49 protein-coding genes and 1 tRNA gene (2 of these 50 only partly in view) are annotated in these 57,671 nt (G+C 71.5%); 26 read left to right on the plus strand and 24 right to left on the minus strand.

Going from position 1 to position 57,671, the window contains the following annotated elements:
• A protein-coding gene (locus IE274_RS17505; RefSeq protein ID WP_190116710.1) for an SCO1167/SCO6262 family helicase crosses the window boundary here: on the minus strand, positions 1–702 show its beginning. It extends 2,445 nt beyond the left edge of the window; the window shows 702 of its 3,147 coding nt (coding positions 1–702); the start codon lies at positions 700–702; its stop codon lies off the left edge, out of view.
• A 274-nt stretch (positions 703–976) separates the two neighbouring features.
• Between IE274_RS17505 and IE274_RS17510 the strand changes: the two genes are divergently transcribed.
• The 5 genes from IE274_RS17510 to IE274_RS17530 all read left to right on the plus strand — a co-directional run bounded on the left by IE274_RS17510 (position 977) and on the right by IE274_RS17530 (position 5,379).
• The gene (locus tag IE274_RS17510; protein WP_190116711.1) at positions 977–1,936 is read left to right on the plus strand and encodes a metallophosphoesterase family protein; all 960 of its coding nucleotides are present in this window, start codon (positions 977–979) and stop codon (positions 1,934–1,936) included.
• Positions 1,937–1,957: 21 nt separating this feature from the next.
• On the plus strand, positions 1,958–3,340 hold the full coding sequence (locus IE274_RS17515; protein WP_229909618.1) for an MFS transporter: 1,383 nt from the start codon (positions 1,958–1,960) through the stop codon (positions 3,338–3,340).
• Positions 3,337–4,344 carry a TolB family protein gene (locus tag IE274_RS17520; protein WP_190116712.1) on the plus strand — a complete coding sequence of 336 codons (1,008 nt, stop codon included), beginning with the start codon at positions 3,337–3,339 and terminating at the stop codon, positions 4,342–4,344. Before IE274_RS17515 ends, IE274_RS17520 begins: the two co-directional genes overlap by 4 nt.
• Positions 4,345–4,441: 97 nt before the next feature.
• Positions 4,442–4,894, plus strand: coding sequence for a RidA family protein (locus IE274_RS17525; RefSeq protein WP_190116713.1), 453 nt, complete (start codon positions 4,442–4,444; stop codon positions 4,892–4,894).
• Complete coding sequence (locus IE274_RS17530) at positions 4,891–5,379, plus strand: GNAT family N-acetyltransferase (protein ID WP_190116714.1); 489 nt, start codon at positions 4,891–4,893, stop codon at positions 5,377–5,379. The genes IE274_RS17525 and IE274_RS17530 overlap by 4 nt, the downstream gene beginning before the upstream one ends.
• On the opposite strand, the gene IE274_RS17535 is transcribed toward IE274_RS17530, so the two are convergent.
• The 6 genes from IE274_RS17535 to IE274_RS17560 all read right to left on the minus strand — a co-directional run bounded on the left by IE274_RS17535 (position 5,361) and on the right by IE274_RS17560 (position 11,687).
• Positions 5,361–6,404 (minus strand): glycoside hydrolase family 6 protein, encoded by a 1,044-nt coding sequence (locus tag IE274_RS17535; RefSeq protein WP_190117045.1) that lies wholly within the window; start codon positions 6,402–6,404, stop codon positions 5,361–5,363. The two genes, IE274_RS17530 and IE274_RS17535, sit on opposite strands and share 19 nt — an antisense overlap.
• 182 nt (positions 6,405–6,586) lie before the next feature.
• Positions 6,587–7,114 carry a hypothetical protein gene (locus IE274_RS17540; RefSeq protein WP_190116715.1) on the minus strand — a complete coding sequence of 176 codons (528 nt, stop codon included), beginning with the start codon at positions 7,112–7,114 and terminating at the stop codon, positions 6,587–6,589.
• Between the two features lie 110 nt (positions 7,115–7,224).
• On the minus strand, positions 7,225–7,554 hold the full coding sequence (locus IE274_RS17545; RefSeq protein WP_190116716.1) for a hypothetical protein: 330 nt from the start codon (positions 7,552–7,554) through the stop codon (positions 7,225–7,227).
• Positions 7,555–7,755: 201 nt separating this feature from the next.
• Complete coding sequence (gene pip, locus IE274_RS17550) at positions 7,756–8,712, minus strand: prolyl aminopeptidase (protein ID WP_190116717.1); 957 nt, start codon at positions 8,710–8,712, stop codon at positions 7,756–7,758.
• A gap of 66 nt (positions 8,713–8,778) precedes the next feature.
• Positions 8,779–10,308: a YfcC family protein gene (locus IE274_RS17555; protein WP_190116718.1), complete on the minus strand. Its 1,530-nt coding sequence runs from the start codon at positions 10,306–10,308 to the stop codon at positions 8,779–8,781.
• Positions 10,305–11,687: a M20/M25/M40 family metallo-hydrolase gene (locus tag IE274_RS17560; RefSeq protein ID WP_190116719.1), complete on the minus strand. Its 1,383-nt coding sequence runs from the start codon at positions 11,685–11,687 to the stop codon at positions 10,305–10,307. Before IE274_RS17560 ends, IE274_RS17555 begins: the two co-directional genes overlap by 4 nt.
• Positions 11,688–11,830: 143 nt before the next feature.
• Between IE274_RS17560 and IE274_RS17565 the strand changes: the two genes are divergently transcribed.
• Entirely contained in the window at positions 11,831–12,325 is a 495-nt protein-coding gene (locus IE274_RS17565) for an RNA-binding S4 domain-containing protein (RefSeq protein ID WP_229909620.1), read from the plus strand.
• 37 nt (positions 12,326–12,362) lie between these two features.
• Here the strand turns inward: IE274_RS17565 and IE274_RS17570 are convergent, their stop codons facing one another.
• Positions 12,363–13,364: an acyltransferase domain-containing protein gene (locus IE274_RS17570; RefSeq protein WP_190116720.1), complete on the minus strand. Its 1,002-nt coding sequence runs from the start codon at positions 13,362–13,364 to the stop codon at positions 12,363–12,365.
• 77 nt (positions 13,365–13,441) lie between these two features.
• Here IE274_RS17570 and IE274_RS17575 point away from each other — a divergent pair, with 77 nt between their 5' ends.
• Positions 13,442–13,699 (plus strand): DUF6343 family protein, encoded by a 258-nt coding sequence (locus IE274_RS17575; protein WP_190116721.1) that lies wholly within the window; start codon positions 13,442–13,444, stop codon positions 13,697–13,699.
• Between the two features lie 76 nt (positions 13,700–13,775).
• Here IE274_RS17575 and IE274_RS17580 read toward each other — a convergent pair whose 3' ends face one another.
• From IE274_RS17580 to IE274_RS17595, 4 genes are all read right to left on the minus strand, one after another.
• A complete protein-coding gene (locus IE274_RS17580) occupies positions 13,776–14,192 on the minus strand; it encodes a tetratricopeptide repeat protein (RefSeq protein ID WP_190116722.1) in 417 nt (138 codons plus the stop codon).
• 116 nt (positions 14,193–14,308) lie between these two features.
• A complete protein-coding gene (locus IE274_RS17585) occupies positions 14,309–14,689 on the minus strand; it encodes a DUF3592 domain-containing protein (RefSeq protein ID WP_190116723.1) in 381 nt (126 codons plus the stop codon).
• Positions 14,690–14,781: 92 nt separating this feature from the next.
• Positions 14,782–15,390 carry a dephospho-CoA kinase gene (gene coaE / locus IE274_RS17590; protein ID WP_190116724.1) on the minus strand — a complete coding sequence of 203 codons (609 nt, stop codon included), beginning with the start codon at positions 15,388–15,390 and terminating at the stop codon, positions 14,782–14,784.
• Between the two features lie 91 nt (positions 15,391–15,481).
• Positions 15,482–16,420 (minus strand): PAC2 family protein, encoded by a 939-nt coding sequence (locus IE274_RS17595; RefSeq protein WP_190116725.1) that lies wholly within the window; start codon positions 16,418–16,420, stop codon positions 15,482–15,484.
• A gap of 340 nt (positions 16,421–16,760) precedes the next feature.
• Between IE274_RS17595 and IE274_RS17600 the strand changes: the two genes are divergently transcribed.
• On the plus strand, positions 16,761–17,735 hold the full coding sequence (locus IE274_RS17600) for a right-handed parallel beta-helix repeat-containing protein (RefSeq protein WP_190116726.1): 975 nt from the start codon (positions 16,761–16,763) through the stop codon (positions 17,733–17,735).
• Between the two features lie 154 nt (positions 17,736–17,889).
• On the opposite strand, the gene rpsA is transcribed toward IE274_RS17600, so the two are convergent.
• On the minus strand, positions 17,890–19,401 hold the full coding sequence (rpsA, locus tag IE274_RS17605) for a 30S ribosomal protein S1 (RefSeq protein ID WP_190116727.1): 1,512 nt from the start codon (positions 19,399–19,401) through the stop codon (positions 17,890–17,892).
• 289 nt (positions 19,402–19,690) lie between these two features.
• Here rpsA and IE274_RS17610 point away from each other — a divergent pair, with 289 nt between their 5' ends.
• Complete coding sequence (locus IE274_RS17610; protein WP_372447019.1) at positions 19,691–20,599, plus strand: class I SAM-dependent methyltransferase; 909 nt, start codon at positions 19,691–19,693, stop codon at positions 20,597–20,599.
• A gap of 185 nt (positions 20,600–20,784) precedes the next feature.
• The gene (locus IE274_RS17615; protein WP_190116729.1) at positions 20,785–23,448 is read left to right on the plus strand and encodes an ATP-dependent RNA helicase; all 2,664 of its coding nucleotides are present in this window, start codon (positions 20,785–20,787) and stop codon (positions 23,446–23,448) included.
• A 59-nt stretch (positions 23,449–23,507) separates the two neighbouring features.
• Here IE274_RS17615 and pgfA read toward each other — a convergent pair whose 3' ends face one another.
• The 4 genes from pgfA to polA all read right to left on the minus strand — a co-directional run bounded on the left by pgfA (position 23,508) and on the right by polA (position 29,780).
• On the minus strand, positions 23,508–24,515 hold the full coding sequence (pgfA, locus tag IE274_RS17620; protein ID WP_190116730.1) for a cell envelope lipid trafficking protein PgfA: 1,008 nt from the start codon (positions 24,513–24,515) through the stop codon (positions 23,508–23,510).
• Between the two features lie 11 nt (positions 24,516–24,526).
• Positions 24,527–24,661 carry an SPW_0924 family protein gene (locus IE274_RS17625; protein WP_190116731.1) on the minus strand — a complete coding sequence of 45 codons (135 nt, stop codon included), beginning with the start codon at positions 24,659–24,661 and terminating at the stop codon, positions 24,527–24,529.
• A 160-nt stretch (positions 24,662–24,821) separates the two neighbouring features.
• Positions 24,822–26,567 (minus strand): lytic transglycosylase domain-containing protein, encoded by a 1,746-nt coding sequence (locus tag IE274_RS17630; protein ID WP_190116732.1) that lies wholly within the window; start codon positions 26,565–26,567, stop codon positions 24,822–24,824.
• A gap of 552 nt (positions 26,568–27,119) precedes the next feature.
• Positions 27,120–29,780 (minus strand): DNA polymerase I, encoded by a 2,661-nt coding sequence (gene polA, locus IE274_RS17635; RefSeq protein ID WP_229909644.1) that lies wholly within the window; start codon positions 29,778–29,780, stop codon positions 27,120–27,122.
• A gap of 231 nt (positions 29,781–30,011) precedes the next feature.
• Between polA and IE274_RS17640 the strand changes: the two genes are divergently transcribed.
• The 8 genes from IE274_RS17640 (at position 30,012) to IE274_RS17675 (ending at position 39,853) form a co-directional block, all read left to right on the plus strand.
• Positions 30,012–32,306, plus strand: a complete 2,295-nt coding sequence (locus IE274_RS17640; RefSeq protein WP_190116734.1) for an FdhF/YdeP family oxidoreductase — start codon at positions 30,012–30,014, stop codon at positions 32,304–32,306.
• Between the two features lie 82 nt (positions 32,307–32,388).
• Positions 32,389–32,895, plus strand: a complete 507-nt coding sequence (locus IE274_RS17645; protein WP_190116735.1) for a PaaI family thioesterase — start codon at positions 32,389–32,391, stop codon at positions 32,893–32,895.
• A 141-nt stretch (positions 32,896–33,036) separates the two neighbouring features.
• A complete protein-coding gene (locus IE274_RS17650) occupies positions 33,037–33,441 on the plus strand; it encodes a hypothetical protein (RefSeq protein WP_190116736.1) in 405 nt (134 codons plus the stop codon).
• Positions 33,442–34,143: 702 nt separating this feature from the next.
• Positions 34,144–35,370 carry a branched-chain amino acid ABC transporter substrate-binding protein gene (locus IE274_RS17655; RefSeq protein WP_190116737.1) on the plus strand — a complete coding sequence of 409 codons (1,227 nt, stop codon included), beginning with the start codon at positions 34,144–34,146 and terminating at the stop codon, positions 35,368–35,370.
• Between the two features lie 91 nt (positions 35,371–35,461).
• The gene (locus IE274_RS17660; RefSeq protein ID WP_190116738.1) at positions 35,462–36,391 is read left to right on the plus strand and encodes a branched-chain amino acid ABC transporter permease; all 930 of its coding nucleotides are present in this window, start codon (positions 35,462–35,464) and stop codon (positions 36,389–36,391) included.
• A 5-nt stretch (positions 36,392–36,396) separates the two neighbouring features.
• Positions 36,397–38,214 carry a branched-chain amino acid ABC transporter permease gene (locus tag IE274_RS17665; RefSeq protein ID WP_229909621.1) on the plus strand — a complete coding sequence of 606 codons (1,818 nt, stop codon included), beginning with the start codon at positions 36,397–36,399 and terminating at the stop codon, positions 38,212–38,214.
• 5 nt (positions 38,215–38,219) lie between these two features.
• Positions 38,220–39,140, plus strand: a complete 921-nt coding sequence (locus tag IE274_RS17670) for an ABC transporter ATP-binding protein (protein WP_233102870.1) — start codon at positions 38,220–38,222, stop codon at positions 39,138–39,140.
• Entirely contained in the window at positions 39,137–39,853 is a 717-nt protein-coding gene (locus tag IE274_RS17675; protein WP_190116740.1) for an ABC transporter ATP-binding protein, read from the plus strand. The genes IE274_RS17670 and IE274_RS17675 overlap by 4 nt, the downstream gene beginning before the upstream one ends.
• A 147-nt stretch (positions 39,854–40,000) precedes the next feature.
• On the opposite strand, the gene IE274_RS17680 is transcribed toward IE274_RS17675, so the two are convergent.
• Entirely contained in the window at positions 40,001–40,654 is a 654-nt protein-coding gene (locus IE274_RS17680; protein ID WP_030362911.1) for an ANTAR domain-containing response regulator, read from the minus strand.
• Positions 40,655–40,753: 99 nt separating this feature from the next.
• Between IE274_RS17680 and IE274_RS17685 the strand changes: the two genes are divergently transcribed.
• Positions 40,754–40,828 (plus strand) — tRNA-Leu (locus tag IE274_RS17685).
• A gap of 109 nt (positions 40,829–40,937) precedes the next feature.
• Positions 40,938–41,711 (plus strand): helix-turn-helix domain-containing protein, encoded by a 774-nt coding sequence (locus tag IE274_RS17690; protein WP_190116741.1) that lies wholly within the window; start codon positions 40,938–40,940, stop codon positions 41,709–41,711.
• Positions 41,712–41,721: 10 nt separating this feature from the next.
• On the opposite strand, the gene pyk is transcribed toward IE274_RS17690, so the two are convergent.
• On the minus strand, positions 41,722–43,158 hold the full coding sequence (gene pyk / locus IE274_RS17695) for a pyruvate kinase (RefSeq protein WP_190116742.1): 1,437 nt from the start codon (positions 43,156–43,158) through the stop codon (positions 41,722–41,724).
• 277 nt (positions 43,159–43,435) lie between these two features.
• Complete coding sequence (locus IE274_RS17700) at positions 43,436–44,140, minus strand: SIMPL domain-containing protein (RefSeq protein ID WP_190116743.1); 705 nt, start codon at positions 44,138–44,140, stop codon at positions 43,436–43,438.
• 145 nt (positions 44,141–44,285) lie between these two features.
• On the opposite strand from IE274_RS17700, the gene IE274_RS17705 reads away from it, so the two are divergent.
• Positions 44,286–46,109, plus strand: coding sequence for a bifunctional metallophosphatase/5'-nucleotidase (locus IE274_RS17705; protein ID WP_190117047.1), 1,824 nt, complete (start codon positions 44,286–44,288; stop codon positions 46,107–46,109).
• 47 nt (positions 46,110–46,156) lie between these two features.
• On the plus strand, positions 46,157–46,591 hold the full coding sequence (locus IE274_RS17710) for a hypothetical protein (protein ID WP_190116744.1): 435 nt from the start codon (positions 46,157–46,159) through the stop codon (positions 46,589–46,591).
• Here IE274_RS17710 and IE274_RS17715 read toward each other — a convergent pair.
• The 3 genes from IE274_RS17715 to IE274_RS17725 all read right to left on the minus strand — a co-directional run bounded on the left by IE274_RS17715 (position 46,581) and on the right by IE274_RS17725 (position 51,579).
• Entirely contained in the window at positions 46,581–48,032 is a 1,452-nt protein-coding gene (locus tag IE274_RS17715) for a lysine N(6)-hydroxylase/L-ornithine N(5)-oxygenase family protein (RefSeq protein ID WP_190116745.1), read from the minus strand. The two genes, IE274_RS17710 and IE274_RS17715, sit on opposite strands and share 11 nt — an antisense overlap.
• Positions 48,029–49,420, minus strand: a complete 1,392-nt coding sequence (locus tag IE274_RS17720; RefSeq protein WP_190116746.1) for a pyridoxal phosphate-dependent decarboxylase family protein — start codon at positions 49,418–49,420, stop codon at positions 48,029–48,031. The genes IE274_RS17715 and IE274_RS17720 overlap by 4 nt, the downstream gene beginning before the upstream one ends.
• Before the next feature lie 332 nt (positions 49,421–49,752).
• Positions 49,753–51,579 carry a glycoside hydrolase family 35 protein gene (locus tag IE274_RS17725; protein ID WP_190116747.1) on the minus strand — a complete coding sequence of 609 codons (1,827 nt, stop codon included), beginning with the start codon at positions 51,577–51,579 and terminating at the stop codon, positions 49,753–49,755.
• A 173-nt stretch (positions 51,580–51,752) separates the two neighbouring features.
• Between IE274_RS17725 and IE274_RS17730 the strand changes: the two genes are divergently transcribed.
• The 4 genes from IE274_RS17730 (at position 51,753) to IE274_RS17745 (ending at position 56,741) form a co-directional block, all read left to right on the plus strand.
• Positions 51,753–52,673, plus strand: a complete 921-nt coding sequence (locus tag IE274_RS17730) for a helix-turn-helix domain-containing protein (RefSeq protein ID WP_190116748.1) — start codon at positions 51,753–51,755, stop codon at positions 52,671–52,673.
• Positions 52,674–52,684: 11 nt separating this feature from the next.
• Positions 52,685–53,089 carry a chorismate mutase gene (locus IE274_RS17735; protein WP_190116749.1) on the plus strand — a complete coding sequence of 135 codons (405 nt, stop codon included), beginning with the start codon at positions 52,685–52,687 and terminating at the stop codon, positions 53,087–53,089.
• A 117-nt stretch (positions 53,090–53,206) separates the two neighbouring features.
• A complete protein-coding gene (gene pepN / locus IE274_RS17740) occupies positions 53,207–55,711 on the plus strand; it encodes an aminopeptidase N (protein WP_190116750.1) in 2,505 nt (834 codons plus the stop codon).
• Positions 55,712–55,892: 181 nt separating this feature from the next.
• Positions 55,893–56,741 (plus strand): NAD(P)H-binding protein, encoded by an 849-nt coding sequence (locus IE274_RS17745; RefSeq protein WP_190116751.1) that lies wholly within the window; start codon positions 55,893–55,895, stop codon positions 56,739–56,741.
• 432 nt (positions 56,742–57,173) lie between these two features.
• Here IE274_RS17745 and IE274_RS17750 read toward each other — a convergent pair whose 3' ends face one another.
• Positions 57,174–57,671, minus strand: partial view of an endo-alpha-N-acetylgalactosaminidase family protein gene (locus tag IE274_RS17750; RefSeq protein ID WP_190116752.1) — the 3' portion only. Its footprint extends 2,619 nt past the window's final position; the window shows 498 of its 3,117 coding nt (coding positions 2,620–3,117); its start codon lies off the right edge, out of view; it ends in the stop codon at positions 57,174–57,176.

Below are 57,671 nucleotides of genomic sequence, written 5' to 3' on the forward strand. Positions count from 1 at the left end.
CAGCAACGGCGGGCGGGCCCCCGGCAGCGGTACGGCGTGCGCCTCCGGGGGCAGGGCGGCGGCGATGGCCCGCAGGTGCGCGACGTCCTCGGTGCCGAGCGGCCCGGCCCGCCACGCGTCCACGTCGGCGCCGGTCAGGCCGGGCAGGAGCTTGCCGCGGGCGGCCAGGTGGAGGGCGTGCCGGGCGGCGGCCGCCCAGCAGGCGGCGGTGGGGTGCGCGGCGAGGTGCGCGGAGGCGCGGGCTCGGGCCGCCCCGCCGACGGAGGCGCGGGCGCGGTCCGCCCCACCGGACGCAGCACCACCAGCGACCGCCCCACCCGAGGCAACCCCACCCGACGCAGCCCCACCCCCGCCCTCGAAGGCACGACCACCCCCCAGCAACACCTCGACCCCCACCCCCACCGGCGCGAACAACGCAGGCACAACCCGCCTGCGCACCCCCGCACCATGGCGGCGCACGACGGTCATCTCACCCCGGCCCAGCACCCCCGCGCCCGCCACGCCCCCCGCATCGCACACGTCGGGCAGCTCCCCGCCGTCCGGCCGCCACCACGCGAGCACGCCCTCCCGGGGCACGTCCGCGGGCAGGAAGACGACCGCGCAACTACGTACGAGCTCGGCGAGCGCGGCACTGTCGGCGGCGGGTCCGGCGACGACGCGGCGGGTGCCGTCAGAGGCAACCCCGGCACCCGCCGCCGTCATCGCCACCACCTCGCACACCCCTCGTCCATCGCTCAGGCACGTGCCCGCACACGCGCCCCTCGGCTCCCACCGCCACCCTAAAGCGACCCCGCGCCCCGCCCCGCCCCCGAGCCCGCCCGCGCGCCCCCGGCGAGCTCTCACCCCCTCGGTAGGAAAGTTTCCTAACAATTATGGTCCACGATATTGACGCGCACATGCCGCCTCGCCACCATTCCTGAAACGGAATCTCCCGCACCCCACGCGACACCCCCCCCCACGCGATCAGGAGACGGACATGCCGAGCACCCCCGGTATCACCGAGACCATCCCCAACTCCCGCACAAAGAAGGCCCGTTGGGCCATCCCGGCCGCCACGGCGACCGCGCTCGCCGTCGTCGGCGGCGTGCTCCTGTGGTCGCCGGCCGACGAGGCGGACGCCGCGGCCACGCCCCAGGGCGCCTTCTCCGCCGTGGCCGTGGGCGACATCGCCGAGCAGTGCACCAAGAGCGACAGCGACTGCGCGCACCCGAAGACGGCCGCGCTCGTCAAGCAGCTCAACCCGCAGTTCGTGATGACGATGGGCGACAACCAGTACGACGACGCGCGCCTGAAGGACTTCCAGAAGTACTACGCGACCACCTGGGGCGCCTTCAAGGACAAGACCAAGCCCGTGCCGGGCAACCACGAGACGTACGACCCGGCGGGCCCGCTCAAGGGCTACAAGTCCTACTTCGGGTCGATCGCCTACCCGAACGGCAAGAGCTACTACAGCTACGACCAGGGCAACTGGCACTTCATCGCCCTGGACTCCAACAGCTTCGACAGCAGCTCGCAGATCGACTGGCTGAAGAAGGACCTCGCCGCGAACTCCAAGAAGTGCGTGGCCGCGTACTGGCACCACCCGCTGTTCTCCTCCGGCGAGCACGGCAACAACCCGGTCGGCAAGCCGGTCTGGAAGCTGCTCGACGACGCGAAGGCGGAGCTGGTCCTCGGCGGCCACGACCACCACTACGAGCGGTTCGCGCCGCAGAAGTCGAACGGCTCCGCCGACTCGGGCGGCATCGTCGAGATCCTCGCCGGCACGGGCGGAGCGAACCCGTACAAGATCGAGGAGGTCCAGCCCAACAGCCAGAAGCGGATCACCAACACCTTCGGCGTCGTGAAACTCGACTTCACCGACACGGGCTTCTCCTGGAAGCTGATCGGCACGGACGGGTCGACGAAGGACAGCAGCCCGTCGTACAACTGCCGCTGACCCGGACCGGGTGCAGCGCAGATGTATCTGGCCACCACGGACGCGGTCGCCAAGGCCAAGGACAAGAAGGCCAAGGACAAGGGCGGGGACGCCGGCAAGGGCGCGGGCAGGGGCAAGGGGCGCGGGCGCGTCACCGGTCCCGTCCTCGCGCTCGGCGTCGTCAGCCTCGTCACCGACATCTCCTCGGAGATGGTCGCGGCGGTGCTCCCGCTGTACTTCGTCCTCGGCCTCGGCCTGTCCCCGCTCCAGTTCGGTTTCCTCGACGGTCTCTACAACGGCGCCACGGCGTTCGTACGGCTCCTCGGCGGGTACGCGGCCGACCGCGGCGGGCGGCACAAGCTCGTCGCGGGCTCCGGCTATCTGCTGTCGGCGCTGTCCCGGCTGGGGCTGCTGCTCGCGGGCGGTGCCACGGCCGGGATCGGGGCGGCGATCGCCGCGGACCGCCTCGGCAAGGGCGTGCGGACGGCGCCACGGGACGCGCTGATCTCGCTGAGCAGTCCGCCCGACGGGCTCGGCCGGGCGTTCGGCGTGCACCGGGCGATGGACACGACGGGTGCGCTGCTCGGCCCGCTCGCGGCGTTCGCCCTGCTGTGGGTGACGGCGGACGCGTACGACGCGGTGTTCGTCGTCAGCTTCTGCTTCGGGCTCTTCGGGGTGCTGCTGCTGGTGGCGTTCGTGCCGGGCCGGGCGGCGCTGCCCGTGGCGCCGCCCGGCCCGGGCCCCGCGGCCCGCCCCCGCAAGGCCCTCACGCTCCTGCGGATCCCGGCCTTCCGCCGCGTCTGCGCCGCCGCCGCGCTGCTCGGCGCGGCGACGGTCGGCGACGCCTTCCTCTATCTGCTGCTCCAGCGGCGCCTGGACTTCGCGGAGAGCTGGTTCCCGCTGCTCCCGCTCGGTACGGCGGCGGTGTATCTGCTGCTCGCCGTGCCGGTGGGGCGGCTCGCCGACCGCGTCGGCCGCCGGGGCCCGTTCCTCGCGGGGCACGGCGCGCTGCTCGCCGCGTACGTCCTGCTGCTCCTGCCCACCGGCGGCCGGGCGCTGCTCATCGGGGTGCTCCTTGCGCTCGGCGTGTTCTACGCCGCGACCGACGGCGTCCTGATGGCGCTGGCCACGCCGTGTCTGCCGGAGGGGCGTCGAGCCAGCGGCATGGCGGTGCTCCAGACCGGCCAGGCGCTCAGCCGCCTGCTCGCCTCGGCGGGGTTCGGCGCGGCCTGGACGCTGTGGGGCATCGGTGCGGCCCTGACGTGCGCCGCGCTGGCGTTGACGGTGGCGGTCGCGGGCGGGGCGGCGCTGCTGCGGTCGACGGAGGGCACGCCGGCCCCCGCCGTACCGGCACCGGCACCGGGCGCTGAAGATCCGCACGCGCCGCCGGAGAAACCCCACGCACCCCCGGAAGGCACCTCATGACCCTCACTCCGCCCGAGGCCTCCACCCGCCTGCGCGTCATCTCCATCGTGGCGGCCGCCGCCGTGCTCGCCGCCGTCGCCGTCACGTACACCGTGCGCGCCGTGCACCGGGCCGAACCGATCGCCTCCAGTTCGGAGTTCGCCCTCGACCCCGGCCACCTCTACTTCCGCTCGACGCAAGCGGGAGCGGGCCGCGTCGCCCGCCTCCCCGCGTCCGGTACCGGCCCCCGCACCCCCAACGGCCCGTCCTGCGAACGCTTCTACGCCGCCGGGGGCACCGCCCTGTGCCTGCTGCGCCGCCCCGGCATCCCGCCGAAGTCGTACGCCGTGGTCCTCGACGAGCGGCTGCGCGAGAAGCGGCGCGTCGCCCTCACCGGCATCCCGAACCGGGCGCGGGTCTCGGCGTCCGGCCGGATGCTGTCGTGGACGATGTTCGCCACCGGCGACTCCTACGCGGGCGGCAGCTCGTCCTTCTCCACCCGCACCTCGATCCTGGACACCCGCACCGGCTACCTGGTCAAGAACATGGAGGAGATCCCCCTCACCCTCGACGGCCGCCGCTACCACTCCCCCGACGTCAACTACTGGGGCGTCACCTTCGCCCGCGACGACAACCGCTTCTACGCCACCGTCTCGACGAAGGGCAAGACGTACCTGGTCCAGGGCGACATGCGGAAGTGGACGGCCCGCGCCCTGCGCGAGAACGCCGAGTGCCCGTCCCTCTCTCCCGACAACACCCGCGTCGCCTTCAAGAAGCGGGTCCGCGGCGGCACGAAGAACCCCTGGCGCCTGTACGTCCTCGACCTGCGCACCATGCGCGAGCGGCCGCTCGCCGAACACCGCAACGTCGACGACCAGGCGGCGTGGCTGGACGACGACACCCTGGCGTACGCCCTGCCGGGCCGCGACGGCCGCAAGCAGGACATCTGGACGACACCGGCGGACGGCTCCGGCCGCCCCGAGCTCCGGGTACCGGGCGCCAGTTCCCCGTCCCAGGTGCGCTGACCCCGACAGCACTGAGCCCGGCACGGGCGACGACCACCGGGTGGGCGCCCCCGAAATCCGGATGCGCCCACCCCGCCCGGCACCGCACGATGCCCCCATGACCACCGAACCCGTCCCCACCGCCCCCACCACCCCCGTCCGTCGCACCGTCGTGCCCGGTCTCTTCCCGCCTCCCGGATACGCCCACGCGGCCGTCGTGGAAGCCGGTACTCGCCTCGCGTTCATGGCCGGTTCCGTCCCCCTGGACGCCGACGGGAACCTCGTCGGGGAGAACGACCCGGTCCACCAGACACAGCAGGTCATCGCCAATCTCGACGAGGCCCTGCGCGCCATCGGCAGCGAGCTGTCGCAGGTGGTGGCGAGCACGGTGTACGTCGTCGGGGACGAGCCCGGGGTGCTGTCGCGGGTGTGGGACGTGGTCCGCGCGTCCGGTCTCCTCGCCGAACGCCCGCACACCTCGACGCTCCTCGGCGTGACCGTCCTCGGCTACCCCGGCCAGCTGGTGGAGATCACCGTCACGGCCGTCGTGCCCGCCGGGGCGGACGCGTGAACCCCCCGGCCGCCACCGTCACGCTGCGCCCCGCCACCGAGGCGGACGCGCGCGCCGTGGCCGACGTCTACCTGCGCTCGTACGACGCCGCGCTGCCGACCGTGCGCCGGGCGCACTCCGACGACGAGGTCCGGGACTTCTTCCGGTACGTGGTGGTGGGGCGGGGCGGCACATGGGTGGCGGAGGCGGCGGGCGAGGTGGTCGGCATGATGGTCCTGGAGGCCCCCGCGCCACAACACGGCCCCGAGCGGACCGAACTGAGCCAGCTCTACCTGTCCCCCGACTGGCGCGGCCGAGGCATCGGCGACCGCTTCGTCGCCCTGGCGAAGGAGCGCAGCCCCACCGGCCTCTCCCTGCACACCTTCCAGGTCAACGAGCCCGCGCACCGCTTCTACGATCGCCACGGCTTCACGGCGGACCGCTGGACGGACGGCGCGGACAACGAGGAGCGCGAGCCGGACGTCCGCTACGTCTGGCGTCCCTGAAGGCTGATGAGATACGTGCCGCGCGCCCGGACGGCGAGCCCCAGGGCGTACTCCGGCCACCACGTCCCGGCGGCGGGACCGCCCCGGCACGCACCGTCCGACTCGCCCGGCCGCTTGATCCACAGGTAGGCGTCGACGGCGGGGTCGCCGGTGCGGGTCGTGGGCGGGCTGCCGAGGGCGCGGCCGGGCGGGTTGCACCAGGCCTTGTCGTCGCCGGTGTAGGGCCCGTTGCCGTTGCGGCTGGTGTCGATCACGAAGTGCTTGCCGCCGCCGAGGGCACGGGCGAGGCGGTGGCCGTACGCCGTGCTCTCCTCGGTCGTGCGGTAGTTGGACACGTTGAGCGCGAAGCCGTCGGCCTGCTCGACCCCGGCCTGCCGCAGCGGTTCGACGAGGCGGCTCTCCTGGGGGATCCAGCTCGCGTTGCCCGCGTCGAGATAGACCTTGGCACCGGGCTGCTGCTTGAGCCGGGCCACGGCGTGCGCGAGCAGCGCGTACCGCTCGGTGGCGTCGGCCCCTTCGCACCCCGCGATCTCCTGCGCGACAGCGTCGGGTTCGACGATCACGTACGCGTCCCGCGCGCCGATCCCGCTGGCGAAGTCATCGATCCAGGCCCGGTAGTGAGCGGCGTCGCGCGCGCCCCCGGCGGAGTAGTCACCGCAGTCACGATGCGGCACGAAATAGGCGACAAGCACAGCGGTACGCCCGACAGCGGCCGCCTTCTCCACGAACCCCCGCACCACATCCCTCGTCCCGCCCACACGCCCCCCACCGCCCGCCCCGCCCACCCCCTCCTCGTAGAGCCACTCGGCCTGCGCCCGCTCCGCGATCCGCCCCATGAACCAGGCATCGGCGGCCCGCCCCCGCGCCCGCCACTCGACCACCTGCCGCGCGGCCGAGGTATCCGGATTGACCCAGAACTCCACGTCCCCCGGCACCCCACCGGCATCAGCATCCGCAGCCGCGTCGCCACCACCAAGAACAGCAAGCCCGGCCAAGGCAGCGGCACACACAACCCCCCGCCGCAGCCGGCTCCCCCGCCGACGGACAACCCCACGGGGACCGCTGGAACCGGCAGTCAGCAACACCGGACGCTCCACTCGCCAGGCACCGGCGATCCCCGGCGCGTTGCGCAGAACGTGCCCACCCGGCCACCCGGACCTCCCCGCACCCCGGGAAGATCACCCCGACGGCGGGCGCCAACGGTGATTCAGTACTGGCCGTCGACCGGAATCCAGCCGGACCACGACTCGGGCTGGTAGAACCTGCCGGTTTCGCCGTTGTAGCGCATGACCCGCAGGCGCACTTTCCCGTCTTCGCTGTAGTCCTTGTTGCAGGTCGCCCACGTGTTTGCGCCGAGCTTGTTGATGCAGACCGCGGAGGCCCGGCCGTAATCGGTGTAGATCCCGACGGCAGCGGACAGCCCGTCCTTTTCCGTGTCGCGGGACCAGACGACGTCGCCGTGGTGCTGGAAACACCCCTTGACGCCGTAGGCGGAGGCATCTCCGAGGCACGTGTCGGATGCCGCGGCGGCCTTCGGCCTTCCCGCCAGGAACGGAACCGTCGTATCCGGCGCCGGGGCGACGCCTTCAAGAATCTCCACATCCGCCGGCATCTGCACTTCCTGGAGGCCCCCCGGGGAGTCGTCAGCCGGTGCCGGCGTCGCGGTGACGGCCGTGAGCGCGAGCGCTGACGCACCAGCGAGAACGCCCAGCTTCGGATACCAGTCGACACGCATGATCCACTACCCCCGCCCCTGACCCCTGCGTCGAGGTCAGCATTTTAAATGTGAACAGGATGTGAGGTTAGTGGACCTTCGCGCACGATGGGACACATGCCGTGTCGAACTTATTGCATGACCGGCGCCCCGTCGCCCGGCTCGCCATCGGTGCTCTCGGCGAACGAGATGTCGAGAGCGCACTTCTCCGGGATCTCGGCGGCGGAGGCCGCGCACTCCGGGGAATGCGCCCCGTCGTGCCCGCCCGTCTTCGGGGCGCCCGCCTGGCGCTTGCCCGTTTCGATGCGGCCCCGCACGTCTTCGGCGGGGGCGGGCTTCGTGGCGGCGGGACCGGCGGGCCGGGAGGTGTCCGCGGCGTCCGGCGAGGACGAACAGGCCGCTGCGCCCGTCGTGGCGCACAGGACGAGTGCGGCAGAGGCCGCGACGGTACGCAAACGCATGAAGATCCCCCTACGCGGACGCTCGGACATCCGAATCATTAGTTGATCCACCTTGCCACATCGCCCGGCGCGGACAGCCGGGAAAACGTGAAGAGGCCCTGCCGGTGGGCGACTTGCGCACCGGGGAAAGAAGAAAAGGGGGAAGGGCAAAGGGAAGGGGAAGGAAAAGGGAAAGGGAAAGGCGAAAGCCCCGCAGGCTCCCTATCCCCCGGCCCGAAATCCGTCCGTGGCCCGCACCAGTGCCGCAGCCACCCCCGCCGCCCCCGCGTCGTGCCCCACGTCCTCCACGACGACCAACTCCCCGTCGCCCCAGCCCCGCTGCAGGCGCCAGGGCACGCCCAGGAGGTTCCCGAAGTCGAGGCCGCCCTGGACCACCACGCCGGGGATGCCGCGCAGGGCGCCCGCGTCCCGGAGGACCACCTCGTCCTCGCCCAGCCAGTGGCCGTGGGCGAAGTAGTGGGTGACGGTGCGGGCGAAGCCGGCGCGGAACGCGGGGTCTTCGTAGCGGGGGACGGAGCGGGGCGCGGCCATGGCGATGGCGGTCTCCCAGTCGGTCCAGGCGCGTGCGGCCCGCGCGCGGACGTCCGCGTCGGCGGCGGAGAGCAGCCGCAGGTAGGCCCCGGCGAGATCCCCGTCCCGCTCGCGTTCGGGGACGCCGGACCGGAAGGCCTCCCAGGCCTCGGGGAACACCCGCCCGAGCCCCCGGGTGAGCAGGTCGACCTCGGCCTGGCTGCCGGTGGCGAGCCCGGTGAGGACGAGCTCGGACACCCGGTCGGGGTAGGTCTGGGCGTACCGGAGGCCGAGGACCGACCCCCAGGAGGCACCCCAGACGAGCCACCGCTCGACGCGCAGGTGCCGCCGCAGGAGTTCGAGGTCGGCGAGCAGGTGCTTGGTGGTGTTGACGGACATGTCGGTGGCGGGGTCGCTCGCGTGCGGCGTGGAGCGTCCGCTGCCGCGCTGGTCGAGCAGGACGACGCGGTAGGCGTCGGGGTCGAAGTAGCGCCGGAATCCGGGGGTGCAGCCGGACCCGGGCCCGCCGTGCAGGATCACGGCGGGCTTGCCGAGCGGGTTGCCGCAGACCTCCCAGTACACGCGGTTGCCGTCGCCGACGTCGAGCATGCCGTGGTCGTACGGCTCGATCTCCGGGTAAAGACTCATCCCGGCACGGTAGCTCCCCGACGAGCCCTGACCGCACCGCGTTTGGCGGGACGCCCGGACCGCCGCTCAGGTGATCGCCGCGCCCACCGCCACGAACCCGCAGATCAGCACGAACAGGATGGCGAGCAGCGGCCACACGAACCGCAGGTACCTGTCGTAGCCGACCTTGGCGAGGGCGACGCCGCCGATCGTGACGGCCGTCGTCGGCACCCACAGGTTCATCCAGCCGCTGGCCGCGGCCCACGCGGTGACGACGACGGACCGGGGGACGTCGGCGAAGTCGGCGAGGGGCGCGAGGATCGGCATGGCGAGGGTGGCGTGCCCGGAGGTGGAGGGGATGAGGAACGCCAGCGGCAGGTTGACGAGGAACACGATGACGGCGAAGAGCCCCGACGAGGTGCCCTTCACGACCCCCTCGATCGAGTGCAGCACGGTGTCCGTGATGCGCGAATTGTTCATGATCACCGTGACTCCGCGCGCGAGCACGATGACGAGCGCGGGTGAGATGAAGTCCGCCGCCCCCTGGATGACGGTCGAGCTGAGCCGCTGCTCGCCCATGCGCGCCACCAGGCCCACGAGGACCGCCGCACACAGGAACAGGGCGGCCAACTGCGGGAAGGACCAGCCGAGTTCGAAGCCGTACGGCTGCGCGTCCGCGTCGCCGGTCAGCGCGCTGGACCACGGCACCACCGAGAAGATCATGAACGCGAAGACCAGCGCGACGACGACCAGGATCGCCTTGTGCAGTCCGGTCAGCTCGGGCACCTCGCCCGACTGCTCGGCCGCGGCCCCGTCCCGGTCGCCCGGCAGGAATCCGCTCAGGGACCGCTCGGGGTCCTGCTGTACGCGCCGGGCGTACCGGATGACGTACGCGACCGTGACAGCCGTGAGCACCAGCCACATCGCGAACCGCAGCACGATGCCGTCGCCGAGCGAGATGTCCGCCGCCGACGAGGCGACGCCGGTGGCGAAGGGGTTGACGGTGGAGCACAGCACGCCGACGCCCGCGCCCAGGATGATCGCGCCGACGGCGGTCATCCGGTCGTAGCCGAGGGCGAGCATCAGCGGCACGATCAGGCCGTAGAAGCCGAGGGTCTCCTCCGCGAAGCCCTCGACCGTGCCGAGGACGGAGAAGACGACCATGACGCCCGCGATGAGCATCGCGCCGCGCTCGCGCAGCCGGTGCGCGAGCCGCCCGATGCCCCGGTCGAGGGCGCCGGTGGCGAACACGACGGTGATGAACGCGCCGATGGCGAGGACGAAGAGGAACACGCCCGCGCTGCCGTACAGCTCGCCGACCAGGTCCGGGCCGACCTGCCCGGACTCGGTGTCCTGCACCCCGTACAGGCCGTTGACGGGGGCGAGGAAGAGGTCGTTGAGGCGGTCGACGAAGGACTGGTCGTCGGGGACGCGGTGGTAACTGCCCTGGACGGGCGCACCCTTGTCGTTGCGGTCGTAGGCCCCCGGCGGCACCAGGAACGCGAGCAGCCACACGGCGACGGTGACGATCGCGAGCACGGTCAGGGCGCTGGGGAAGGTGAACTTGCGCTCAGGCGCGGGCTCTTCGGTGCCCGGCTCGGTCGTGGTGGTGCTCACGCGTCGCTCCCGTCCGCGCCGCGAGCGGCGTACGAGGCGGCGTACTCCCGTACGAACGCGCCCATCGCGACCACCGTGTCGCGCAGCTCCGAGAGCAGCACGCGCTCGTTGGGCGCGTGCAGGTTGCACATGCTGTCCTGCGCGCCGAACAGCAGGACCTCGGCGCCGGGTGCCGCCTGCGCGAGCCCGTTGACGAGCGGGATCGAGCCGCCGGTGGCGACGTACGAGGCCTCCTCGCCCCAGGCCTCCTTGAGGGCGGTGAGCGCGGCCCGGTAGGCGGGCCCGCCGGTCGCGGCCTCGTAGCCGGGCCCGGTGTCGCCGGGCGTGACGGTCAGCGGGACGCCGAAGGGCCGCAGCGACCGCAGGTGCTCGACGAGCCGCGCCCGCGCCTGCACCGGGTCCTGCCGGGGATGGAACCGCAGGTTCAGCTTGGCGCGGGCGTACGGCACGACCGCCGACGCCGCGTGCTCCACGCCCGGCGCGTCGAGGCCGATCACGGTGATCGCGGGCCCGCTCCACAACCGCTCCCCGAGCCCTCCACTACCGATGAGCGGCATCCCTTCGCGCACGCCCGCGAGCGCCCGGAACTCCTCCTCCGTGTACGAGGTCCCGCGCCACGCCTCCCTGCGCAGCCCCTCCACCGCGACGTCCCCGTGCACGTCGTGAAGCGTGGCGAGCGCCTTGAGCAGCACGAGCAACGCGTCCGGCGCGGCGCCGCCGAACTCCCCGCTGTGCCTGGGCTCATCGAGCGTGCGCACTTCGACCAGCACCTCGGCGGCGCCGCGGAGGCCGGTGGTGAGGGTGGGGGTGCCGGGGCGGAGGTTGCCGAGGTCGGCGATGACCATGGCGTCGCAGGCGAACCGTTCGGGATCGGTGGGCGGATACCCGTCGAAGGCGCTCCCGTACTCCTCCTGCCCTTCCACCACGATCTTGATACCGACGGGCGGCCGCCCTCCGTACGCCCGCAGCATCCCGACATGGGCGATGACATTGGACTTGTCGTCGGCGATGCCGCGCGCCCGCAGCCCACCGCCCTCCCCGTCGACGGGCGTCGGCTCGAAGGGCGGCGACCGCCACAGCTTCTCGTCGCCGGGCGGCTGGACGTCGTAGTGCCCGTAGAGCAGCACGGTCGGCGCGCCGGGATCCGGCGGCGGGATCTCGCCGTAGACGACCGGCGCGGTGTCCGGCAGGTCGAGGCGCTCGACGCGGGGCACACCGGCGTCGCGCAGCAGCCCCGCGACCATGTCGTGCGCCTCCTCGACGGGCCCGTCCGGGAACCCGGGAAAGGCGATGGAGGGGATCTCGGCGAGGCGTACGAGGTCGGCGCGCAGGCCGTCCATCAGTCCGTCGACCGTGGTGGCGAGCTCTTCGGGCGTCATGGGCAGCACCTCTGAGGCATGAGCGAGAAGGAGTGACGATTTACGGCGAATAGCCCGAATTATCGAGCGCGGCGGCTCGCGGATTCCGGACGGCTCGCCGGGCAGCCGGGCTCCCCGCACCGATGCCGCACTAAGGTCGACGCATGGCTTCGGAGACTTCACCGGGTACGGGCGGCGGCACCGTGCGCGTCGACAGCTGGATCTGGTCCGTACGACTGGTCAAGACCCGTTCGGCGGGCGGCGCGGCCTGCAAGGGCGGCCACGTCCGGGTCAACGGCGAACGCGTGAAGCCCGCGTACGGCGTGAAGGAGGGCGACGAGGTCCGCCTGCGCCAGGCCGGCGGCCGCGAACGCGTCGTGATCGTCAGACGCCTCATCCGCAAGCGGGTCGGCGCGCCGGTCGCGATCGAGTGCTACGTGGACAACAGCCCGCCCCCGCCCCCGCGCGAGGCGGTGGCCCCCGCAGGCATCCGCGACCGCGGCACGGGCCGCCCCACGAAGCGGGACCGCCGGGACATGGACCGCCTACGGGCTCTCAACTCCCGTACGGGCCCGACGCTTTCGGCGCCGCCGACGCGTGGGGACGAGCCCGCGCCTCAAGAGCCCGGCCGGGGTGGTTCCAGCCCGTCCGACGGTTGAGGGGACGGGGACGGGGACGGGGACGGGGACGGGGACGCTACAGCGGAAACCAGCCGTGCCCCTCGTACCAATGCCCCCCACCCCGAAGATGATCCCCCACAGCGCGCTCCACCCGAGTCCGCCGGGGCAACCCCGCCACCGGCAGATCCCGGTCCCCGAACACGAACCCCACGGGCAGCCGATCGTCCGGCCCCTCCCCCGCGTACGTGTCCGCGAGCCGGAACCGCTCCTGAAACCGCACGATGTTGGCCGCCCCCGGCAGATACCGCTTCAACTGCGGATCAAGCAGCCAAGAGTGACAGACGACCACGTCGTACCGCTCCCGGGGAAAGTGCCGGGGAAAGAACTCCCGAGCCATCTCGACGGACCGTTCACACGCGGCATCGGACATCGGTCCGAGAAAATCGGGGATGTGCACGCTCAGGCACAGATCCCCGCCCCCGGCCTCGCCCCCCGCGCCGGCAACGGCGGCGGCCATCCGCTCCCCGAGCACAGCCCGCTGGAACTGCAACCGTCCCAGCTGATAGAGCTCGCCCCGGAAGTGCCACGCGTGCCACCCGGGCACAGGCACCCCCCGGCCACCATGCCGCCGCCGATGGACGGCCATATGCCGCCCCAGATCGGCAAGGGTGCGCCGTGACACGTCATCGGGCACACCGTGGCGCCGGTGGTAGTCCCGCACCTCGGGCAGCGCGGCGACAAAGACGAAGACGTGGAAGCAACTGCCGAGCTCCCCCAGGCCCGCGGGCAGAACGGGCAGCCGCACCTCGCGCCCGGGCTCGCCCAGGTCCCGCAGCAGCAGAGCGACACACCGCGCGAGAAGCCACCGCGCGTCCGGGTCACCAAGGACCCGCGCACGCAGGCCGACCAGCGCGTTGATGTCCTCATGCGGCACGGCGAGGTCAAGTAGGACGTCGGGCAGCTCATCGGCGTCCGGCAGGACGACTTCGGCGACCGGCTCCCCCACGCCGTCCAGACTCTTCAGCCAAGCGGCGAGCGCCTCATCGGTCTCGGCCGCGGCCCGCAGTACGTCCAGCACAGCTCCACCTGCCCCTGGGTCGGCCCTTCCGTTCGGCCCGTGCCGGGTGGACCCTGGAAGGAGGAGATGACGTTCCCATGCGCACAGGCAGTGAACCGGTGACGGCACGCAGCCCGCTGCGCATGCGCTTCTGGTTCAGCGTATGGGGGCTGCTCTGGGCGGCCGCGGGGACGGTGGCGTTCGCGCTGGCCGGGCGCCCGCAGTGGGCGGTGGCATGCGGGGTGCTGTGCCTGGTGGTGATCGTCGACATGACGCTGGTCGTACGCCACATCCGCCAGGGCCCGCACTACCAGCCGGGCCGGCACGTACCGCCGTACGATCCGCCGGGAACCTGACCCCGAGCCGCTGCCGAAGCCCCGACGGCGACACCACGGCCCGCCCCCGCCGAGGCCGGGCGGCCCCACAGCCCGGCTACCGCCCGCCCCCCGGCGACACACCGTCTCCGACGCCCCCGGCCCCGCCTTCGTCCCCGTCGAACCGCGCCGCCGCCAGATAGTCCGGCTGCGGGTCGAGCGCGGCGGCGAGCCGGAAGTGGCGGCGGGCCTGGTCGGGCCGTGCGGCGCGCTCGTAGGTGCGGGCGAGGGCGAAGTGCGCGAACGCGTTGTCCGGCTCGCGCTCCAGGACGATGCTGAACTCCAGCTCGGCGGCGCGCAGTTGGGCGGCGGCGAAGAAGGCGCGGGCGCGCAGGAGCCGCGCGGCGGTGTTCTCCGGATGGGCGGCGATGACGGAGTCCAGCAGCTTCACCGCACCCCGCGGGTCCCGGGCGGCGAGCAGTTGCTCGGCCGCGCGGAAATCGATGACATGGCTCTCCGGGCTGCTTTCGGGCACGCCGGACTCCTTCCCTCGCTCCTCCGCGTCAACACACCACCCCGTCCGGCATATTCCAAGGCCGGACGGGCACTCACGTCCGGGGCCGGGCCGCCGGGTCCAGGGCAGGACCGGGGTCAGCCCACCATGCCCAGCGCGAGGCCCACGATCACCAGGCCCGCCCCCGCCGCCACGAACGCCCGGTCCAGGCCGCGCCGTTCCCGGCCGAGGAGCACGACCTCGCGGGGGTCGTCGGCGTCGTAGGCGATGCGCACCCGGTCCCCGGCACGCAGGGGCCGCCGCCGGTTCGCGGGCACCGGTGAGACGACCTCAAGGACCCGCCCGTCGGCGGTCTCGAACTGCAGCGTCGGCCGGTCGGCTCCTTGCGGCACCGCCTTGACCAGTGCCTCCGTGGTCTCTCCGGCCTCGGTGAGATGTCGGGTGCGCTGCAGCCCGTACGCGCCCGCGAGCAGCGCGACGAGCCCGCCCAGGGTGGTGAACGCCGCCAGTACGACCACAAAGCCCGCCCTTCTCCGCGCCCTCCGCGCGCCCGCGCCCGCTGTGCCCTCCGCGCCGGTCGCGCCGGTCGCGCCGACCCGTCGGACCGGCCCTAGGCGCCCCCGGCGCGCTGCCGCAGCTCCCGCCACACCTCGTCCACGCGCGGCACCAGCCGTTCCAGGGGGCCGTCGTTGTCGATGACGATGTCGGCGATCGCCAGGCGCTTCTCGCGGGTCGCCTGGGCGGACATCCGGGCGCGGGCGTCGTCCTCGGTCATGCCGCGCAGCCGCAGCAGCCGGTCGAGTTGGGTCTCGGGGCGGGCGTCGACGACGACCACGACGTCGTACAGCGGCGCGAGGCCGTTCTCCGCGAGCAGCGGCACGTCGTGCACGACCACCGGGTCCCCGGCGGCCTCGGCGGCGCGCTCCAGTTCCGCGGAGCGGGCGCCGACCAGGGGGTGCACGATCGCGTTGAGCGCGGCCAGCCGCTCCGGGTCGGCGAAGACGATCGCGCCGAGCTTCGGGCGGTCCAGGGAGCCGTCGGCGGCGAGGACCTCAGGACCGAACGTCCCGACGACCGCGGCCAGGCCCTCGGTGCCGGGCGCCACCACCTCGCGGGCGATGCGGTCGGCGTCCACGAGCACGGCGCCGCGCTCCACGAGCAGCCGTGACACTTCACTCTTGCCGGCACCGATCCCGCCGGTCAGCCCCACTTTCAGCATGACCGGCAGCTTATGCGCCCGCCCTCGCCGTGTCTGCCGGACCCCACCCGTCCCCCGTCCCCCGTCCCCCGTCCCTCATGCCTGTCGGCTCTCAGCCGTCGCCCTCGCGCTCGGCGAGGAAGCGCTCGAACTCGCGGCCGATCTCGTCCGCGGACGGGATGTCCACGGGCTCGGCGAGCATGTTGCCGCGCGCGTCGGCGCCCGCCGCCGCGTCGTACTGGTGCTCAAGTCCCTGGACGAGCGCGACCAGTTCCTCGTCGCCCTCCTGGACCTGCCGGTCGATCTCGGTCTGCGTGCGGTGCGCCTCGGTGCGCAGCGCGTGCGCGACGCCGGGCAGGACCAGGCCGGTGGCGGCGGTGATCGCCTCCAGGACGGTCAGGGCTGCGTCCGGGTACGTGGAACGCGCGATGTAGTGCGGGACGTGCGCGGCGACGCCGAGCACGTCGTGGCCCGCTTCCGCGAGGCGGTACTCGACCAGCGCCTCCGCGCTGCCCGGCACCTGCGCCTCGTCGAAGGGGCTGGAGTGGCCCGGCACCAGGTCCGTGCGGTTGCCGTGCGGGGTGAGGCCCACGGGCCGCGTGTGCGGTACGCCCATGGGGATGCCGTGGAAGTTCACGGAGAGCCGCACGCCGAGGCGTTCGACGATCTCCCTGACGGCCGCGGCGAAGCGCTCCCACTCTATGTCCGGCTCGGGGCCGGAGAGCAGCAGGAAGGGCGCGCCGGTGGCGTCCTGGAGGAGGCGGACGTCCAGCGTCGGCACCTCGTAGTCGCTCCAGCGGTCGCGCCGGAACGTGAGCAGCGGGCGCCGGGCGCGGTAGTCCACGAGCCGGTCGTGGTCGAAGCGGGCGACGACCTGCCCGGGAAGGCTGTCCACGAGCCGCTCGACGACCTGGTCGCCGGTCTCGCCCGCGTCGATGTATCCGTCGAAGTGGTAGAGCATGACCAGACCGGCCGACTCCTGGGCGAGTGCCATGTCGACGACAGCGAGGCCCTTCGGCTCCCATGCGTACAAACCCTGCGGATCTAGCACTGTGACCGCTCCTCCTCGTGTTCATTGAGCAGAACGCGCCTCGCGGGGCGGGCATTCCCCGCCGCGCGCATTCACAGCCACGGCTGATCCGTTTCCTACCGACCCCTGGATCCGGATCGCATCCGTGAACTCCCCGTACACCACGGCGAGTTCATGACGCACCCCGATCCCGGCGCCCTGTTCCCGCCCCTCCAGGTACAGACCTTGACGCGGACATGCCCCACCTTTACCGTCACGAGGCAGTGGAGTGTTCAGAATGACGCCCATAGTTCATGTACAAGAACTCGCACGAGAGCCATCAGACATCCGCAGCAGCCCCCAACGGGAAGGCAACCCCACGATGCGCACCCGCTTCCTCATCGCCGCGCTCTCCGCCACCGCCGCCACGGGCGGACTGACCGCGGCCGCATACGCGACTCCGGCGCCCTCGGCCCCCCGCCCGGCCGCCACCATCGAGGTCTCCACCGCCGCCCAGCTCAAGTCGGCGCTCGGCGAGGCAGGCCCGGGGGACACGATCCACCTCGCCGACGGCACCTACTCGGGGAACTTCAAGACCTCCGTCGCCGCGAGCTCCGGCTCCCGCGTCACGCTGACCGGCTCCTCGAAGGCCGTCCTCACGGCGGGCGGCGGCTACGGCCTGCACCTGAACGGCGCCTCGTACTGGACCGTCAAGGGCATCACCGTCACCGGCGGCCAGAAGGGCATCATGATCGACTCCGCGAAGGGGGTCGTGGTGGACGGCGTGACCGTCCACGGCCTCGACATGGAGGGCGTCCACTTCCGCAAGTCGAGCCCCGACGGCGTGATCAAGAACTCGAGGATCTACGACACGGGCAACGACGACCGCGGCATGGGCGAGGGCGTGTACGTCGGCAGCGCGGGCGGCCTCTCGGACAAGAGCGACAACGTACAGATCCTGAACAACGTCATCGGCCCGGACGTCGGCGGCGAGGCCATCGACCTCAAGGAGGGCACGAAGGGCGGCCTGGTCTCGGGCAACACCTTCGACGGCAAGGGCCTGACCGGCAACAACTTCGACGACTCATGGATCGATGTGAAGGGCAACAACTACGTCATCGAGGGCAACACCGGCAAGAACACCACGAACAACGGCTTCGAGACCCACACCCAGCAGTCGGGCTGGGGCTGCGGCACGGTCTTCCGCTCCAACAAGTCCGACTTGACGGGCGCCTCGGGCGACAAGCAACTGGCGATCAACGTGACGAACAACAGCTCCAGCTGCAAGACAACGGTCTACGCGAGCAACACGGTCAAGGCGGGCAAGGGCCTCACGAACGTCCCGGTAACCCCGTAACACCCAAGGGGCGCGGGGAACTGCGCGCCAAGCCCCCACGCACCCGCAGGAAACAGAGAACCCCCGGCACGAAGCGCCAAAAAGGAAACACTGTGGGCCCGCACCAACAGGTGCGGGCCCACAGTGTTCAGCTACAACCGCCTAGAGGCGAGCGTCAGCTCTGGCCACCGGCCAGCTTCTCGCGCAGAGCGGCCAGCGCCTCGTCCGAAGCAAGCGCGCCGGAGTTGTCCGGGCCCTCGGAGGAGTAGGAGCCGCCGCCACCGCCCGAGGCGGCCGGAGCCGCACCGGCCGGAGCCTCGTTGCCACCCTCGGCCGCCGCCTGGGCGTCGGCCTCGCGGGACTTGATGACCTGAGCCTGGTGCTGCTCGAAGCGCGTCTGCGCCTCGGCGTACTGGGTCTCCCAGGCCTCGCGCTGGGTCTCGTAGCCCTCGAGCCAGTCGTTGGTCTCGGGGTCGAAGCCCTCGGGGTAGATGTAGTTGCCCTGGTCGTCGTAGGACGCGGCCATGCCGTACAGGGTCGGGTCGAACTCGACGGCCGACGGGTCGGCGCCGAAGGACTCGTTGGCCTGCTTCAGCGACAGCGAGATCCGGCGACGCTCAAGGTCGATGTCGATGACCTTGACGAAGATCTCGTCGTTGACCTGGACGACCTGCTCCGGGATCTCCACGTGGCGCTCGGCCAGCTCGGAGATGTGGACCAGGCCCTCGATGCCCTCGTCGACGCGCACGAACGCACCGAACGGAACGAGCTTGGTGACCTTACCGGGAACGACCTGCCCGATCTGGTGCGTGCGGGCGAACTGCTGCCACGGGTCTTCCTGCGTCGCCTTGAGCGACAGGGAGACGCGCTCGCGGTCCATGTCCACGTCGAGAACCTCGACGGTGACTTCCTGGCCGACCTCGACAACCTCGGAGGGGTGGTCGATGTGCTTCCAGGACAGCTCGGACACGTGCACGAGACCGTCGACGCCGCCGAGGTCCACGAACGCACCGAAGTTGACGATCGAGGAAACGACGCCGGAGCGGACCTGGCCCTTCTGCAGGGTCGTGAGGAAGGTCTGGCGGACCTCGCTCTGGGTCTGCTCGAGCCAGGCACGGCGGGACAGGACCACGTTGTTGCGGTTCTTGTCCAGCTCGATGATCTTGGCCTCGAGCTCCTTGCCCACGTAGGGCTGAAGGTCGCGGACACGGCGCATCTCGACCAGGGAGGCCGGGAGGAAGCCGCGGAGGCCGATGTCGAGGATGAGACCACCCTTGACGACCTCGATGACGGTACCGGTGACGATCCCGTCTTCTTCCTTGATCTTCTCGATGGTGCCCCAGGCACGCTCGTACTGGGCGCGCTTCTTCGAGAGGATCAGGCGGCCTTCCTTGTCCTCCTTCTGGAGAACAAGGGCCTCGATCTCGTCACCGACGGCGACGACCTCGTTGGGGTCGACGTCGTGCTTGATGGAGAGCTCGCGGCTCGGGATGACGCCTTCGGTCTTGTAACCGATGTCGAGCAGGACCTCGTCCCGGTCGACCTTCACGATGACGCCGTCGACGATGTCGCCGTCGTTGAAGTACTTGATCGTCTCGTCGATCGCGGCGAGGAAGGCTTCCTCGTTACCGATGTCGTTGACCGCTACCTGCGGAGTGGTGGCGGTGGTCTCGGTGCTGCTCGTCATGTGGGAAAGGGCTCCGGTACGGACATTGAAGTCGTAGGTACTGCTTACGCCGGAGCCCGTTTCGGTCTGCAGAAGCCGGACAGCTCAGGAGACGCGACTTCCTGATCCCGAAGGACACGGAAAGCGCCTCGATAACCGAGGGGACATACAACAGACGCGAGCGCAACCTGCTATGTCTGAGGAACGCAGGCCCGCAGCGCAACTTGTAGCATACGGGGGCTGTCGTACAGGGTCAATGCGCGAAGGCGCACACCCGGGGCGGATCGCCGCATACCCGGCACAAAACCTGTTGCATGAGGCCACACCGGCCGCATCGCGCCCTGCCGCGACGCACCCGCCGACGCCAGACGGCACAGTAACGACGATGGAGCGGATCATCCAAGAGCCCGACGCACCCGAACCCGAGGCCACCCGGCGTGACGCCGATGTCACGGAGAGCAGCCGCGCCAATCGCGGCTGGTGGGACCGGAACGCGGACGAGTACCAGATCGAGCACGGCACGTTCCTCGGGGACGACCGTTTCGTGTGGGGCCCCGAGGGGCTCGACGAGGTCGAGGCGGAGCTGCTCGGCCCGCCGGAGGAGCTGAAGGGCAAGGACGTCCTGGAGATCGGCGCGGGCGCCGCCCAGTGCTCGCGCTGGCTCGCCGCGCAGGGCGCACGGCCGGTCGCCCTCGACCTCTCCCACCGCCAGCTCCAGCACGCCCTGCGGATCCAGGAGGGCGCCGCGGGCCGGGTGCCGCTGGTGGAGGCCGACGCGGGCGCGCTGCCGTTCGCGGACGGCTCCTTCGACCTCGCCTGCTCCGCGTACGGGGCGCTGCCGTTCGTCGCCGACCCGGTGCGGGTCCTGCGGGACGTGCGGCGCGTGCTGCGGCCCGGCGGGCGCTTCGTCTTCTCCGTCACGCACCCGATCCGCTGGGCGTTCCCGGACGAGCCGGGCCCCGAGGGGCTCTCGGTGGCGGCCTCGTACTTCGACCGCACTCCCTACGTCGAGCAGGACGAGGAGGGGCGCGCGGTGTACGTCGAGCACCACCGGACGGTCGGGGACCGGGTGCGGGACGTGGTCGCGGGCGGGTTCCGCCTGGTGGACCTGGTGGAGCCGGAGTGGCCCGCCTGGAACACCCAGGAGTGGGGCGGCTGGTCCCCGCTGCGCGGGAACCTCATCCCCGGCACGGCGATCTTCGTGTGCGAGCGGGACTGAGGCCGCCCTTCGGGAGGGGCGAGCGGGACTGAGCCGCCCTTCGAGCGCGGGCCGGACCGAGGGCGTCTCCCGGCTGCGGGCCGGACTGAGGCCGCGCTTCGGGGGCGGGCGGCACCGGGGCCGTCTCCCGGCGGCGGCTGCGGCCTCGGTTCCGGCGCCGCCCGGTGGCGTACGAGACTGGGGGCGTGATCCGTGACGACGCCCTGAGACTGCCTGTTCGCGAAGCGCTGCCTGCCCTGCGGTCGGCCCTGGAGGGGCCGGGGTGCGCCGTGCTGTGCGCGCCGCCCGGCACGGGCAAGACGACGCTCGTGCCGCTGGCGCTCGCGGGTCTGGTGCCCGGTCTCGGTGCCGAGGGCGGTGCGGTACGCCGTGTCGTCGTCGCCGAGCCGCGGCGCATCGCCGCCCGGGCCGCCGCACGGCGGATGGCGTGGCTGCTCGGTGAGAAGGTCGGCCGGAGCGTCGGTTACACGGTGCGCGGCGAGCGCGTGGTGGGGCCGCACACGCGCGTGGAGGTCGTCACGACCGGGGTGCTGCTGCAGCGGCTCCAGCGGGACCAGGAGCTCGCGGGCGGCGGCGGGGGCCGCGCGGTTGACGCAGTGGTGATCGACGAGTGCCACGAGCGGCATCTGGACGCGGACACGGTCGCCGCCTTCCTGGTCGACGTGCGCGAGACGCTGCGGCCCGGGCTGCGGCTGGTGGCGGCGTCGGCGACGACGGACGCCGAGGGGTGGGCGCGGATCCTCGGCGGCGCCCCCGTGGTGGCCGCGGCCGGGACCGCGCACCCCGTGGACGTGGTGTGGGCGCCGCCCGCGCGGCCTGTACGGCCGCCGCACGGCATGCACGTCGATCCGGTGCTGCTCACGCATGTGGCGTCGGTGGTGCGGCGGGCGCTGCGGGAGCGGGACGGGGACGTGCTGTGCTTCCTGCCGGGGGTCGGTGAGATCGGCCGGGTGGCGGGGCAGCTCGGGGAGCTGGGCGGGGTCGAGGTGCTGCAGGTGCACGGGCGGGCTCCGGCCGCCGTGCAGGACGCGGTCCTCGCGGGCGGTGAGCGGCGCCGGGTCGTCCTCGCCACGTCCGTGGCCGAGTCGTCCCTGACGGTGCCGGGGGTGCGGGTCGTCGTCGACTCCGGGCTCGCGCGGGAGCCTCGGGTCGACCATGCGCGCGGGCTCAGCTCCCTCACCACCGTGCGGGCCTCGCAGGCCGCCGGCCGACAGCGGGCCGGGCGGGCCGGGCGGGAGGCGCCGGGGGCCGTGTACCGGTGCTGGGCCGAGGCGGAGGACGCGCGGCTGCCGCGGTTCCCGGCGCCGGAGATCAAGGTGGCCGACCTGACGGCGTTCGCCCTCCAGGCCGCGTGCTGGGGCGCCCCCGGTGCGGCCGGGCTCGCGCTCCTCGACGCGCCGCCCGCCGGGGCGATGGCCGCCGCGCGGGACGTGCTCGTGGCCGTCGGCGCGGTGGACGGGGTGAGCGGGCGGGTCACCGAGCGGGGCGTACGCCTTTCCCGGGTCGGGGTCCATCCTCGGCTCGCCCGGGCCCTCCTCGACGCGGCGCCCCGGGTCGGCGCCCGGCGGGCCGCGGAAGCCGTCGCCCTGCTCAGCGAGGAGCCTCCCCGTGAGTACGGGGACGACCTCGCGGCGGGGCTCCGGGCCGCCCGGCGGGGCGCCGACGCCTATGCCGCGCGCTGGCGGGGGGAGGTGGGACGCCTCGCCTCGGCCGTCGGCGCCACGTCGGCCGTGTCCACGCCCACCGGCGGTGCGGGGTCGGCCCGTGCCACATCCGGAACCGGGGGCGCCGACGCTCCCGGCGGCGGGGCCCACGCCCGCTACCCGGAACCGGACGTCGACGCTCCCCGAGGCGGGGTCCCCGACGACCTCGTCGTCGGTCTCGTCGCCGCCCTCGCCTTCCCCGAGCGCCTGGCCCGGCGTGCCGACGACGGGACCTATCTGATGGTCGGGGGGACCCGGGCCGAGGTGGGGGGCGGGTCCGGGCTCGGCGGGGCCGGTTGGGTAGCGGTGGCGGTGGCCGATCGGGCCGCGGGGGCCGGGCATGCCCGGGTGCGGTGGGGGGCCGTTGTCGACGAGGGGGTCGCTCGGGCGGCCGCCGCGTCGATGTACGCCGAGGGGGACGAGGTCGCCTGGACCGACGGGGAGCTGGTCGCGCGGCAGGTGGAGCGGCTCGGGGCGGTGGAGCTGGTGGTGCGGCCGCTGCGGGAGCCGGACCCCGGGCTCGTACGGGCGGCGCTGGTGGAGGGGCTGCGGCGGGACGGGCTCGGGCTGCTGCGGTGGGATCGGGACGCCGTCGCCCTGCGGGACCGGCTGCGGTTTCTGCGGCGGCACGTCGGGGAGCCCTGGCCGGACGTGTCGGACGCGGCGCTCCTGGAGCGCGCCGACGACTGGCTCGAACCCGAGCTGGGCCGCGCCCGGCGCCGCGCCGACCTCGGCCGGATCGCCGCCGGTCAGGCCCTCACGCGGCTGCTGCCGTGGGCCACGGGCGAGGCGGTCCGCCTGGACGCGCTCGCGCCGGAGCGGGTGGAGGTGCCGAGCGGGTCACGTGTCCGCGTCGACTACACGGACCCCGAACAGCCCGTTCTCGCCGTGAAGCTGCAGGAGATGTTCGGGCTCGACGACACCCCGCGCGTGGCGGGCGTACCCCTCCTCGTCCATCTGCTGTCGCCCGCGGGGCGCCCGGCCGCCGTCACCGCCGACCTCGCCTCCTTCTGGCGCGACGGCTACCGCGCGGTCCGCGCCGAGCTGCGCGGGCGCTACCCGAAGCATCCGTGGCCGGAGGATCCGGCCGGGGCGGCGCCGACCCGCTACACCAAGGCCCGGCAGGAGCGCGCCCAGCAGGGGTGAGGGGTCGGGCGGCGGGCGGCGACCAGCCCCCTGGGTTCGCCCGCCGCCCGGGCTCGGTGTCACGCGTTGGCGGGCTGCGGCTCGGGCTCCGCTGCCGCCGTCGGCGCCGGGTCGCCGGGCCTGCGGCTGCGGGCCTCCAGCCACAGGGCGAGAGCGAGGAGCAGCACGCCGAGGCCGAGCAGGCCCCAGGGCAGGTACGAGGTCATGAGCAGGACCAGGACGCGCTGGGACTTGACCAGGTCGACGGTGCTCTTGATGTAGTCCTCGCGCATCTTCACGTGCCCCGCGAAGACCGTGACCTTGTCGCGGCCGCCCAGCAGGGTGCCGCCGCGCAGTTCGTTCCGCTGGATCTCCTCGCCGTAGACGGGTGCCCCGGTGGTCGGGTCGACCCAGAACTTGCGGACCGTGGTGTACCAGCGCGTGGTGCCGGTCTTGGCGAGGGACTCCGGGGTGATGCCCTTGACCGGCATCGTCTTGGGGAAGGGGACCTTCGTCCAGGGGATGGTCTGCTCGAAGTAGTAGACCCGCACGCCGCGGAAGTCCTGGGTGCCCTTGTAGTGGATGGGCCTGGTGATGCGGGCCTGCGCGTCGAAGTACTCGTAGTCCCGCTTCTCGGTCAGGAAGGGCCACTTGAACTCGATGCCCTCGCGCTTGACGGGGTCGCCGTCGACCATCTCGCCGGTGGCGTGCACGGGTTCCTGGCTGTGCGCGTCGAAGATGTAGCGCTCGGGGATCTTGGAGACCATCTTGCCCTCGGCGTCCTGTACGTAGGAGAGGGCGTCCCAGACGACGACATCGCGGGAAGAGTCCCCATCGTTCTTCTCGATCCTCTCCGACGCCTCCACGTTGCCCTTGAGGGTCTGCACGATGGTGACCTTGGGGACCTTCTTGGCCTTCATCGTGCCGTAGTCGATGAGCGTCGGATTCTTCGCCTCCAGGACCGCGTCCTGGTACTGGTTCGGTGGGATCTTGACCAGGCGCGGGAAGGCGTACCAGCGCAGCAGCGGGGACATGGCCGCGCAGAACACGGCGACGGCGAGCAGGACCAGGCTGGCCTTGCGGCGCATCTCGGCCCTCCCTACGGGTGCTTGGGGACGGTGGTGAGCAGCGGCTTGGGCGAGGTCTCACCGGACGGGGCGCCGATGGCCGTGATCGTCAGGACCAGGGCGAAGGCGACGGCGAGGCCGGTGGCGGCGGCGATGAGGGCGCGCATGCGGGCCTCCCGAGGCGGCTGGAACCGGGAACTGACTGTTCGTCAGGGCGGGGGCACCGTAGCAACGGACAGGCCAGATGAGAACACGTTGCACAAACGCGGACCGCCCCCGGCCCGTTGCGGGCCGGAGGCGGTCGGGGTGCTGTGTGCGGGTGGCCGCTCACGCGGCGGGCGCCGCCACCTTCAGTTCGACGGTGAGCGTGGCGCCGCCGTTGGTGACGATGCGCAGGAGGTACGTCCCGGCGGTGTCGTCGGCGTACATCTTCGGCAGCAGCAGCTTGCCGTCCTCGTCGGTCTTGAGGCCCTTGAGGGTGCGCACGGGCTTGCCGTCCGCGTCCTTGAAGTAGGGACCCTTGTCGTTGGCGGTGGAGTCCTGCGCCGACTTGATCATGGTGGCGGTGGCGGCGACGCCTTCGGCGCTCTCGCCCTTGTACGTCGCCTTGACCTCGACCTGGTCGGCGAAGGCCTTGCCGGGCTCACAGGTCAGCGCCTTGTCGCTGGTGCGGACCAGGGCGTCGGCCTGGCGCGCGGTGACGGTCGCGGGGACCTCCACAGCGGTCAGGGAGCGGTCCACGACCCGGGCGCGGACGGTGAACTCACCGGTCTGCTCGCCCGCTTCGACGACCGGAGCCGTGGCCGTGCCGGTGCCGCTCGTGGTGACGGTGACGCTGCGCGCGCCGCCCTCGAACCGGGTGTCCGTGTCGCCGGAGACGGTGAACCGCACCTTGACCTTGGGCACTCCGATGCCGTTGCGGTTCTCCGCCTTGGCCGCGACCCGCCCGGCGAAGGCGTCGCCCGCGGTCGCCGTGAGCTCCGCGGCGCCCGCGTTCTTCAGGCGGGAGACCTGCTCGGACGGCGACGGCTTGGGGGGCTTCGGCGGCTTGGGCGTGCCGGGGTCGCCGCCGGGCTTGGGCGGCTTCGGGGTCTCGGAGCCGCCACCGGGCTTGCCGGGGGGCTTGGAGTCGCCGCCGGGCGTCTTGCCGGGCTCGTGCGGCTTCGGCAGCTGCTTCGGCGGGGTGGTGGCCGGCGGAGTGGGCCGGACGGGCCGCGTCGAGGGGCCGGGCGTGGGCCGGGACTCGTCGCTGCGGTCGTCGGGCAGGACGCCGGAGCCGTCGGGGACCTCGTGGGTGCCCTTGCGGTAGTACTCCAGCCACGACAGGACCGTGTTCAGGTACTCCGTGGAGCGGTTGTAGCTGAGGATCGCCGCGTGCAGGTCGTCCTTGTCGGCGAGGTCGCGGCCGCCCGCGCACAGGTAGTGGGCGGCGCCGAGCGCGGCGTCGTAGATGTTGTTCGGGTCCTTCTTGCCGTCGGCGTTGCCGTCCTGCTGCCAGCTCGCCCACGTCGAGGGGATGAACTGCATGGGGCCGACGGCGCGGTCGTGCGTGGTGTCGCCGTCGAAGGCGCCGCGGTCGGTGTCGGTGATCTTCGCGAAGCCGTTGCCGTCGAGGACCGGGCCGAGGATGGGCGTGAGCGTCGTGCCGTCGGCGTCGACGCGGCCGCCGCGGGCCTGGCCGGACTCGACCTTGCCGATGGCGGCGAGCAGTTGCCAGGGCAGGTTGCAGCCGGGCCGGGAGGTGCGCACGGCCGCTTCGGCCTTCTTGTACGCGTCCAGGACGGTGGCGGGCAGGCCCGCTTCCTTGTCGCCTATGGCCACGCCGCCGCCGGGCTTGGAGCTCGGCGGGACGGGGCTGTGCAGCGGCGGGAGGTCCGTGTAGTACGGCGAGTCACCGGTGGCGGAGTCGCCGTCCGGGGACGGCGAGGTGTCCGCGGCGCCCGCCCGGTCGTCCCGCGCCTGGTCGTTGGTCACGCCCGGGGCCTGCGAGGCGGCCAGCGCCGCCACCGCCGCGGCGGCGACCGCGGTGGTCACCGCGGTCCTGCGCACCCGACTGCCGAATACCGCCGCCATGTCCGTGACCCCTCCCCTTGACGACCCAGCCCGTGCGTCCCGGCGCACCCGCGCGCCCTTGACGGGACGACTCAGGCGACACTACGACAACTTCCGGAGCCCAGACACCCGTTCGTGCGCCTTTCTGGCCGGGGGCCTCGGGCTGTGTCACGGATGCCCCCGGCGTGGCATGCCGTCGATCGCCTGTCGGCTCGTCCTCAACCGCCGGACGGGCTGTGTTCACCTTGCCCGCGCATCATATGCGGCCCACAGGGTCACCCCGCTGCGGCCCACATGGTCACCCCGCCCCGTGATCGAGGACGAGTACGCAGCGCGATCGACGATGCCCCCAATCAAGCCCATCCGGCGATCGAGGACGAGCGCGCAGCGCGACCAAGGACGCCCCTAATTGAGCCCGTCCGGCAATCGAGGACGAGCGCACAGCGCGACCAAGGACGCCCCCTGATTGAGCCCGTCCGGCGATTGAGGACGAGCGCGCAGCGCGATCAAGGGCGCCCCGGGCAACGGAACCAGAAGCCCCACGCCCAGAGGCACCCCCACCCGAGCCGGAGGCTAATGCGCGGCCGACTCCCAGTCGGCCCCCACGCCCACAGACACATCCAACGGCGCTCGAAGCGAAACCGCTCCGGCCATCTCCCGCCGGACCAGCTCCTCCACGGCCGCCCGCTCCCCCGGAGCGATCTCGAGGACGACTTCGTCGTGGACCTGCAGCAGCATCCGCGAGGTCAGCTTCGCGTCGGTCAACGCCCGGTCCACGTTCAGCATCGCGATCTTGACGATGTCGGCCGCCGTGCCCTGGATCGGCGCGTTCAGCGCCATCCGCTCGGCCATCTCGCGCCGCTGCCGGTTGTCGCTGTTGAGGTCGGGCAGATAGCGGCGGCGCCCCAGCATCGTCTCCGTGTACCCCGTCGCACGCGCGTCGTCGACGACGCGGCGCAGATAGTCGCGCACCCCGCCGAAGCGCTCGAAGTACGTGTCCATCAGGCCGCGCGCCTCCCCCGCCTCGATGCCGAGCTGCTGGGACAGGCCGAAGGCCGAGAGGCCGTACGCCAGGCCGTACGACATGGCCTTGATCTTGCGGCGCATCTCCGCGTCGACGCCGGACCGCTCCACGCCGAACACCTGGGAGGCGACGGTGGTGTGCAGGTCCTCACCGGAGGTGAACGCCTCGATGAGGCCCGCGTCCTCCGACAGGTGCGCCATGACGCGCAGTTCGATCTGGCTGTAGTCGGCGGTCATCAGGGATTCGAAGCCCTCGCCCACGACGAAGCCGCGGCGGATGGCCCGGCCCTCGTCGGTGCGGACGGGGATGTTCTGCAGGTTCGGCTCCGTCGACGAGAGCCGGCCGGTGGCGGCCACCGTCTGGTTGTACGTCGTGTGGATGCGGCCGTCCGCGGCGATGGACTTGACCAGGCCCTCGACGGTGACGCGCAGCTTGGCCTGCTCGCGGTGGCGGAGCATGATCACGGGCAGTTCGTTGTCCGTCTGGGCGGCGAGCCAGGCGAGGGCGTCCGCGTCCGTGGTGTACCCGGTCTTCGTCTTCTTCGTCTTGGGCAGGCCCAGCTCGCCGAAGAGGACTTCCTGGAGCTGCTTGGGCGAGCCCAGGTTGAACTCGTGTCCGGCGGCGGCGTGCGCCTCCTTCACGGCCTGCTGCACGGCGCCCGCGAACTGCTGCTCCATGGACTCCAGATGGGCGCGGTCGGCCGCGATGCCGTGCCGCTCCAGGCGGGCCAGGAGCGTGGACGTGGGCAGCTCGACGTCCGTGAGGAGTCCGGCGGCGTTGACCTCCTTGAGGCGCTCGCCGAAGGCCGTGCCCAGGTCGAGAATGGTGCGGGCCCGCACCATCAGCGCGTCGGCCTCGGCGCCCTCTTCGTCCTCGGTGCCGAACGCCAGCTGCCCGTCGGCCGCCGCGGGCACCAGCTCGCGACCCAGATACTCCAAGGACAGCGCGTCCAGGTCGAAGGAGCGGCGCCCGGGCTTGACCAGATACGCGGCGAGCGCGGTGTCCATGGTGATGCCGTCGACGCTCCAGCCGTGCTCGGCGAAGACCCGCATCACGCCCTTGGCGTTGTTCAGGACCTTGGGCCTGTCCGCGTCGGCGAGCCAGCCCGCGAAGGCGTTCTCGTCGGCCTCGTCGAGCTGCGCCGGGTCGAACCAGGCCGCGGCTCCCCCGGCCGCGGCGAGCGCGACCTCGGTGACCGAACCGGTGCCGAGCTGCCAGGTGTCGACGGTGGCCAGGCCGAGGACCGCCGTGCCGTGCTCGCTGAGCCAGGGGGCGAGCTCGCCGGCGCCGAGGACGGCGCCGTCCAGGTCGATGCCCTCGGCGGCCGGGGCGGGCTCGGCCTCCTCGGCGCCCGGGTCGACGGCGAGGAGCCGCTCCCGCAGCGAGGGGTTGCGGATCTCCAGGGTGTCCAGGACGAGGGCGAGGCCCTTGCGGTCGTACGGGGCGCGGGCGAGCTCGTCGACGCCCTTGGGCAGCTCGACGTCGCGGACCATCTCGGTCAGGCGGCGGTTGAGCTTCACCGCGTCCAGGTGGTCGCGGAAGTTCTGCCCGGCCTTGCCCTTGACCTCGTCGGCGCGCTCGACCAGCTCCGCGAACGAACCGAACTGGTTGATCCACTTCGCGGCCGTCTTCTCGCCGACACCGGGGATGCCGGGGAGGTTGTCCGACGGGTCGCCGCGCAGCGCCGCGAAGTCCGGATACTGCGCCGGGGTCAGGCCGTACTTCTCCTCCACCTTCTCCGGCGTGAAGCGCGTCAGCTCCGAGACGCCCTTCGTCGGATACAGCACCGTCACGTGCTCGGTGATCAGCTGGAAGGAGTCACGGTCACCGGTGACGATCAGGACCTCGAAACCGGCCGCCTCCGCCTGCGTGGCCAGCGTGGCGATGACGTCGTCCGCCTCGAAGCCGTCGACGGCGAACCGCACGGCGTTCATCGAGTCGAGCAGCTCGCCGATCAGCTCGACCTGCCCCTTGAACTCGTCCGGGGTCTTGGAGCGGTTCGCCTTGTACTCACTGAACTCCGCGGAGCGCCAGGTCTTGCGCGAGACGTCGAACGCCACCGCGAAGTGCGTGGGCGCCTCGTCGCGCAGCGTGTTCGCCAGCATCGAAGCGAAGCCGTAGATCGCGTTCGTCGGCTGGCCCGTCGCCGTCGTGAAGTTCTCCGCGGGCAGCGCGAAGAACGCCCGGTACGCCAAGGAGTGCCCGTCCATCAGGAGCAGGCGCGGCCGCTCGCCGCCGCCGGCCGGGGCCGCCTTCCCCGTCTTCTTCGCGGTGCTCGCGACGGGCTCGGACTTCTTCTTCGCTGCTGTTTCTGCCACGCCCCCGATCCTGCCACGCCCCACTGACACTCAGGCCATCCCGAGCCCGGCGAGCAGTTGTGTCAGCCCCCCGTGGGAGGATCGGAGACGTACGTCACGTAGGCGCTCGAAGAGGAGCAGGCCATGGCCAGCAAGCCGCCCAAGGGTGATCCGGTCCAGGACGCGCCGCAGGTCACGGACGCCCCGCACGCCGCGGCCGGGCTGCCCGCCATCGGCCACACCCTGCGCATCGCACAGCAGCAGATGGGCGTGCGGCGCACGGCTCTCACCCTGCTGCGCGTCAATCAGAAGGACGGCTTCGACTGCCCCGGCTGCGCCTGGCCCGAGCCGGAGCACCGGCACAAGGCGGAGTTCTGCGAGAACGGCGCGAAGGCCGTCGCGGAGGAGGCGACGCTGCGCCGCGTCACGCCGGACTTCTTCGCCGCGCACCCGGTCTCCGACCTCGCCACGCGCAGTGGGTACTGGCTGGGCCAGCAGGGCCGCCTCACCCACCCCATGTACCTGGCGGAGGGCTCCGACCGCTATGAGGCGGTGCCGTGGGAGCGGGCCTTCGACATCGTCGCCGAGGAGCTGGCCGCCCTCGACTCCCCCGACGAGGCCCTCTTCTACACGTCGGGGCGCACCAGCAACGAAGCGGCGTTCCTGTACCAGCTGTTCGCGCGCGAGCTGGGCACGAACAACCTGCCCGACTGCTCGAACATGTGCCACGAGTCGTCGGGATCGGCCCTCACCGAGACCCTGGGCGTCGGCAAGGGCAGCGTCCTCCTGGAAGACCTCTACCAGGCGGACCTGATCATCGTCGCCGGGCAGAACCCGGGCACGAACCACCCGCGCATGCTCTCCGCCCTGGAGAAGGCGAAGAACAACGGCGCGCGGATCATCACGGTGAACCCGCTGCCCGAGGCGGGCCTGGAGCGCTTCAAGAACCCGCAGACCCCGCAGGGCATGCTCAAGGGCACCGCCCTCACCGACCTGTTCCTGCAGATCCGCCTCGGCGGCGACCAGGCCCTCTTCCGCCTCCTCAACAAGCTCGTCCTGGAGACCGAGGGCGCGGTCGACGAGGAGTTCGTACGCGAACACACCCATGGGTACGAGGAGTTCGCCGCCGCCGCCCGCGCCGCCGACTGGGACGAGACGCTGACGGCGACCGGCCTGGACCGCGCCCGCATCGAGGAGGCCCTGCGCATGGTGCTCGCCTCGAAGCGCACGGTGGTGTGCTGGGCGATGGGTCTGACGCAGCACAAGCACGCGGTGCCGACGATCCGCGAGGTCGTCAACTTCCTGCTCCTTCGCGGCAACATCGGGCGGCCCGGCGCGGGCGTGTGCCCGGTGCGCGGCCACTCCAATGTGCAGGGCGACCGCACGATGGGCATCTTCGAGCGGCCCGCGCCCGCGTTCCTGGACGCCCTGGAGAAGGAGTTCGGGTTCGCGCCGCCGCGCCACCACGGCCTGGACGTCGTCCGCGCCATCCGCGCGCTGCGCGACGGCGAGGCGAAGGTGTTCTTCGCGATGGGCGGCAACTTCGTGTCCGCGTCGCCCGACACGGAGGTCACGGAGGCGGCGATGCGACGCGCCCGCCTGACGGTGCACGTGTCCACGAAGCTCAACCGCTCGCACGTCGTGACCGGCGCGCGCGCCCTGATCCTGCCGACCCTCGGCCGCACCGAACGCGATCTTCAAGTCGGCCCGAAGGGGAAAACCGCCGAGCAGTTCGTGACCGTCGAGGACTCCATGGGGATGGTGCACGCCTCCCGTGGACGCCTGGAGCCCGCGAGCCCGCATCTGCTGTCCGAGCCCGCCATCGTGTGCCGCCTCGCCCGCAGCGTCCTCGGCCCCGAATCGGCTACGCCGTGGGAGGAGTTCGAGAAGGACTACGCCACGGTGCGCGACCGCATCGCCCGCGTGATCCCCGGCTTCGAGGACTTCAACGCGCGCGTGGCCCACCCCGGCGGCTTCGCCCTGCCGCACGCCCCGCGGGACGAGCGCCGCTTCCCGACGGCCACCGGCAAGGCCAACTTCACGGCCGCCTCCGTCGAGTACCCGGCGCTCCCCAAGGGGCGCCTGCTGCTCCAGACGCTGCGCTCCCACGATCAGTACAACACCACGATCTACGGCTTGGACGACCGCTACCGAGGCATCAAGAACGGCCGCCGCGTCGTCCTGGTCAACCCCGACGACGCCCGCGAGCTGGGCCTCGCCGACGGCTCGTACACCGACCTGGTCAGCGAGTGGCAGGACGGCGTCGAGCGGCGCGCGCCGGGCTTCCGCGTCGTGCACTACCCGACGGCGCCGGGCTGCGCGGCCGCGTACTACCCGGAGACCAATGTGCTGGTGCCGCTGGACGCCACGGCCGACACCAGCAACACCCCCGCCAGCAAGTCCGTGGTCGTACGCCTGGAACAATCGGCGACCGACTGAGCGTTCGCTCAGCGACCGGCGCGCCATCGCGGTGGCCGCCGCGGTTGTTGTCAGGTGTCGTCGACGAACGGAGCACGGCCCGATGGGTGAGCAGCACACGACGAAGTTCCCGCAAGAGGTCATCGACGAGTACGCCGCGCTCGGCGTCGACCTGCCCGCCCTGTTCTCCGCCGGGAACCTCGGCCGGCGCATGGGCGTGCAGATCCTGGAGGCCTCCGCCGAGCGCGTGGTCGGCACCATGCCCGTCGAGGGCAACACCCAGCCGTACGGCCTGCTGCACGGCGGCGCGTCCGCGGTCCTCGCCGAGACCCTCGGGTCGGTCGGCTCGATGCTGCACGGCGGCAGCCAGAAGCTCGCCGTGGGCGTCGACCTGAACTGCACGCACCACCGGGGGGTGCGCTCGGGCCTGGTCACGGGCGTGGCCACGCCGGTGCACCGGGGGCGCTCCACGGCGACGTACGAGATCGTCGTGAGCGACGAGGACGGCAAGCGGGTGTGCACCGCCCGCCTGACGTGCCTGCTGCGGCCGGTCGACGCGGTGCCCGACATCGACGGGGCGAACGCCGCGGGCGACGGCCCCACCGCCTGAACTCAAGCCGGAAGGGCGGGCGGCGGCAGCACAGCCCGGCCGCCCGCCGGAAGGGGGCGCCCGGAGCGTTGCCGGAGCGGGCGCCCTCGGCCTAGCGCCAGAGCGTTGCCGGAGCGGGCGCCCCCGGCCTAGCGTCGACGCATGAGGCCCCGCAGGCTCCGCCGTGCGCTCGCTCTCGCCGCCACCCTCTGCGTCCTCCTGCCCGTCGCCGCCGGCTGCGGGGACTCGGGCACCGGCCACGCCCAGGGCGCCCGCACTCCGAAGACCCCCGCCCCGCGCACCACGTCCCCCGAGGACCTGTGCGCGATCCTCATCGTCAAGTGGGGGCGCGACGTCTACGACTTCGGCAAGGAGCCCTACGGCGACTACCAGAACCAGGGCCTGTCGAACGGCCAGTACGAGATCCTGCTCGACGTCCTGAAGGCCGCGAAGGCCGAGCGCGAGCGCCACGGGGCCGACGCGGGCCGGAACCTGATGCGCCGCCAGGCCCGCGAGAAGTGCGACGACCGCTACCGTGACGGCGGCCCCGGCCCAAACCCCTGGTAGCGCACGGGCGGACGCCCTCGCTCCGCCCCACGCCGAGCCCCCGCCCCGCCCAACTCCCCCCGCCCGCACGGCCCGACGGGAACAAGCCCCGACACGGCCATGCCCGGATATCGGACACGAGTCGTCACCAACCGTATCCGGAGCACGCCACCCGGGCACCGCACCACCGCACCCGTGCGCACACCGTGGTCTTCACCTCAAAAACAGGAGTGCTACGCAAAAACACTCCTGACCGCGCACATTCGCGAAAGCGGAAAAGTGGCACGGAATGCCGGACTCCCTTTTCGTCCAAGTAACGCTGCGTAATGCGCGCGCAATCCGCTCGCGACCCGCCCGAAGCACGCCACGCAACGCAAAAGATCATTTCCGGGCGTTCGGCTCCGCATACCCCCCGAACACGGCTGTCATGAGTGAAACCACTTAACGCTCCTGCACGGATTCCATGGGCGGGATCTGCCGAAGCGTGCATATTCCGCCACAACCGACCCCTGCGTGCCAGCGCGGAATACTCCGTGGCATAACAAGAGCGTCACAGCCTTGGCTCGACCACTCCACCTGGATCAATTGCCCCCTTAGAGTCACGGCCAGTCACCGCGCCGCCGGGCGCGAACTGAATTGCACGGCCCGGTACCACCACCAGTACGGCCCGGCGATCTTCACGGCTCCTCCGCAGAGGGGACCGCGCCAGGGAAAGGACCCATCGTGCGAAACCGTTCCGCGCTCATCCTCACCACGGTGTTGACCACGGGGGCACTCACCCTCACCGCCTGCGGGTCGCGCGACAAGGACAAGGACAAGGACTCCGGGGACAAGACCACGGTCACCATCGGCTTCGACGCCCCCCTGACCGGCGACCTGTCCGCGCTCGGCATCGGCATGCGCAACTCCGCCGAGCTCGCCGTCAAGACCGCCAACAAGGAGAACACGGTCGACGGCGTCGAGTTCAAGCTGGAGCCCCTCGACGACCAGGCCCAGCCCTCCGTCGGCGGCCAGAACGCCCAGAAGTTCATCAGCAACGAAGACGTCATCGGCGTCGTCGGCCCGCTGAACTCCAGCGTCTCCCAGTCGATGCAGAAGCCCTTCAACGACGCCAGCCTCACCCAGATCTCGCCCGCCAACACCGGCACCGAGCTGACCCAGGGCGACGGCTGGAAGAAGGGCGACAAGAAGCGCCAGTTCAAGACCTTCTTCCGCACCGCCACCACCGACCAGGTCCAGGGCCAGTTCGCCGCCCAGTACCTGTTCCAGAAGGCGAAGATCAAGAAGGTCTACCTGATCGACGACCAGAAGACCTACGGCGCCGGCCTCGCCGCGTCCTTCAAGGACACCTTCACCAGCCTCGGCGGCAAGATCGTCGGCCAGGACCACGTCAACCCCGAAGACCGCGACTTCAAGTCCGTCGCCTCCAAGGTCAAGGGCAAGGGCGCCCAAGCCGTCTACTACGGCGGCGAATACCCCGCCGCCGCCCCCCTGAGCCAGCAGCTCAAGGAATCCGGCGCCGACGTGCCCCTCATGGGCGGCGACGGCATGAAGAGCGACGAGTTCCCCAAGCTCAACAAGAAGGCCGAAGGCGACTTCGGCACCTCCGTCGGCGCCCCCGTCGAGGAACTCCCCTCCGCGAAGAAGTTCATCTCGGAATACAACAAGAACTACAAGGAAAACATGGAGACCTACGGTGGCGGCACCTACGACGCCACCTGGGCGATCATCGAAGCCGTGAAGATCGCCGTCGACGAAAACGACGGAGAGCTCCCCGACGACGGTCGCGAGAAGGTCCTCGCCAGCATGAGCAAGGTCAAGTTCGACGGCGTCACCGGCAGCGTCTCCTTCGACGAGTACGGCGACACCACGAACACGATGATGACCGCGTACGAGGTCAAGAACAACAAGTGGGAATCCAAGTTCAGCGAGGCCTACAAGCCCCGGTAAATCTCACGCACACCCATTGACTCAAGACCGCGCGGGAAGCGCTACCAGCGCTCCCGCGCGGTGCCATATCCGAACCAACGGAGGCCCTGCGGTGAACGAACTGCCGCAACAGCTGGCCAATGGACTCATCCTCGGCGCGATGTACGGTCTCATCGCGATCGGCTACACGATGGTCTACGGAATCGTCCAGCTCATCAACTTCGCCCACGGCGAGATCTTCATGGTCGGGGGCTTCGGCGCCCTCACCGTCTCCCTGTGGCTCCCCGAGGGATTCTCGCTGCTCGCCGCGATCCCACTCATGATCATCGGCGGCGTCATCGTCTCCGTCGCCGTCGGCACCGCGGCGGAACGCTTCGCCTACCGCCCCCTGCGCGGCGCACCACGCCTAGCCCCCCTCATCACCGCCATCGGCCTGTCCATCCTGCTCCAGCAGGCCGTCTGGAAGTGGTACCCCGAAGCCAAGAAGGACCGCACCTTCCCGCAGTTCAGCGGCGACCCCGTGCACATCCTCGGCGCCGACATCCAACGCGGCGACTTCTTCCTCATCCTCGCCGCCCCGCTCTGCATGCTCGCCCTCGCCTACTACGTCAACAAAACCCGCACCGGCCGCGGCATGCAGGCCACCGCCCAAGACCCCGACACCGCCAAGCTCATGGGCATCAACACCGACCGCATCATCGTCATGGCCTTCGCCATCGGCGCCGCGTTCGCCGCCGTCGCAGCCGTCGGCTACGGCCTCCACAACGGCCAAGTCGGCTTCAAAATGGGCTTCATCATGGGCCTCAAAGCCTTCACCGCAGCCGTCCTCGGCGGCATCGGCAACATCTACGGCGCCATGCTCGGCGGCATCGTCCTCGGCGTCGCCGAAGCCCTCGCCACCGGCTACATGGCCGACGTACCCGGCATGGAACAGTTCGGCGGCGGCGCCTGGAAGGACGTGTGGGCCTTCGCGCTCCTCATCCTCGTCCTGCTCCTGAGGCCCCAAGGCCTACTCGGCGAACGCGTCGCGGATCGGGCGTGATACCCATGACAACCCACACCACCGGAAACACGGCACAGCCCGGCAAGACCCCCGCGGCCCTGCCCACCTCCACCCTCCCCCTCCCCCCCGCCGTCGCCCGCATCGCCGTCCTCGCCGGCTCCGCCACGGCCCTCATCGGCACCTTCCTCGCCTGGACCTGGACCACCGACTTCCCCGGCGACCTCACCGTCACCGGCTACCCCGGCGGCCTCCAGATCATCACCCTCGTCGGCTCCGCCCTCACCCTGCTCTTCGCCCTCTCCGGCCAAGGCATCCGCGGACTCGGCTGGCTCACCCCCGGCGGCACCAACAGCCCCGTCGTCCTGCTCAGCCTCGGCGTCCTCGGCTCCACCGGCTACACCATGGGCGCCATCGCCGAACACCTCGGCGGCGTCGTCAACCTCGAACCCGGCGCCTGGATCTCCGGCATCGGCGCCCTCGTCGCCACCATCGGCGCCCTCGGACTCCCCTCCGACCTGCCCGCCGACGAACCCCACGCCAACCCCTGGCAGCGCCTGCGCGCCAGCCTCAAGGCACCCGCACCCAAGCGCGCCAAGACCCTGCCCGAATGGGTCGAAATCCTCATCATCGCCGTCGCGTTCGGCATCGGCCTCTACGTCTTCGCCTACGGCATCGAGGCCTACTCCGAACTCTTCATCGGCTTCCTCATCACCACCATCTTCGGCGCCACCGCGCTCAACCGCGCCGGACTCATCCCCCGCCTCAACACCCTCACCGTCAAACACCGCAACGTCACCTTCACCGCGGCCATCGTCGCCGCGGCCATGTTCCCCTTCACCCAGAGCGACGCCAGCTACGCCCTCATCGGCGTCAACATCCTCATCTTCGCCACCGTCGCCCTCGGCCTGAACGTCGTCGTCGGCCTCGCCGGACTCCTCGACCTCGGATACGTCGCCTTCCTCGGCGTCGGCGCCTACACCGCCGCCCTCGTCTCCGGATCGCCCGCATCCACCTTCGACGTCCACTTCCCCTTCTGGGCCGCCGTCCTCGCCGGCGCCGCCGCCTCCCTCGCCTTCGGCGTCATCATCGGCGCCCCCACCCTGCGACTGCGCGGCGACTACCTCGCCATCGTCACCCTCGGCTTCGGCGAGATCTTCCGCATCACCATGAACAACCTCAACGGCAGCGCCGGACCCGACCTCACCAACGGCGCCCAAGGCATCCCCAACATCCCCGACCTGGAAATCCTCGGCTGGAACCTCGGCGTCGAACACGAAGTGCTCGGCTTCACCCTCAGCAGGCCCGCCAACTACTACCTGCTGATGCTGTTCTTCACCGCCGTCGTCGTCCTCGTCTTCCGCCGCTCCGGGGAATCCCGCATCGGCCGCGCCTGGGTCGCCATCCGCGAGGACGAGACCGCCGCCACCGCCATGGGCATCAACGGCTTCCGCGTCAAACTCATCGCCTTCGCCCTCGGCGCCACCCTCGCCGGGTTCGCCGGCACCGTCCAGGCACACGTCTCGTACAGCATCACCCCCGAGCAGTACCTGTTCGCCAACACCGTGCCGCCCAACTCCGCCTTCCTGCTCGCCGCCGTCATCCTCGGCGGCATGGGCACCATCAGCGGACCCCTCATCGGCGCGGCCCTGCTCTACCTCATCCCGGCCAAACTCCAGTTCCTGGAGGACTACCAGCTCCTGCTGTTCGGCCTCGCGCTCATCCTGCTCATGCGCTTCCGGCCCGAAGGCCTCGTCGCCAACAAGCGCGCCCAGCTCGAATACCACGAGACCGACCAACTCGACGTACCCGACCAGCAGAAACTGCCCGAAGGAACCGTCGGCGCCAGCAAGGCGGGGGCGTGACCACCATGACCACCACAACCACCACCACCGTCCTCGAAGCCAGCGGCGTCACCATGCGCTTCGGCGGCCTCACCGCCGTCCGCTCCGTCGACCTCACCGTCAACAGCGGCGAAATCGTCGGCCTCATCGGACCCAACGGCGCCGGCAAGACCACCTTCTTCAACTGCCTCACCGGCCTGTACGTCCCCACCGAGGGCAAGGTCTCCTACAAGGGCACCGTGCTGCCCGCCAAACCCCACCTCGTCACCGACGCAGGCATCGCCCGCACCTTCCAGAACATCCGGCTCTTCGCCAACATGACCGTCCTGGAAAACGTCCTCGTCGGACGCCACACCAGGACCAAGGAAGGCCTCTGGTCAGCACTCCTGCGCGGACCCGGATTCAAACGGGCCGAGGCCGCCTCACACGCACGAGCCATGGAACTCCTTGAATTCATCGGCCTCGCCCACAAGGCCGACCACCTCTCCCGCAACCTCCCCTACGGCGAACAACGCAAGCTCGAAATCGCCCGCGCACTCGCCAGCGAACCCGGCCTCCTCCTCCTCGACGAACCCACCGCGGGCATGAACCCGCAAGAAACCCGGGCCGCCGAAGAACTCGTCTTCGCCATCCGCGACCAAGGCATCGCCGTCCTCGTCATCGAGCACGACATGCGGTTCATCTTCAACCTCTGCGACCGCGTCGCCGTCCTCGTCCAAGGCGAAAAACTCGTCGAAGGCACCTCCGAAGTCGTCCAGGCCGACGAACGCGTCGTCGCCGCCTACCTCGGCACCCCCTTCGAAGGCGCCCCCGGCGCCGCCGAAGTCGCCGAAGTCGAGGCCGCCGAAGCCGAGGCCACGACCGCCCCCGACGACACCGCACCAGGCACCACCGGTACCGACACATCCGGTACCCGCACCACCGGTCCGGAAGGAAAGAGCCTGTGACCACACTGCTCGAGGTCGAGGACCTCAAGGTCGCCTACGGCAAGATCGAAGCCGTCAAAGGCATCTCCTTCAGCGTCGAAGCCGGGCAGGTCGTCACCCTCATCGGCACCAACGGCGCCGGCAAGACCACCACCCTGCGCACCCTCTCCGGCCTCCTCAAACCACTCGCCGGAAAGATCACCTTCGACGGACAGCCACTCCACGGCGTCCCCGCCCACAAAATCGTCGCCCTCGGCCTCGCCCACTCCCCCGAAGGCCGGCACATCTTCCCCCGCCTCACCATCACCGAAAACCTCCAACTCGGCGCCTACCTCCGCGACGACAAAGCAGGCATCGAAAAAGACATCCAACGCGCCTACGAGCTCTTCCCCATCCTCGGAGAACGCCGCAAGCAAGCCGCGGGCACCCTCTCCGGCGGCGAACAACAAATGCTCGCCATGGGGCGCGCCCTGATGTCCCGACCCAAGCTCCTCATGCTCGACGAACCCTCCATGGGCCTCTCACCGATCATGATGCAGAAGATCATGCAGACCATCAGCGAGCTCAAGGCCCAGGGCACCACCATCCTGCTCGTCGAGCAGAACGCCCAGGCCGCGCTGTCCCTCGCGGATCACGGTCACGTCATGGAGGTCGGCAACATCGTCCTGTCGGGCACCGGACAGAACCTGCTGCACGACGAGTCGGTCCGCAAGGCGTACCTGGGCGAAGACTGATCTGGCCCCTGGGCCCTGGCAGCAAGGAGGGCGGTACCCCCGATGTCGGGGGTACCGCCCTCTTCGTGCGTTCTTTGGGTGCCGGTCTGTGAGGGCTGGGCGCGCAGTTCCCCGCGCCCCCAACGAGGCCCTCACCAGCCCGGGAGCTCAGCCTTTTGCTGCCTTCTTCTCTTCCGCGTCCTCGATGACCGCCTCCGCGACCTGCTGCATCGACAGGCGGCGGTCCATCGACGTCTTCTGAATCCAGCGGAACGCGGCCGGCTCCGTCAGGCCGTACTCCGTCTGCAGAATCGACTTCGCGCGGTCCACCAGCTTGCGGGTCTCCAGGCGCTGCGTGAGATCCGCGACCTCCTGCTCCAGCGCCTTCAGCTCCGTGAAGCGGGACACCGCCATCTCGATGGCGGGCACCACGTCGCTCTTGCTGAACGGCTTCACCAGGTACGCCATGGCGCCCGCGTCGCGGGCCCGCTCGACGAGGTCGCGCTGGGAGAACGCGGTGAGCATCAGGACCGGGGCGATGGACTCCTCGGCGATCTTCTCCGCCGCGGAGATCCCGTCCAGGACGGGCATCTTCACGTCCAGGATGACGAGGTCCGGCTTGTGCTCACGGGCCAGCTCGATGGCCTTCTCACCGTCACCGGCCTCACCGACGACGGTGTAGCCCTCCTCCTCCAGCATCTCTTTGAGGTCGAGCCGGATGAGGGCCTCGTCCTCGGCGATGACGACACGGGTCGTCAGCGGCGGAACGTGCGACTGCTCGTCGGACACGTCAGCGGGCTCGGGCGACTCGGGGGTGGTCACGGGGGCTCCTCGGTACAGGCAGATACAGCTTCCCAAGAGCGTACCTAGCTGCGGTATGGTGGATGCGCGCAGGGTGAGGGGAAACCTTCGATTCTGTGGGCCCCGGTAGCCCAATTGGCAGCAGGCAATGGATTCAAAACCCATACAGTGTCGGTTCGAGTCCGACCCGGGGCACTTTTCCTTCAATTCCAAGGTCGCTTGCGATTCGATCAGATTCACTTGATCGAGTAGGCAATCCTTGTTCTCGCCACGACGGGCGAACCTCCGCCGCAGTATCGGCCACATGTACGACATGGGTACGCGTAGGCAAGCACTGGCTCTCGTCGCGCAAGGGCGCAGCCTCAATTCCGCGAGCAAGGAACTCGGTGTCTCACGCGCGGCGATCCGTTCCTGGCAGATCCGCGTGGAGCCGCTCGGCGGTCGCGGCACCGAGTGCCCCCGATGCCGCGACGTCCCTGCCAAGCCTGAGAACGAGGCCGCGTACGCGTACTTGCTGGGCCTCTATCTCGGCGACGGCTGCATCAACCGACACCGCCGGGGCGTCTACTTCCTGCGCATCGCGTGCGCGGACGCGTGGCCCGGACTGATCGATGCCTGCGCGGAGGCGATGCGGATCGTGCGCCCCACCAACAAGGTGTGCCGCGTCCAGCGGCAGGGCTGCCAGTACGTCACCTGCTCCAGCAAGCACTGGCCCTGCCTGTTCCCACAGCACGGGCCAGGCAGGAAGCACGAGCGGACGATCGCCCTCGAACCCTGGCAACAGGAGATGGTCGACGCCCACCCCTGGGAGTTCGTCCGGGGGCTCATCCACTCGGATGGGTGCCGCGTCACCAACTGGACCACCCGCGTCGTCGGCGGCGAACGCAAACGCTATGAGTACCCGAGGTACTTCTTCACCAATACGTCCACCGACATCATCCGGCTCTACACCGCCACCCTCGACCAGCTCGGCATCGAGTGGAAGCCGCTGCACCAGAGCCGCGCCGCAGTCACCATCTCCGTCGCCCGCAAAGCCTCAGTAGCCCTCATGGACGCCCACGTGGGCCCCAAGTACTGAGCGCGGGCCCCTACTGGGGGCTGTCGTCCTCGCCGATGCGGTGGATGCGGACCAGGTTGGTGGAGCCGGCGACGCCGGGGGGTGAGCCGGCGGTGATGACGACGATGTCGCCCTTCTGGCAGCGGCCGATCTTCAGGAGTTGCTCGTCGACCTGCTGGACCATCGCGTCGGTGGACTCGACGTGCGGGCCGAGGAAGGTCTCCACGCCCCAGGTGAGGTTGAGCTGGGAGCGGGTGGCGGCGACGGGGGTGAAGGCGAGGAGGGGGATGGGTGAGCGGTAGCGGGAGAGGCGGCGGACGGTGTCGCCGGACTGGGTGAAGGCGACGAGGAACTTGGCGCCGAGGAAGTCGCCCATTTCGGCGGCGGCGCGGGCGACGGCGCCGCCCTGGGTGCGGGGCTTGCTGCGTTCGGTGAGCGGCGGCAGGCCCTTGGCGAGGATGTCCTCTTCGGCGGCTTCGACGATGCGGCCCATGGTGCGGACGGTCTCGATGGGGTATTTGCCGACGCTGGTCTCGCCGGAGAGCATCACGGCGTCGGTGCCGTCGATGACGGCGTTGGCGACGTCGGAGGCCTCGGCGCGGGTGGGCCGGGAGTTGTCGATCATCGAGTCGAGCATCTGGGTGGCGACGATGACGGGTTTGGCGTTGCGCTTGGCGAGCTTGATGGCGCGCTTCTGGACGATCGGGACCTGCTCCAGGGGCATTTCGACGCCGAGGTCGCCGCGGGCGACCATGATGCCGTCGAAGGCGGCGACGATGTCGTCGATGTTGTCGACGGCCTGGGGTTTTTCGACCTTGGCGATGACGGGGAGGCGCCGGTTCTCCTCGTCCATGATGCGGTGGACGTCGTCGATGTCGCGGCCGCTGCGGACGAAGGAGAGGGCGATGACGTCGAAGCCGGTGTTCAGGGCCCAGCGGAGGTCGGCTTCGTCCTTGTCGGAGAGGGCGGGGACGGAGACGGCGACGCCGGGGAGGTTGAGGCCCTTGTGGTCGGAGACCATGCCGCCTTCGATGACGGTGGTGGTGACGCGGGGGCCTTCGACGGCGGTGACTTCGAGGGTGACTTTGCCGTCGTCGACGAGGATGCGTTCGCCGGGGGTGACGTCTTCGGCGAGGCCGGCGTAGGTGGTGCCGCAGAGCTGGCGGTCACCCTGGGTGTCGGGTTCGACGGTGATGGTGAACTCGTCGCCGCGTTCGAGGAGTACGGGTCCTTCGTGGAAGCGGCCGAGGCGGATCTTCGGGCCTTGAAGGTCGGCGAGGATGCCGACGCTGCGGCCGAGTTCGTCGGCGGCCTTGCGCACGCGCTGGTAGCGCTCCTCGTGGTCGGCGTAGGTGCCGTGGCTGAGGTTGAAGCGTGCGACGTCCATTCCGGCCTCGACCAGGGCCTTGATCTGGTCGTAGGTGTCGGTGGCGGGTCCCAGGGTGCAAACGATTTTCGCTCGGCGCATGCTTCGAGCCTAGGCCTTACTGGTGGGTAGAGGTTTGGCCGGGCGTGACTACTCAACGTCCTTTGCATGAAAGGGTCTTGACAAGTGTTGAAGTGTGCGCACGCTCGCTCTGATGAGCGCGTTCAGAGGTCAACGGGGCGTGGTGGTCTCACAGTTGCGACGGTTGCGGCTGCTGAGCGTGGCCGGGCGGCCGTGTTGCTCAGCGTGATCGGGAGGCCGCATTGCTCAGCGTGGCCGGGTGCCCGTGTTGCTGTGCGCGGTCGGGTGCCCGGGTGGCTCAGAGTCGCGGCGGGTTCATGGTGAAGCGGGCGTTGACCTGGGCGTAGACGGACTGGCGTTGGGGTTCGAGGTCGAGGGGGGCGGCGGCTTCGGGGGCGCCGCCGTAGGCGGCGCGGGCCATGCCGGGGGCGGGCGGGTAGGCGGTGTAGGGGGCGTTGTCGGCGCCGATGTCGGCGATTTCGACGAGGGCGGCGAGGGCGGTGCCGAGGGCGTCGGCGTATTCGCGGGCGCGTTGGACTGCTTCCTTGACCGCTTCTTGGCGGGCGCGGCGGTGGGCGGGTGAGTCGGGGCGCAGGGCCCACCAGGGGCCGTCGACGTGGGTGAGGTCCAGGTCGGCGACGCGGGTGGTGAGTTCGCCGAGGGCGGTGAAGTCGCTGAGTTCGGCGGTGATGTGGACGCGGCCGTGGTAGGTGCGGACGCGTTCGCCCTTGCCGCGTTTGGTGAGTTCGGGGGTGATGGAGAAGGAGCCGGTCTCGACGCGTTCGACGGATTCGCCGTAGGACTTGACGAGGTCGATGACGGTGGCGTTGCGGCGGGTGAGGTCGGCGAGGGCGTCGCGGCGGTCGGTGCCGCGGGCGCTGACGGTGATGCCGATGCGGGCGATTTCGGGGTCGACTTCGAGGCGGGCTTCGCCTCGGACGGCGAGGCGGGGGGCTTCGGGGGTGCCGTAGGGGACGCTTTGGGGGGTCTCGTCGGTGGTCATGGGGCCACTCTCGCACCGGTGGCGGGCACCGGACAGTCATCGGATCGAAACCTGGCGGGTCTGTCGCGAGCGGGTCGGGCGGGTCAGAATCTACGCGCGTTACGTGTGTGTGCCGATGTTGTACGACGTGTGGGAGGAAGCCGAGATGCCACTGAACCGCAGGAAGTTCCTGGGTCGGTCCGCTGCGACGGGTGCGGGGGTGGCGCTGGCGGGTGCGGTGGCCGCTCCGGCGGCCGTGGCTGCCGAGGGGGCCGTGGCGCCGGGTGCGGCTCGTGCGGGCAAGCGTCCGCGTCGTTACTCGTTCACGGTGATGGGCACGACGGATCTGCACGGCAATGTCTTCAACTGGGACTACTTCACGGACAAGGAGTTCGACGACAAGGACCACAACGATGTGGGCCTGGCGAAGATCTCCACGTTGGTGTCGGCGGTCCGCAAGGAGAAGGGGCGCCGCAATACGCTGCTGATCGACGCGGGTGACACGATCCAGGGCACGCAGTTGTCGTACTACTACGCGAAGGTCGATCCGATCACGGCCGCGCGGGGTCCGGTGCATCCGATGGCGCAGGCGATGAACGCGATCGGCTATGACGCGGCGGCGCTGGGCAATCACGAGTTCAACTACGGCATTCCGGTGTTGCGGAAGTTCGAGGAGCAGTGTGACTTCCCGCTGCTCGGGGCGAACGCGTTGGATGCGAGGACGCAGCGGCCGGCGTTCGCGCCGTACAGCATGCATCGTCTTCGTACGCCGCACGGCCGTGATGTGCGGGTGGCGGTGCTCGGGCTGACGAATCCGGGGATCGCGATCTGGGACAAGGCGAATGTCCAGGGGAAGATGACGTTCCCGGGGCTTGAGGAGCAGGCGGCGAAGTGGGTGCCGCGGCTGCGTTCGATGGGTGCGGACGTGGTGATCGTGTCGGCGCATTCGGGGTCGAGTGGTACGTCGTCGTACGGGGACCAGTTGCCGTACATCGAGAACGCGGCGGCGTTGGTGGCGGAGCAGGTGCCGGGGATCGACGCGATTCTGGTGGGGCACGCGCACACGGAGATTCCCGAGTATCTGGTGGAGAACAAGGAGACCGGCAAGAAGGTGGTGTTGTCGGAGCCGTTGAAGTGGGGGCAGCGGTTGACGTTGTTCGACTTCGCTGTGGAGTGGTCGAAGGGTCGTTGGCGGGTGGTGAAGGCGGGGGCGAAGGTCCTCAATTCCAACGCGGTGGCGGAGGACCGGCGGATCACGCGGCTGTTGGGGGACGAGCACAAGAAGGTCGTGGCGTACGTCAACCAGGTCATCGGTACGTCGAAGGCGGCGATGGGCACGGCCGAGGGCCCGTACAAGGATGTGGCGATCATTGATCTGATCAGCCATGTGCAGGCGGAGACGGTGAAGGCGGCGCTTGCGGGTGGGGTGTACGCGAAGCTGCCGGTGCTCGCGCAGGCTTCCTGTTTCTCGCGGACGGCGAAGATGCCGGCGGGTGAGGTGACGATCCGGGACGCGGCGGGGCTCTATCCGTTCGAGAACACGTTGGAGGCGCGGGTGATCACGGGTGCGCAGTTGAAGGACTATCTGGAGTTCTCGGCGCGCTATTACGTGCGGACGGCGGTGGGTGCGCCGGTGGATCCGGCGAAGTTGACGAACGCGGACGGCATTCCGGATTACAACTATGACGCGTTGTACGGGGTGACGTACGAGATCGATGTCGCGCAGGCGGCGGGGTCACGGATCGTGAAGTTGCAGTTCGAGGGCAAGGAGCTGGATCCGAAGGCGGAGTTCGTGCTTGCGGTGAACAATTACCGGGCGAGTGGTGGCGGGAATTTCCCGCATGTGGCGGCCGCGAAGCAGGTGTGGGCGAATTCCGATGAGATCCGCAACACGATCATTGCGTGGGTGAAGGCGAAGGGCACGGTGGATCCGGCGGAGTTCGCGTCGGTGGGCTGGCGGCTGACGCGCGAGGGCACGCCGGTGTTCTGAGGTCCAGGGCCGCGCCGGCCCGTCGGACAGGCCCTAGCCTCGGTCGTATGAATGAGGAACTGGCTGTGGCGCTGGCTGTCGTGGAGCGCGATCTGAGGGCGACGTGTGCGGTGCGGCCGATCGTCCGCGAGGAGCTGGACTTCGACGACGAGCCGCTGGTGGTGCTGTACGAGGCCGACGGCTCGGGCGTGGGGGTGGCGGTGCCGGAGGGTTCCGCGGCCGAGCAGGTGGCGAGTCTCGCGGAGCAGGTGCAGGACTGGGCGGTGGAGGCGCTGGCCGCGCAGTTGCTGCCCGCGACGTGGCCGGAGTGTCCGGACCATCCGGCTTCGCATCCGTTGGCCGCGTCGGTGACCGAGGGTGTGGCCGTGTGGTCGTGCCCTCGGTCGCGGCGGGTGGTGGCGCCGGTGGGTGCGCTCGCGGAGCTGGGTGCTCCCGGGGCGGTGGGTGCTCCCGGGGGGAGGCGGCGCGGCGTCAGTTCTTGAGGCGTACGAGGTTGGGGTGGGGCGTGGCGGTGCGCTGGTCCGGGGTGCGGGGGCGGGGGTCGGTGAGGCCGAAGCTGGTGAAGGCGGTGCGGTCCGGCAGCGGGTAGGGGTTCTTGCCGGTGAGGGTGTTGAGGATGGTGGCGCTGCGCCAGGCGGCGAGGCCGAGGTCGGGGGCGCCGACTCCGTGGGTGTGGCGTTCGGCGTTCTGGACGTAGATGTTGCTGCCGGTGCCGGTGACGGAGGGGTCGAGGACGAGGCGGTACCGCTCGTCGATGCGGGGGCGCTCGGAGGAGTCGCGGCGCAGGTAGGGGTCGAGGCCGGCGAGGAGCTGGTCGAGGGGGCGTTCGCGGTAGCCGGTGGCGAGGATGACGGCGTCGGTGGTGATGCGGGAGCGGCTGCCTTGTTCGAGGTGTTCCAGGTGGAGTTCGACGCGGGTGGTGGCGACGCGGCCGGCGGTGCGGACGGCGACGCCGGGGGTGAGGACGGCGTCGGGCCAGCCGCCGTGGAGGGTGCGTTGGTACAGCTCGTCGTGGATGGCGGCGATGGTTTCGGCGTCGATGCCCTTGTGGAGCTGCCACTGGCCGGGGACGAGGCGGTCGCGGACGGGTTCGGGCAGGGAGTGGAAGTAGCGGGTGTAGTCGGGGGTGAAGTGTTCCAGGCCGAGCTTGGAGTACTCCATGGGGGCGAAGGCGGGGGTGCGGGCCAGCCAGTGGAGGCGTTCGGCGCCGGGTGGGCGGTGCCGGAGCAGGTCGAGGAAGACTTCCGCGCCGGACTGTCCGGAGCCGATGACGGTGATGTGTTCGGCGGTGAGGAAGCGGTCGCGGTGCAGGAGGTAGTCGGCGGCGTGGATGACGGGGACGGTGGGGGCGTCGGCGAGGGGCCGCAGGGGTTCGGGTACGTAGGGGGCGGTGCCGACACCGATGGCGATGTTGCGGGCGTGGGTGCGGCCGAGGGCTTCGGCTTCGCCGTCGGCGTCGAGCTGGGTGAAGTCGACTTCGAAGAGGCTCCGTTCGGGGTTCCAGCGGACGGCGTCGATCTGGTGGCCGAAGTGGAGCGCGGGCAGGTTCTCGCTGACCCAGCGGCAGTAGGCGTCGTACTCGGCGCGCTGGATGTGGAAGCGCTCGGCGAAGTAGAAGGGGAAGAGGCGTTCGCGGGCGCGCAGATAGCTGAGGAACGACCACGGGTTCGCGGGGTCGGCGAGGGTCACCAGGTCGGCGAGGAAGGGGACTTGGAGGGTGGCGCCGTCGATGAGGAGGCCGGGGTGCCAGTGGAAGGAGGGCCGCTGTTCGTAGAAGGCGGCGTCGACGCCGTCGAGGGGTTGGGCGAGGGCGGCGAGGGACAGGTTGAACGGTCCGATGCCGATGCCCACCAGGTCGCGGGGTGCGGTGGGGGTGGTGGGTGCCTGGGGCGGCCGGGCGGGCAGGTCGGGCGTCGCCGTCATCGGGGAGTGGTTCCTTCCACGAGCGCGAGCAGGGCCGCGAGGTCTTCGGGGCGGGTGTGCGGGTTGAGCAGCGTCACTTTGAGCCAGCGGCGGCCGTCGAGTTGGGCGCGGCCGAGGACGGCGGTGCCGTCGATGAGGAGTTTCCTCCGTATGTGGGCGATGTGGTCGTCGTCGGCGTCGGTGGGCCGGAACAGGACGGTGCTGATGGCCGGTTTGTCGTACAGCTCGAAGCCGGGGTGGGCGGCGACGAGGTCGGCGAACTCCCTGGCATGGTCGCAGACTTGGTCGACCAGGTCGCCGAGCCCGGTGCGGCCGAGGGCCTTCAGGGTGACGGCGATCTTCAGGGCGTCGGGTCTGCGGGTGGTGCGCAGGGAGCGGCCGAGGAGGTCGGGGAGTCCGGCTTCGGTGTCGTCGTCGGCGTTGAGGTAGTCGGCGCGGTGGGTGAGGGCGGCGGTGTCGGTGCTTGCGCGGACGGTGAGGAGTCCGGCTGCCGCCGGTTGCCAGCCGAGTTTGTGCAGGTCGAGGGCGACGCTGTCGGCGCGGTCGAGTCCGTGGAGCTTCGTTCTGCGGGTGTCGCTGAAGAGCAGGCCCGCGCCGTAGGCGGCGTCGACGTGCAGGCGGGCGCCGTGTGCGGCGCACAGGTCGGCGATGTCCGTGAGCGGGTCGATGAGGCCCGCGTCGGTGGTGCCCGCGGTGGCGGCGACCAGGAAGTGGCCGGGCTGGCCGGGGAGTTCGGTGAGGGCTTCGTCCAGGGCGGCCGGGTCGAGTACGCCGGCGGGTGCGGGTACGGTCACCGGCTCCGGCAGGCCGAGGAGCCAGGCCGCTCGGCGCAGGGAGTGGTGGGCGTTGGCGCCCACGAGTACGTGGAGGGGGTGGCCGTGGGCTGCCGCTTGCTCGCGGGCCAGGAGCAGGGCCAGTTGGTTGGACTCGGTGCCGCCGGTCGTGATGAGGGCGTCGGCGCCCTCGCCGTGCACCTCCGTGGCGATGGCGTCCGTGAGGATCGCTTCCAGCGCGGAGGCCGCGGGGGCCTGGTCCCAGGAGTCCATCGACGGGTTCAGGGCCGAGGCTGCCAGGTCCGCGGCGGTGGCCAGGGCCAGGGGCGGGCAGTGGAGGTGGGCTGCGCAGAGGGGGTCGGTGGGGTCGGCCGCGCCTGCGGTGACCGCGCCCACGAGGGTGCGCAGGGCCTCTTCCGCGCCTGCGCCCTGGTCGGGCAGGAGGTCGCCCGCGGCGGCCCGGACGCGGGCTGCCACCGCGTCCGGGCCGCCGGGCGGCAGGGGGCCGCCGCGGGCCCCGGCGCCCGCGGTGAGTGCCTCCAGGACCGTGTCGAGCAGCGGCCGCAGGGCGTCGGGGCCTTGGGGTCCTCCGGCGAGGGGCGGGGGGCTGCTCATGGCTGTCCTCCGGGTGTGCGGGTGGGGTCACCAGCCTGTACGGACGGTGGACGGCATGCCCGGAAAGCGCAACGATCGAAACCCGAAAGGGGTATTGGCTTGTGGGGGGTTTGCGGTGGGGTGCGGTGCGGTGTTAGGGCTGAGGGCTTTCCCCAATCCCGCCCCTTCCCGAACCCGGGGGCGCTGCGCCCCCGGGCCCCGGCCTGTCGCCGATGTCCCCTTCGGGTGGGACAGCGTGCCCCCGATCGGCCTGCGGCCTCGTCCTCAAACGCCGGACGGGCTGAGATGTCGCCGGGGCGGGCAGGGCGGGCCTGGGGAAAGCCCCGCGGGGCTCAGCCGAGCCGCACCTCCGCCTTCCCCCTGACCCCCTCGACCTCCAGCACCCACACCTCGTTGTCCCCTTCCCGCAGCACCGGCCCGGGCACGTACAGGGCCGCCTGCGGTCCGACGTCCCAGTACCGGCCGAGGCAGAAGCCGTTGACCCAGGCGAACCCCCTCCCCCAGCCGGGGAGTTCGAGTGCGGCGTCGCCGGGGCCGCGCACGTCGACCGTCCCTCGGTAGAGGCCGACCCGCCCCCGGGGCCCCACGGCGGCCGCCAGGCCCCGCACCGCGTCGGCGTCGTCGAAGGCGCCGAGGGGAAGCCCCACGGCCCGCACGCCGTGCGCGTACTGCCGTTCGTGCAGGACACCCCCGGTGATCCCCTTGGTCTCCCCGAGCCTCGGCCCGTAGTTGACCCGTCCGAGGGACTCGGCCCAGAGGGTCACGCGGGCGGGACCGGGGACGGGGGCGGGGAGGGTGGGGGTGGCTTCGGTGAGGACGCCGGCCCGGGCCCCGTCCACGTACACGGTGGCGCGGTCGCGCAGGCCGCGCACGGTCAGGGGGTACGGTTCGCGCGGCCCGGGCAGGTCGAGGGTGTAGCGGACCAGGCCCCGGTCGACGCCGAGTTGTTCGAAGGTGGGCGGGACGGCGTGTTCCGTCTCGGGGGTGCCGAGGGCGTCGGCGACGGTGTCGAGGGGGACCCAGTCGGTGAGGCGGGCCGTGGCGGGGGCGGCGAGGGCGGCGGGGGCCGGGGGCAGTTCGGGCAGGGGGCCGTCGGTGTGGGCGGCGAGTACTTCGCGGAAGAGCCAGAACTTCTCGGTGGGGCGGCCGCGTTCGTCGATGGGCGCGTCGTAGTCGTAGGACGTGATGTCGGGCTGCAGGGCGCCGTCGTGGAGCCCGCCTCCGAGCGGGGTGCCGTCGGGCGCGGTGCCGTCCGCCCGGTTCGCCCCCGCCCAGCCTGCGAAGTTCGTACCCCCGTGGGCCATGTAGAGGTTGACGGAGGCGCCGCAGTCGAGGATTTCGCGGAGGGCCGTCGCCGCGTCGGAGGGGTCGCGGCGGACGGGTTCGGCGCCCCAGTGGTCGAACCAGCCGCACCAGAACTCCATGCACATGAGGGGGCCCTTGGGGCGGTGGCGGCGGAGGGTGGTGAAGGCGTCGGGGGCGGCGGAGCCGAAGTTGGCGGTGGCGAGGACGCCGGGGATGCTGCCGCCGGTGAGCATGTGGTCCTCGGGGCCGTCGGAGGTGCACAGTTCGGCGGTGATGCCGTGGGTGTGCAGGAGGTCGGCGAGGCGGCGGAGGTAGACCTGGTCGGAGCCGTAGCTGCCGTACTCGTTCTCGACCTGCACCATGATCACGGGGCCGCCGCGGTCGTGCTGGCGGGAGACGACCTGGGGCAGCAGGCGGGCGAACCAGCGCTCGACGTGCGCGAGGTAGGTCTCGTCGCGGGTGCGGACGCGGGAGCCGACCTCGGCGGTCAGCCAGTGCGGCAGGCCGCCGTTGTCCCACTCGGCGCAGATGTAGGGGCCGGGGCGGACGACGGCCCAGAGTCCGGCGGCGTGGGCGGCGTCGAGGAAGCGGCCGAGGGCCGTGACGTCGTGGAGTTCGCCGGGGCGGGGTTCGTGCAGGTTCCAGGGGACGTACGTCTCGACGCAGTTGAGGCCCATGGCCCGCAGCATCGCGAGGCGGTGCCCCCACTGGGCCTCGTGCACCCGGAAGTAGTGCAGCGCCCCCGAGAGCAGCCGCACGGGCCGGCCGTCCAGTTCGAAGTCGTCCGCGCCCACCCGGAAGCTGTCGCCGCGCGCGTCCGGTCCGTCGTCTGCCACGTGGTGGCTGGCGTCCATCGTGTCCCTCCCGATCATCACTGCGGCCACGATTGCCTCTGGCGGGCGGCAGGGTCCATGGACAAAGATCGAGCCGGGTTGGACGCAGCGATGCGGTGACGGCGAGCGCGCGGCGCGGCGGCCCGGTGGTGTACGGGAAGCGGCGGGCGCGGGGACGAGAGGGGCAGCAGCGGATGTACCACACCTGGATGCGGTATTTCACGCCGAGCCCGGTCCATCACCGCCTCGGCCTGGTGTGTCTCGGTGTGGGCCTGCAGCACGGCACGCTGCCCGCCGTGGGGCCGCGCACCCTGGACCACCATGTGGCGCTGGTGATCAGTTCGGGGAGCGGTTGGTTCCGGGCGCCGGACGGGCGGCGCAGGTCGGTGACGGCGCCCGCGTTGATCTGGTTGTCGCCGGGGGTGGCGCACCATTACGGCGCCGATCCGGAGACGGGCTGGGACGAGTGCTTCGTGGACTTCACGGGGCCCGCCGCGGTGACGTACACGGAGCTGGGTTACATCGAGCCGGAGCGGCCGGTGGTGCCGCTCGCCGACCCGGACGGGGCGCGGGCCGTGGTGGGCCGGATCGCGCGCGCCGCCCGTCGCGGCAATCCGCTCCTGGAGGTGGAGACGAGTGCCGCCGTGCACGAACTCCTGGTGGCGCTGCGCCGGGCCCGTGCCGACATCGCGCCCGATGGCGATCCGGTGCTGCAGTCCTTGGCCCGGGACGCGTTCAAGGCCCTGTCGGTGACCGAGCACGCGGCGCGGCACGGCATGACGCCCGCGGAGCTGCGGACGGCGGTGCGCCGGGGTGCCGGGTGCAGTCCGAAGGACTATCTGCTGGGGATCCGGCTCGGCCGGGCCAAGGAGTTGCTGGCGGCGACGGAGCTGCCGGTGGCGGCGGTGGCCCGGCGGGTGGGGTACGACGATCCGGCGTACTTCTCGCGGCTGTTCACGCGGCGGGTCGGTACGGCTCCGGTGCGGTTCCGGGAGCAGCAGGGGCGGGCGGTGCCCGGTGGCTGGTCGCAGCAGGTGCCGGACCCGGAGCGGCCGCCGACGCTCACGTCGTTCGACGGCACGGCCGCTTCGGGTGGCGGGGGTGCGGGCACGTAGGCTCGGCTGCCATGACCACACGCCACACCAGTGACGACAGCGGCGCGGCCGGCAGCGGTGCGGGGGGCGCCGTCGATCCCGCCGTGCGCGCCGAGCTGTCCCGGCTGCGGGACAGCATCGACAACATCGACGCCGCCGTCGTCCACATGCTCGCCGAGCGCTTCAAGTGCACCCAGCAGGTCGGCCACCTCAAGGCCAACCACCAGCTGCCGCCGGCCGACCCGGCCCGCGAGTCCCGCCAGATCGCCCGGCTGCGGGAGCTGGCGGGGAACGCGAAGCTGGATCCGGCGTTCGCCGAGAAGTTCCTGAACTTCATCATCGCGGAGGTCATCCGCCACCACGAGAGCATCGCGGACAACACCGGCAACACCGGCGACGCTGACAACATCGGCAACACCGGCGACTCCGCTCGCTGAGGCGTCGGGCGGGGCCGGTTTCGCCGTACGCGTGACGGCCTCGCCCGGTCCGCGCGGCGGTCCCGCCCCGGCGGTACCCCCTCCCAGGCGCCCCGCCAGATCAGGCACCATGGCCAGATGCCCGTACTGACGCGCGACGAAGCGCAGACCCGAGCCCGGCTCCTCGACGTCCGGCGGTACGAGATCGCCCTCGATCTCACCACCGGCGAGGACACCTTCGACTCCCGCACGGTGATCACGTTCACGGCCGCCGCGGACGGGGACACCTTCGTCGAGCTGAAGCCCGCCGAGCTGCGCTCCGTCACGCTCGACGGTGCTCCGCTCGACCCCGCGGACCTGGCCGGCAACCGCCTCCCGCTGCGGGGTCTGGCGGCGGGCGAGCACGAGCTGCGCGTCGACGCGGCGATGCGCTATTCGCGTACCGGCGAGGGCATGCACCGCTTCACCGACCCCAGCGACGGCGAGACGTACGTCTACACGCAGTTGTTCATGGACGATGTGCAGCGGGTGTTCGCGGCCTTCGACCAGCCCGACCTGAAGGCGGTGTTCGGGCTCTCCGTGCGGGCCCCCAAGGGCTGGACGGTCCTGGCCAACGGTGTCACGGAGCACCTGGGCGCGGGCGAGTGGCGGGCCGCGGCCACGCCGCCCCTGTCGACGTATCTGGTCGCGGTCGCGGCGGGGCCCTGGCACTCGGTGCGCACCGAGCACCGGGGGCTGCCGTTCGGCATCCACTGCCGTCGTTCGCTGGCGCCGCATCTGGACGCCGACGCCGACGAACTGTTCGACATCACGCGGGCGTGCTTCGACCGGTACGAGGAGAAGTTCACCGAGCCCTACCCGTTCGACTCCTACGACCAGGCGTTCGTCCCGGAGTTCAACGCGGGCGCGATGGAGAACCCGGGTCTGGTGACGTTCCGCGACGACTTCGTGTACCGCTCGGCCGTCACCGACACGGAGCGGCAGATCCGCGGGATGGTCGTCGCGCACGAGATGGCGCACATGTGGTTCGGCGACCTGGTGACCCTGAAGTGGTGGGACGACATCTGGCTGAACGAGTCGTTCGCGGAGTACATGGGCTATCAGACGCTTCATGAGGCGACGCGTTTCACCGACACCTGGGTGGACTTCGCGATCGCCCGCAAGCCGTGGGGCTACGACGCCGACCAGCGCCCTTCGACGCACCCGGTGGCTCCCGATCCGGACGCGGTGCCGGACACGGCGTCGGCGATGCTCAACTTCGACGGGATCTCGTACGCCAAGGGCGCGAGCGCGCTGCGCCAGCTCGTGGCGTGGCTGGGCGAGAAGGACTTCCTCGCGGGCATCAACGCGCACTTCGCGCGCCACAGGTTCGCCAACGCCACGCTCGCCGACTTCATCGACAACCTCGCCTCCGCCACGGACCGTGACGTGCACGGCTGGGCGCGGGCGTGGCTGCGGACGACGGGGGTGGATTCGTTCACGCCGACCGTCGCGCACAGCGGACGCGCGTGGACGCTGGCCCTGGAGCGGGACGGCAGCCGTCCGCACCGGGTGGCCGTCGGTGTGTTCGACCGTGATCTGTCGGACGGGAAGGCGCTGGTGCTGCGCGAGCGGTACGAGACGGACGTGCCGGAGCAGGGGCCCGCGGTGGCGCGTGACGGGGGTCGGCCCGCGCTGATCGTGCCCAACGACCACGACTTGACGTACGCGAAGATCCGTCTGGACGAGGTGTCGCAGGAGACCGTCCTCACGTCCCTTTCCGGGGTGCCGGACGCGCTGACCCGGGCGGTGCTGTGGAACGCGCTGCGCGACATGGTGCGTGACGGTGACCTGGCGCCGGGCGCGTTCCTGGAGGCGGCGCGCGCGCATCTGCCCGCCGAGAGCGATCTGGCGCTGGTCTCCGGTGTGCTGCCGTTCGCGTCGGCCGTCGTCGCCGGGCGCTACACCCCGCCGGACGGCCGCGGCGCCGCCCTGGCCGTCCTGGACGCGCTGTGCCAGGACGTGATCCGGCGTACGGAGGACGGCTCGCACCCGGGGCTCCGGCTGGTCGCGGTGCGGGGGCTCATCGACGCGGCGACGCAGCCGGAGCCGCTGACGACGTGGCTGTCGCAGGGGGCCGTGCCCGGCGGGCCCGAGCTGGACCCGGAGCTGCGCTGGCGGGTCCTCGGGCGGCTCGCGGTGCTGGGGGCGACCGACGAGGACGCCATTGCCGCGGAGCTGCGCCGCGACCCGAGCGCGACCGGCCGGGAGGGCGCCGCGCGCTGCCGGGCAGCGCTGCCCGACGCCGATGCCAAGCGGACCGCGTGGGAGGCGATGTTCGGCTCCGACGAGTTGTCCAACTACCTGTTCACGGCGACCGCGCAGGGCTTCTGGCAGCCGGAGCAGGACGCGGTCGTCCACACCTACGTGCCGCGTTACTTCGAGGACGCCGTGGCGCTCGCCGCCCGTCGCGGGCCCGCCATCGCCGAGGCCGCGGGGCGGCACGCCTTCCCGGTGTTCGCCGTCGACGAGGACACGCTGCGGCTGGGCAGGCAGTGCCTGCAGCGCACCGACGTGCTGCCCGCGCTGCGGCGCCGCCTCGCCGACCAACTGGACGACCTGGAGCGGGCGTTGCGGGTGCGCCGGAGCGCCGAGGAGGCGTGAGGCGGACGTGGTGGGCTTGGGTCCTGCGACCTAGGTCCGCCGGACCAGGACGGTGTGGGCGATCTACTTCCTGGTGACGATCCGGCGGGCCCCGCCCGCCGCCTAGGGTCGGTGGTGATCAGAGCCGGGCCGGGGGCGTGCGCCCCCGGCCCGGTGTCGTCCCGACCTCAAGGAGCCTCCCGTGATCGTCGTGACCGGTGCCACCGGAAACGTGGGCCGCGCCCTCGTCTCCCAGCTCGCCGCCGACCAGCTCCCCGTCCGTGCCCTGACCCGGGACCCGGCGCGCGCGCAGCTGCCGGACGGGGTCGAGGTGGTGCGGTTCGCCGGGCCGGACGAACCCGCCGCCCTGGCCGCGCAGTTCGAGGGCGCGACGGCCCTGTTCCTGCATCTGGCGGCGGGTGGCGACGGCGCCCCGGCGCTGCTGGCGGCCGCGCGGGACGGCGGCGTCAAGCACGTCGTCGTCCTGTCGTCGATCATCGTCGACTACGACGATGCCACCGAGCATCCCCTCCACGTCGCGCACTCCCGGCTGGAGCGGCAGGTCCGGGAGAGCGGGCTCGGCTGGACGGCGCTGCGGCCCGGCGCGTTCAGCACCAACTCGCTGCAGTGGGCGCCGCAGGTCCGCGCCGGGGACACGGTCCGGTGGCCGTTCGTCGGGGCGGTGTCCTCGCCGATCCACGAGGCCGACGTCGCGGCCGTCGCCGCCGTCGCCCTGCGTGATCCAGCCGGGCACACCGGCGCCGTCCACTCCCTCACCGGCCCGGCGAACGTCACCGCGCTGGACCAGATCCACGCGGTGGGCCGGGCGGTCGGCCGGGAGCTGCGGGTCGAGGAGATAGCGCCGGAGGAGGTGCCCGCGAGCATGTTCGCGCACGTCCCGCCGGAGATGCTCCCGGCGCTGCTGCGGTCCCTCGGGGAGAGCGTCAGCTCCGACCCGGAGCTGACGACGACGGTGCGGGACGTCACGGGGCGCCCGGCGCGGACGTTCGCGGAGTGGGCCGGGGATCACGTGGCGGATTACCGCGCGTAGGCGCGGGGCGCGCGGGGCGGTGCGGAAGGGGGCCGGGGCAGGTCCGGGGGCCGGGTCCGGGAGCCGGGGCCGGGTCCGGGAGCCGGGGCCGGGAGCCGGGACCGGGAGCCGGGAGCCGGGAGCCGGGACCGGGAGCCGGGACCGGGAGCCGGGACCGGGAGCCGGGACCGGGAGCCGGGACCGGGAGCCGGGAGCCGGGAGCCGGGACCGGGAGCCGGGACCGGGAGCCGGGACCGGGAGCCGGGACCGGGAGCCGGGACCGGGAGCCGGGACCGGGTCCGGGTCCGGGACCGGGTCCGGGACCGGGACCGGGTCCGGGACCGGGACCGGGTCCGGGTCCGGGACCGGGTCCGGAGGCCGCGCCCCCCGAACCCGTTCTTCGCCCCCGAACCCGCTCTCCGCCCCGGACCCGCCCGGCCCATCCGACAGGCCCTAGACCTCCCGCACCTCGAACGCGTCGAGCACGAACTCCGCCTTCCCGTCGTCCCCCACCTTCCGCAGGCCGACCCACGCCTCCCCGCCCTCGGGGGCGGTGAACTCGTAGGACAGGGTGGTGGGGGCGGTGGCCACGGGCAGGGCCTCGCGGGACAGTTCGCGTGCGTCCGGCTCGTCCACGGCGGTCACCCAGGCGTACTGCCCGGCCTTCTCGTTCTCGTACCGGAACGACACCCGGTAGCGCTTGCCGCCCTCGAAGCGGACCGTGTGCGGCACGGTCCGGTAGACGAGGCCGTCGTTCTCGCCGCGGGACTTCAGGGACTGGGTGCCGTCCACGACGTCGTCGACGGCTTTGCCGTTCCAGCCGCGCTGGGTGTAGGGGGCGTGGCGCTGCGCGATGTGGGTGCGGGGGTCGGTGGCGCCCCCGGCGTCGCCCTTCACGAAGGGTCCCCAGCCCTGCGGTACGTCCTCGAAGTCCTCGTGGGCGAGGACGCC

Origin of the sequence: Streptomyces flavofungini (assembly GCF_014650815.1) — a bacterium.
GTDB lineage: Bacteria > Actinomycetota > Actinomycetes > Streptomycetales > Streptomycetaceae > Streptomyces > Streptomyces flavofungini.

Coding starts and splice junctions, on each gene's coding strand:
- IE274_RS17520 (WP_190116712.1), top strand. CDS start 3,337: ATGACCCTCACTCCGCCCGAGGCCTCCACCCGCCTGCGCGTCATCTCC.
- IE274_RS17510 (WP_190116711.1), top strand. CDS start 977: ATGCCGAGCACCCCCGGTATCACCGAGACCATCCCCAACTCCCGCACA.
- IE274_RS17710 (WP_190116744.1), top strand. CDS start 46,157: ATGAATGAGGAACTGGCTGTGGCGCTGGCTGTCGTGGAGCGCGATCTG.
- IE274_RS17565 (WP_229909620.1), top strand. CDS start 11,831: ATGGCTTCGGAGACTTCACCGGGTACGGGCGGCGGCACCGTGCGCGTC.
- pepN (WP_190116750.1), top strand. CDS start 53,207: ATGCCCGTACTGACGCGCGACGAAGCGCAGACCCGAGCCCGGCTCCTC.
- IE274_RS17665 (WP_229909621.1), top strand. CDS start 36,397: ATGACAACCCACACCACCGGAAACACGGCACAGCCCGGCAAGACCCCC.
- IE274_RS17540 (WP_190116715.1), bottom strand. CDS start 7,114: ATGCGTGTCGACTGGTATCCGAAGCTGGGCGTTCTCGCTGGTGCGTCA.
- IE274_RS17630 (WP_190116732.1), bottom strand. CDS start 26,567: ATGGCGGCGGTATTCGGCAGTCGGGTGCGCAGGACCGCGGTGACCACC.
- polA (WP_229909644.1), bottom strand. CDS start 29,780: ATGGACGGGCACTCCTTGGCGTACCGGGCGTTCTTCGCGCTGCCCGCG.
- IE274_RS17645 (WP_190116735.1), top strand. CDS start 32,389: ATGGGTGAGCAGCACACGACGAAGTTCCCGCAAGAGGTCATCGACGAG.
- IE274_RS17560 (WP_190116719.1), bottom strand. CDS start 11,687: ATGACGCCCGAAGAGCTCGCCACCACGGTCGACGGACTGATGGACGGC.
- pgfA (WP_190116730.1), bottom strand. CDS start 24,515: ATGCGCCGCAAGGCCAGCCTGGTCCTGCTCGCCGTCGCCGTGTTCTGC.
- rpsA (WP_190116727.1), bottom strand. CDS start 19,401: ATGACGAGCAGCACCGAGACCACCGCCACCACTCCGCAGGTAGCGGTC.
- IE274_RS17650 (WP_190116736.1), top strand. CDS start 33,037: ATGAGGCCCCGCAGGCTCCGCCGTGCGCTCGCTCTCGCCGCCACCCTC.
- coaE (WP_190116724.1), bottom strand. CDS start 15,390: ATGCTGAAAGTGGGGCTGACCGGCGGGATCGGTGCCGGCAAGAGTGAA.
- IE274_RS17700 (WP_190116743.1), bottom strand. CDS start 44,140: ATGACCACCGACGAGACCCCCCAAAGCGTCCCCTACGGCACCCCCGAA.
- IE274_RS17690 (WP_190116741.1), top strand. CDS start 40,938: ATGTACGACATGGGTACGCGTAGGCAAGCACTGGCTCTCGTCGCGCAA.
- IE274_RS17705 (WP_190117047.1), top strand. CDS start 44,286: ATGCCACTGAACCGCAGGAAGTTCCTGGGTCGGTCCGCTGCGACGGGT.
- IE274_RS17725 (WP_190116747.1), bottom strand. CDS start 51,579: ATGGACGCCAGCCACCACGTGGCAGACGACGGACCGGACGCGCGCGGC.
- pyk (WP_190116742.1), bottom strand. CDS start 43,158: ATGCGCCGAGCGAAAATCGTTTGCACCCTGGGACCCGCCACCGACACC.
- IE274_RS17670 (WP_233102870.1), top strand. CDS start 38,220: ATGACCACCACAACCACCACCACCGTCCTCGAAGCCAGCGGCGTCACC.
- IE274_RS17730 (WP_190116748.1), top strand. CDS start 51,753: ATGTACCACACCTGGATGCGGTATTTCACGCCGAGCCCGGTCCATCAC.
- IE274_RS17575 (WP_190116721.1), top strand. CDS start 13,442: ATGCGCACAGGCAGTGAACCGGTGACGGCACGCAGCCCGCTGCGCATG.
- IE274_RS17720 (WP_190116746.1), bottom strand. CDS start 49,420: ATGAGCAGCCCCCCGCCCCTCGCCGGAGGACCCCAAGGCCCCGACGCC.
- IE274_RS17625 (WP_190116731.1), bottom strand. CDS start 24,661: ATGCGCGCCCTCATCGCCGCCGCCACCGGCCTCGCCGTCGCCTTCGCC.
- IE274_RS17640 (WP_190116734.1), top strand. CDS start 30,012: ATGGCCAGCAAGCCGCCCAAGGGTGATCCGGTCCAGGACGCGCCGCAG.
- IE274_RS17515 (WP_229909618.1), top strand. CDS start 1,958: ATGTATCTGGCCACCACGGACGCGGTCGCCAAGGCCAAGGACAAGAAG.
- IE274_RS17735 (WP_190116749.1), top strand. CDS start 52,685: ATGACCACACGCCACACCAGTGACGACAGCGGCGCGGCCGGCAGCGGT.
- IE274_RS17715 (WP_190116745.1), bottom strand. CDS start 48,032: ATGACGGCGACGCCCGACCTGCCCGCCCGGCCGCCCCAGGCACCCACC.
- pip (WP_190116717.1), bottom strand. CDS start 8,712: ATGAGTCTTTACCCGGAGATCGAGCCGTACGACCACGGCATGCTCGAC.
- IE274_RS17525 (WP_190116713.1), top strand. CDS start 4,442: ATGACCACCGAACCCGTCCCCACCGCCCCCACCACCCCCGTCCGTCGC.
- IE274_RS17545 (WP_190116716.1), bottom strand. CDS start 7,554: ATGCGTTTGCGTACCGTCGCGGCCTCTGCCGCACTCGTCCTGTGCGCC.
- IE274_RS17600 (WP_190116726.1), top strand. CDS start 16,761: ATGCGCACCCGCTTCCTCATCGCCGCGCTCTCCGCCACCGCCGCCACG.